Origin of the sequence: Peribacillus aracenensis, from assembly GCF_025175645.1 — a bacterium.
Taxonomy (GTDB): Bacteria; Bacillota; Bacilli; order Bacillales; family DSM-1321; genus Peribacillus; species Peribacillus aracenensis.
Window position 1 is genome coordinate 173,014 of the sequence record NZ_JANZMJ010000002.1, and the last position, 57,671, is coordinate 230,684.

59 protein-coding genes and 2 riboswitches (2 of these 61 only partly in view) are annotated in these 57,671 nt (G+C 41.4%); of the genes, 33 read left to right on the forward strand and 26 right to left on the reverse strand.

The genetic code is table 11. The features are described 5' to 3' along the window. Window positions 1–74: the end of an NAD(P)H-dependent flavin oxidoreductase gene (locus tag N0M92_RS03465; protein WP_260284473.1), read on the forward strand. The gene continues 892 nt to the left of window position 1, outside the view; only the last 74 of its 966 coding nucleotides appear in the window; its start codon lies beyond the left edge, outside the window; the stop codon is at window positions 72–74. A 335-nt stretch (window positions 75–409) separates the two neighbouring features. After that, on the forward strand, window positions 410–1,021 hold the full coding sequence (locus N0M92_RS03470; RefSeq protein WP_192203545.1) for a DedA family protein: 612 nt from the start codon (window positions 410–412) through the stop codon (window positions 1,019–1,021). Window positions 1,022–1,064: 43 nt separating this feature from the next. Here N0M92_RS03470 and N0M92_RS03475 read toward each other — a convergent pair whose 3' ends face one another. After that, window positions 1,065–1,196, reverse strand: a complete 132-nt coding sequence (locus N0M92_RS03475) for a YjcZ family sporulation protein (RefSeq protein ID WP_260284474.1) — start codon at window positions 1,194–1,196, stop codon at window positions 1,065–1,067. A 216-nt stretch (window positions 1,197–1,412) separates the two neighbouring features. Between N0M92_RS03475 and N0M92_RS03480 the strand changes: the two genes are divergently transcribed. The 5 genes from N0M92_RS03480 (at window position 1,413) to N0M92_RS03500 (ending at window position 5,897) form a co-directional block, all read left to right on the forward strand. Beyond that, window positions 1,413–2,156 (forward strand): metallophosphoesterase family protein, encoded by a 744-nt coding sequence (locus tag N0M92_RS03480; RefSeq protein WP_260284475.1) that lies wholly within the window; start codon window positions 1,413–1,415, stop codon window positions 2,154–2,156. 98 nt (window positions 2,157–2,254) lie between these two features. Next, a complete protein-coding gene (locus tag N0M92_RS03485) occupies window positions 2,255–2,395 on the forward strand; it encodes a hypothetical protein (RefSeq protein WP_260284476.1) in 141 nt (46 codons plus the stop codon). 208 nt (window positions 2,396–2,603) lie between these two features. After that, a complete protein-coding gene (locus N0M92_RS03490) occupies window positions 2,604–3,536 on the forward strand; it encodes a cation diffusion facilitator family transporter (protein WP_260284478.1) in 933 nt (310 codons plus the stop codon). 251 nt (window positions 3,537–3,787) lie between these two features. Next, a complete protein-coding gene (locus tag N0M92_RS03495) occupies window positions 3,788–4,477 on the forward strand; it encodes a response regulator transcription factor (protein WP_192203549.1) in 690 nt (229 codons plus the stop codon). Then, window positions 4,467–5,897, forward strand: a complete 1,431-nt coding sequence (locus N0M92_RS03500) for a HAMP domain-containing sensor histidine kinase (protein ID WP_260284592.1) — start codon at window positions 4,467–4,469, stop codon at window positions 5,895–5,897. The genes N0M92_RS03495 and N0M92_RS03500 overlap by 11 nt, the downstream gene beginning before the upstream one ends. A 54-nt stretch (window positions 5,898–5,951) precedes the next feature. Here N0M92_RS03500 and spx read toward each other — a convergent pair whose 3' ends face one another. Continuing rightward, the gene (gene spx, locus N0M92_RS03505; RefSeq protein ID WP_034314875.1) at window positions 5,952–6,347 is read right to left on the reverse strand and encodes a transcriptional regulator Spx; all 396 of its coding nucleotides are present in this window, start codon (window positions 6,345–6,347) and stop codon (window positions 5,952–5,954) included. Between the two features lie 247 nt (window positions 6,348–6,594). On the opposite strand from spx, the gene modB reads away from it, so the two are divergent. Next, window positions 6,595–7,248 (forward strand): molybdate ABC transporter permease subunit, encoded by a 654-nt coding sequence (modB, locus tag N0M92_RS03510; RefSeq protein WP_260284479.1) that lies wholly within the window; start codon window positions 6,595–6,597, stop codon window positions 7,246–7,248. Here the strand turns inward: modB and N0M92_RS03515 are convergent. Further along, a complete protein-coding gene (locus tag N0M92_RS03515) occupies window positions 7,210–7,689 on the reverse strand; it encodes a GNAT family N-acetyltransferase (RefSeq protein WP_260284593.1) in 480 nt (159 codons plus the stop codon). The two genes, modB and N0M92_RS03515, sit on opposite strands and share 39 nt — an antisense overlap. Before the next feature lie 116 nt (window positions 7,690–7,805). Between N0M92_RS03515 and N0M92_RS03520 the strand changes: the two genes are divergently transcribed. Then, complete coding sequence (locus tag N0M92_RS03520; protein ID WP_260284480.1) at window positions 7,806–8,297, forward strand: hypothetical protein; 492 nt, start codon at window positions 7,806–7,808, stop codon at window positions 8,295–8,297. Between the two features lie 198 nt (window positions 8,298–8,495). Beyond that, window positions 8,496–8,693, forward strand: a complete 198-nt coding sequence (locus tag N0M92_RS03525; protein ID WP_028393295.1) for a cold-shock protein — start codon at window positions 8,496–8,498, stop codon at window positions 8,691–8,693. A gap of 40 nt (window positions 8,694–8,733) precedes the next feature. Here the strand turns inward: N0M92_RS03525 and N0M92_RS03530 are convergent, their stop codons facing one another. From N0M92_RS03530 to N0M92_RS03545, 4 genes are all read right to left on the reverse strand, one after another. Then, complete coding sequence (locus N0M92_RS03530; protein ID WP_260284481.1) at window positions 8,734–8,901, reverse strand: hypothetical protein; 168 nt, start codon at window positions 8,899–8,901, stop codon at window positions 8,734–8,736. 121 nt (window positions 8,902–9,022) lie between these two features. Continuing rightward, entirely contained in the window at window positions 9,023–9,460 is a 438-nt protein-coding gene (locus N0M92_RS03535; RefSeq protein ID WP_260284482.1) for a flavodoxin domain-containing protein, read from the reverse strand. Then, window positions 9,432–10,484 carry a ribonucleotide-diphosphate reductase subunit beta gene (locus tag N0M92_RS03540; protein ID WP_034314867.1) on the reverse strand — a complete coding sequence of 351 codons (1,053 nt, stop codon included), beginning with the start codon at window positions 10,482–10,484 and terminating at the stop codon, window positions 9,432–9,434. The genes N0M92_RS03535 and N0M92_RS03540 overlap by 29 nt, the downstream gene beginning before the upstream one ends. 45 nt (window positions 10,485–10,529) lie before the next feature. Next, window positions 10,530–12,827 carry a ribonucleoside-diphosphate reductase subunit alpha gene (locus N0M92_RS03545; protein ID WP_260284483.1) on the reverse strand — a complete coding sequence of 766 codons (2,298 nt, stop codon included), beginning with the start codon at window positions 12,825–12,827 and terminating at the stop codon, window positions 10,530–10,532. Window positions 12,828–12,966: 139 nt separating this feature from the next. Next, window positions 12,967–13,147: riboswitch (cobalamin riboswitch) on the reverse strand. Between the two features lie 293 nt (window positions 13,148–13,440). On the opposite strand from N0M92_RS03545, the gene N0M92_RS03550 reads away from it, so the two are divergent. Next, entirely contained in the window at window positions 13,441–14,370 is a 930-nt protein-coding gene (locus N0M92_RS03550; protein WP_260284485.1) for a manganese-dependent inorganic pyrophosphatase, read from the forward strand. A gap of 98 nt (window positions 14,371–14,468) precedes the next feature. Here the strand turns inward: N0M92_RS03550 and N0M92_RS03555 are convergent, their stop codons facing one another. The 5 genes from N0M92_RS03555 to N0M92_RS03575 all read right to left on the reverse strand — a co-directional run bounded on the left by N0M92_RS03555 (window position 14,469) and on the right by N0M92_RS03575 (window position 19,448). Next, window positions 14,469–14,615, reverse strand: coding sequence for a hypothetical protein (locus N0M92_RS03555; RefSeq protein ID WP_179891129.1), 147 nt, complete (start codon window positions 14,613–14,615; stop codon window positions 14,469–14,471). Window positions 14,616–14,699: 84 nt separating this feature from the next. Continuing rightward, a complete protein-coding gene (locus N0M92_RS03560; protein ID WP_260284487.1) occupies window positions 14,700–16,157 on the reverse strand; it encodes a SulP family inorganic anion transporter in 1,458 nt (485 codons plus the stop codon). A gap of 1,367 nt (window positions 16,158–17,524) precedes the next feature. Further along, window positions 17,525–17,719 carry a hypothetical protein gene (locus N0M92_RS03565; protein WP_192203561.1) on the reverse strand — a complete coding sequence of 65 codons (195 nt, stop codon included), beginning with the start codon at window positions 17,717–17,719 and terminating at the stop codon, window positions 17,525–17,527. 77 nt (window positions 17,720–17,796) lie between these two features. After that, window positions 17,797–17,887: riboswitch (cyclic di-GMP riboswitch) on the reverse strand. Window positions 17,888–18,017: 130 nt separating this feature from the next. Beyond that, window positions 18,018–18,188: a hypothetical protein gene (locus N0M92_RS03570; RefSeq protein WP_260284488.1), complete on the reverse strand. Its 171-nt coding sequence runs from the start codon at window positions 18,186–18,188 to the stop codon at window positions 18,018–18,020. A 48-nt stretch (window positions 18,189–18,236) separates the two neighbouring features. Continuing rightward, entirely contained in the window at window positions 18,237–19,448 is a 1,212-nt protein-coding gene (locus N0M92_RS03575) for an MFS transporter (RefSeq protein ID WP_397443798.1), read from the reverse strand. 202 nt (window positions 19,449–19,650) lie between these two features. Here N0M92_RS03575 and N0M92_RS03580 point away from each other — a divergent pair, with 202 nt between their 5' ends. After that, on the forward strand, window positions 19,651–20,958 hold the full coding sequence (locus tag N0M92_RS03580) for a CitMHS family transporter (RefSeq protein ID WP_260284489.1): 1,308 nt from the start codon (window positions 19,651–19,653) through the stop codon (window positions 20,956–20,958). A gap of 168 nt (window positions 20,959–21,126) precedes the next feature. Next, the gene (locus N0M92_RS03585; RefSeq protein WP_260284490.1) at window positions 21,127–21,759 is read left to right on the forward strand and encodes a superoxide dismutase family protein; all 633 of its coding nucleotides are present in this window, start codon (window positions 21,127–21,129) and stop codon (window positions 21,757–21,759) included. A gap of 308 nt (window positions 21,760–22,067) precedes the next feature. Here N0M92_RS03585 and trhO read toward each other — a convergent pair whose 3' ends face one another. Then, window positions 22,068–23,033, reverse strand: coding sequence for an oxygen-dependent tRNA uridine(34) hydroxylase TrhO (trhO, locus tag N0M92_RS03590; RefSeq protein WP_260284491.1), 966 nt, complete (start codon window positions 23,031–23,033; stop codon window positions 22,068–22,070). A gap of 140 nt (window positions 23,034–23,173) precedes the next feature. Here trhO and N0M92_RS03595 point away from each other — a divergent pair, with 140 nt between their 5' ends. The 3 genes from N0M92_RS03595 to N0M92_RS03605 all read left to right on the forward strand — a co-directional run bounded on the left by N0M92_RS03595 (window position 23,174) and on the right by N0M92_RS03605 (window position 24,880). Next, window positions 23,174–24,190, forward strand: a complete 1,017-nt coding sequence (locus N0M92_RS03595; RefSeq protein WP_260284492.1) for a nitronate monooxygenase — start codon at window positions 23,174–23,176, stop codon at window positions 24,188–24,190. A gap of 17 nt (window positions 24,191–24,207) precedes the next feature. Then, window positions 24,208–24,663, forward strand: a complete 456-nt coding sequence (locus tag N0M92_RS03600) for a GNAT family N-acetyltransferase (protein ID WP_260284595.1) — start codon at window positions 24,208–24,210, stop codon at window positions 24,661–24,663. A gap of 73 nt (window positions 24,664–24,736) precedes the next feature. Continuing rightward, window positions 24,737–24,880, forward strand: coding sequence for a hypothetical protein (locus N0M92_RS03605; RefSeq protein WP_260284493.1), 144 nt, complete (start codon window positions 24,737–24,739; stop codon window positions 24,878–24,880). A 47-nt stretch (window positions 24,881–24,927) separates the two neighbouring features. Here the strand turns inward: N0M92_RS03605 and N0M92_RS03610 are convergent, their stop codons facing one another. After that, window positions 24,928–25,506 carry a GNAT family N-acetyltransferase gene (locus N0M92_RS03610; protein ID WP_260284494.1) on the reverse strand — a complete coding sequence of 193 codons (579 nt, stop codon included), beginning with the start codon at window positions 25,504–25,506 and terminating at the stop codon, window positions 24,928–24,930. Window positions 25,507–25,609: 103 nt separating this feature from the next. Between N0M92_RS03610 and pdxR the strand changes: the two genes are divergently transcribed. Then, the gene (gene pdxR, locus N0M92_RS03615; RefSeq protein WP_260284495.1) at window positions 25,610–27,001 is read left to right on the forward strand and encodes a MocR-like pyridoxine biosynthesis transcription factor PdxR; all 1,392 of its coding nucleotides are present in this window, start codon (window positions 25,610–25,612) and stop codon (window positions 26,999–27,001) included. Window positions 27,002–27,069: 68 nt separating this feature from the next. On the opposite strand, the gene N0M92_RS03620 is transcribed toward pdxR, so the two are convergent. Then, window positions 27,070–27,489, reverse strand: a complete 420-nt coding sequence (locus N0M92_RS03620) for a MarR family winged helix-turn-helix transcriptional regulator (protein ID WP_076367409.1) — start codon at window positions 27,487–27,489, stop codon at window positions 27,070–27,072. Window positions 27,490–27,844: 355 nt separating this feature from the next. Next, on the reverse strand, window positions 27,845–28,048 hold the full coding sequence (locus N0M92_RS03625) for a hypothetical protein (protein WP_260284496.1): 204 nt from the start codon (window positions 28,046–28,048) through the stop codon (window positions 27,845–27,847). Between the two features lie 128 nt (window positions 28,049–28,176). Here N0M92_RS03625 and ytvI point away from each other — a divergent pair, with 128 nt between their 5' ends. Continuing rightward, window positions 28,177–29,220, forward strand: a complete 1,044-nt coding sequence (gene ytvI / locus N0M92_RS03630; RefSeq protein WP_260284498.1) for a sporulation integral membrane protein YtvI — start codon at window positions 28,177–28,179, stop codon at window positions 29,218–29,220. A 346-nt stretch (window positions 29,221–29,566) separates the two neighbouring features. Here the strand turns inward: ytvI and N0M92_RS03635 are convergent, their stop codons facing one another. After that, window positions 29,567–30,919 (reverse strand): hemolysin family protein, encoded by a 1,353-nt coding sequence (locus N0M92_RS03635; protein WP_260284499.1) that lies wholly within the window; start codon window positions 30,917–30,919, stop codon window positions 29,567–29,569. 617 nt (window positions 30,920–31,536) lie between these two features. Between N0M92_RS03635 and N0M92_RS03640 the strand changes: the two genes are divergently transcribed. The 4 genes from N0M92_RS03640 (at window position 31,537) to N0M92_RS03655 (ending at window position 33,967) form a co-directional block, all read left to right on the forward strand. Next, window positions 31,537–32,112, forward strand: coding sequence for a YitT family protein (locus N0M92_RS03640; RefSeq protein ID WP_311202512.1), 576 nt, complete (start codon window positions 31,537–31,539; stop codon window positions 32,110–32,112). Window positions 32,113–32,203: 91 nt separating this feature from the next. Next, window positions 32,204–32,917 carry a FixH family protein gene (locus N0M92_RS03645; protein ID WP_260284500.1) on the forward strand — a complete coding sequence of 238 codons (714 nt, stop codon included), beginning with the start codon at window positions 32,204–32,206 and terminating at the stop codon, window positions 32,915–32,917. A 92-nt stretch (window positions 32,918–33,009) separates the two neighbouring features. After that, window positions 33,010–33,174, forward strand: coding sequence for a hypothetical protein (locus N0M92_RS03650; RefSeq protein WP_260284501.1), 165 nt, complete (start codon window positions 33,010–33,012; stop codon window positions 33,172–33,174). A gap of 163 nt (window positions 33,175–33,337) precedes the next feature. Next, window positions 33,338–33,967, forward strand: a complete 630-nt coding sequence (locus N0M92_RS03655) for a DedA family protein (RefSeq protein ID WP_260284596.1) — start codon at window positions 33,338–33,340, stop codon at window positions 33,965–33,967. 55 nt (window positions 33,968–34,022) lie between these two features. On the opposite strand, the gene N0M92_RS03660 is transcribed toward N0M92_RS03655, so the two are convergent. From N0M92_RS03660 to N0M92_RS03675, 4 genes are all read right to left on the reverse strand, one after another. Then, complete coding sequence (locus N0M92_RS03660; protein WP_260284502.1) at window positions 34,023–35,354, reverse strand: hemolysin family protein; 1,332 nt, start codon at window positions 35,352–35,354, stop codon at window positions 34,023–34,025. 281 nt (window positions 35,355–35,635) lie between these two features. Further along, window positions 35,636–36,745 carry a sensor histidine kinase gene (locus tag N0M92_RS03665; RefSeq protein ID WP_260284503.1) on the reverse strand — a complete coding sequence of 370 codons (1,110 nt, stop codon included), beginning with the start codon at window positions 36,743–36,745 and terminating at the stop codon, window positions 35,636–35,638. Between the two features lie 236 nt (window positions 36,746–36,981). Next, the gene (locus tag N0M92_RS03670; protein WP_260284504.1) at window positions 36,982–37,869 is read right to left on the reverse strand and encodes a cation diffusion facilitator family transporter; all 888 of its coding nucleotides are present in this window, start codon (window positions 37,867–37,869) and stop codon (window positions 36,982–36,984) included. Between the two features lie 444 nt (window positions 37,870–38,313). Then, a complete protein-coding gene (locus N0M92_RS03675) occupies window positions 38,314–38,838 on the reverse strand; it encodes a universal stress protein (protein ID WP_260284505.1) in 525 nt (174 codons plus the stop codon). 319 nt (window positions 38,839–39,157) lie between these two features. On the opposite strand from N0M92_RS03675, the gene N0M92_RS03680 reads away from it, so the two are divergent. Continuing rightward, window positions 39,158–41,155 (forward strand): transglycosylase domain-containing protein, encoded by a 1,998-nt coding sequence (locus tag N0M92_RS03680; protein WP_260284506.1) that lies wholly within the window; start codon window positions 39,158–39,160, stop codon window positions 41,153–41,155. 191 nt (window positions 41,156–41,346) lie between these two features. Here N0M92_RS03680 and N0M92_RS03685 read toward each other — a convergent pair whose 3' ends face one another. Continuing rightward, on the reverse strand, window positions 41,347–41,655 hold the full coding sequence (locus tag N0M92_RS03685; protein WP_098372549.1) for a hypothetical protein: 309 nt from the start codon (window positions 41,653–41,655) through the stop codon (window positions 41,347–41,349). Between the two features lie 190 nt (window positions 41,656–41,845). Here N0M92_RS03685 and iadA point away from each other — a divergent pair, with 190 nt between their 5' ends. From iadA to N0M92_RS03715, 6 genes are all read left to right on the forward strand, one after another. Then, a complete protein-coding gene (gene iadA / locus N0M92_RS03690) occupies window positions 41,846–43,018 on the forward strand; it encodes a beta-aspartyl-peptidase (protein ID WP_260284507.1) in 1,173 nt (390 codons plus the stop codon). A 698-nt stretch (window positions 43,019–43,716) separates the two neighbouring features. After that, on the forward strand, window positions 43,717–44,805 hold the full coding sequence (gene pdhA, locus N0M92_RS03695; protein ID WP_260284597.1) for a pyruvate dehydrogenase (acetyl-transferring) E1 component subunit alpha: 1,089 nt from the start codon (window positions 43,717–43,719) through the stop codon (window positions 44,803–44,805). Next, on the forward strand, window positions 44,805–45,788 hold the full coding sequence (locus N0M92_RS03700) for an alpha-ketoacid dehydrogenase subunit beta (protein ID WP_192203581.1): 984 nt from the start codon (window positions 44,805–44,807) through the stop codon (window positions 45,786–45,788). Before pdhA ends, N0M92_RS03700 begins: the two co-directional genes overlap by 1 nt. Before the next feature lie 29 nt (window positions 45,789–45,817). Continuing rightward, a complete protein-coding gene (locus tag N0M92_RS03705) occupies window positions 45,818–47,098 on the forward strand; it encodes a dihydrolipoamide acetyltransferase family protein (RefSeq protein WP_260284508.1) in 1,281 nt (426 codons plus the stop codon). Beyond that, complete coding sequence (gene lpdA, locus N0M92_RS03710) at window positions 47,099–48,523, forward strand: dihydrolipoyl dehydrogenase (protein ID WP_260284509.1); 1,425 nt, start codon at window positions 47,099–47,101, stop codon at window positions 48,521–48,523. A 370-nt stretch (window positions 48,524–48,893) separates the two neighbouring features. Beyond that, entirely contained in the window at window positions 48,894–50,273 is a 1,380-nt protein-coding gene (locus N0M92_RS03715) for an amino acid permease (protein ID WP_260284510.1), read from the forward strand. Window positions 50,274–50,362: 89 nt separating this feature from the next. Here N0M92_RS03715 and hisC read toward each other — a convergent pair whose 3' ends face one another. Beyond that, window positions 50,363–51,475, reverse strand: a complete 1,113-nt coding sequence (hisC, locus tag N0M92_RS03720; RefSeq protein ID WP_260284511.1) for a histidinol-phosphate transaminase — start codon at window positions 51,473–51,475, stop codon at window positions 50,363–50,365. 173 nt (window positions 51,476–51,648) lie between these two features. Here hisC and N0M92_RS03725 point away from each other — a divergent pair, with 173 nt between their 5' ends. Further along, window positions 51,649–52,116: an Lrp/AsnC family transcriptional regulator gene (locus N0M92_RS03725; RefSeq protein WP_260284512.1), complete on the forward strand. Its 468-nt coding sequence runs from the start codon at window positions 51,649–51,651 to the stop codon at window positions 52,114–52,116. A 97-nt stretch (window positions 52,117–52,213) separates the two neighbouring features. Here the strand turns inward: N0M92_RS03725 and N0M92_RS03730 are convergent, their stop codons facing one another. Continuing rightward, entirely contained in the window at window positions 52,214–52,609 is a 396-nt protein-coding gene (locus N0M92_RS03730) for a carboxymuconolactone decarboxylase family protein (protein ID WP_192203587.1), read from the reverse strand. Between the two features lie 118 nt (window positions 52,610–52,727). Between N0M92_RS03730 and N0M92_RS03735 the strand changes: the two genes are divergently transcribed. Both N0M92_RS03735 and N0M92_RS03740 read left to right on the forward strand, forming a co-directional pair. Beyond that, window positions 52,728–53,156 carry an Lrp/AsnC family transcriptional regulator gene (locus N0M92_RS03735; protein ID WP_260284513.1) on the forward strand — a complete coding sequence of 143 codons (429 nt, stop codon included), beginning with the start codon at window positions 52,728–52,730 and terminating at the stop codon, window positions 53,154–53,156. Between the two features lie 152 nt (window positions 53,157–53,308). After that, window positions 53,309–54,241, forward strand: a complete 933-nt coding sequence (locus tag N0M92_RS03740) for a catalase family peroxidase (RefSeq protein ID WP_260284514.1) — start codon at window positions 53,309–53,311, stop codon at window positions 54,239–54,241. Window positions 54,242–54,699: 458 nt separating this feature from the next. Here N0M92_RS03740 and N0M92_RS03745 read toward each other — a convergent pair whose 3' ends face one another. Together N0M92_RS03745 and N0M92_RS03750 are read right to left on the reverse strand one after the other, a co-directional pair. Further along, entirely contained in the window at window positions 54,700–56,370 is a 1,671-nt protein-coding gene (locus N0M92_RS03745; protein WP_260284515.1) for an ABC1 kinase family protein, read from the reverse strand. A 15-nt stretch (window positions 56,371–56,385) separates the two neighbouring features. Beyond that, window positions 56,386–56,688 carry a phasin family protein gene (locus N0M92_RS03750; RefSeq protein ID WP_260284516.1) on the reverse strand — a complete coding sequence of 101 codons (303 nt, stop codon included), beginning with the start codon at window positions 56,686–56,688 and terminating at the stop codon, window positions 56,386–56,388. Window positions 56,689–56,932: 244 nt separating this feature from the next. Between N0M92_RS03750 and N0M92_RS03755 the strand changes: the two genes are divergently transcribed. Further along, window positions 56,933–57,671 carry the 5' portion of an SDR family NAD(P)-dependent oxidoreductase gene (locus N0M92_RS03755; protein WP_260284517.1) on the forward strand. The gene runs 11 nt beyond the window's last position, so the window shows 739 of its 750 coding nt (coding positions 1–739); the start codon lies at window positions 56,933–56,935; the stop codon falls past the right edge of the window.

A 57,671-nucleotide genomic window follows, 5' to 3' on the forward strand; every position in this document is an offset into this window, starting at 1 on the left:
ATGGCATGATGAAAGATGCGAAAAAACAAATGGAGGATGGATTGAGCAAGCTCTCTGCCCCTTTTATGATTTGAGAGCGGAGTGGGCCAATCTTATCATTAGTTCATGGGTTTATTCCTTGGTAATTTACCGAAAGCTTGAGGTCAATTCGTCCTCAAGCTTTTTTTCATTTCTGGACCATTTGAAATTATATGATCATTCTTTACAATCTTAAATCTAATGTGAATAGCCCGATAACATAAAATGGACTCCATAAGGTACATTGTTTTAGGATAACATTTTGGAAAAATGTGATTGAACTTGTGATACAATGGAAAATGTCTCTTTTGAAATCAAGGGGTGCCCAGAATCAATCAATCTGGGTGCACCCCTTTTATATGTAATAAAAGTTAGAAAAGGGGAAAAGTCTATGGAAACTTTAATAATGGATATGATTGAAGCATTTAAATCTCTATCCTATTTCGGTGTGTTGCTAGCTTTGACTTTCGAATTCATTCCTGCTGAAATCGTTTTGCCACTGGCTGGATACTGGGTTTATCAAGGTGATATGAATTTATACTTGACTATCCTTGCCGGTTCGATTGGTGGGGTAACGGGCCCATTGACGCTTTATGCTTTAGGCAAATATGGCGGGAGACCGCTTGTATTAAAGTTCGGGAAATACTTTTTGATTAAAGAGGAGCAGTTGAATAAGGCTGACCGATTCTTTGAAAGGTTTGGTGGGGGAATTGCCTTTTTGGGACGGTTTGTACCAGGAATTCGTACCGCCGTTTCGCTGCCATGCGGAATGTTGAAAATGAGTATTTGGAAATTCATTTTATATACCTATATGGCGATGCTTCCTGTTACAAGCGTTTATGTTTATCTAGGGTATAAGTTAGGACCGAGGTGGGAGCAGGCAGGAGCCATCTTTTCACAATATGCGAATTTCTTGCTTATCCCCATCGCACTTATAATCATTTGGTTCATTATGAAGACTCAAAAACAAAAGCAAAGACAAAAACTAAAAGTCAATTCATAAAAGAAGGCGCCTTGATCAGGCGCCTTTTTGATTTATGTCATTATTAGCAGAATCCGCCGAATCCCCAACTGCATCCGATGATGATCAACAAGATGAATAATACGATCAGCAATGCAAATCCGTTATCGAAACCACCGAATCCGCCGTCACAACATTCGTTACAATTTCCACCCATTTGATTTCCTCCTCAATACATATTATGAATTACATACCTAGCAAAACATCTTTACCGGGAATACTTCATACTATGTATTCTAGGCCGAAGTGTTTGCTTATTCATAAAAAATGGGCGTGGGCAACAAGGGGGAAATAAGCCCGAATATTTTTTTGATTTCCTTTTAAATGTTATAATATACCATGTGGATTGTGGGGAAGGGAGCTGGACTAAGTCATGAAAGTTGCCATTATAACGGATGTGCATGGAAATGCTTCAGCGTTAAAAGCCGTTCTTAAGGATATTGATCAAAGAGAAGATATAGATCGTCTCTATTGTTTGGGAGATATGGTCGGGATTGGCCCTGATACAAATGAAGTCCTTGAACTTTTATTTTCAAGAAATGATTTATCGATGATAACGGGAAATCATGATGAAGCTGTCCTGGCCATCATTAACGGGGAGCCGCATCCGGACGGTCATATTCATGTAAAGGAACATCATGAATGGATAGCTGACAGGATGCATCGGAAATTCATAAATGAATTGGGGAAATTGCCTCGAACCATACATCATATCATTAATGATCACTCCGTTTACTTCACTCATTATCACATGGAATCGAAGAAATTGGATGAGCACATAAGCCAAAATCCATTTAGTAAAATAGTTGAACCGAATTTAAATAACTTAGAAATGCTTTTCAAAGATCAACATCACGATTTGATAGGATTTGGACATCATCATCCTATCCACCTCTTTAAAAATGACCGAACGATATTCCTGAACCCTGGTTCTCTTGGATGCAATGGTGAACCAGTTGCACCTTATGCCATTGTCACGATTGAAAATACAGGTATACAGGTAAAGCTTGAAAAAGTCGCCTATGATAATACATCGTTCCTTTTATCGTATCAAAGTTTACAAGTTCCAGAGCATGAATTCATTATACGTGCCTTCCATGGCGGGCAGCAGACCTAATACGTTTATAAATGATGAAGTATGGGAAAATGTTGAGCATAAAGGTACATGCCTGTGGATACGATAATAGGCAAACATCATGATGCTGGAGGTACGTTATGAAGGAAAAGGAAAAGGAACTGGAACAGGTAAGTCAAGGGCAGGAAGAGATGGAACGGCATAGTCTTGTCTGTAATGATGAATTGTTTAATAAGGATCTGCACGCCATTGTCGATGATACGATGCAAGAGGATAGATAAACGGGGAAAACGCTGCAGGAAATGTCTGTAGCGTTTATTTTTACTTTGGAATGGTTGAAGGCTGAATTTCGGTTTTTCGCACAAGGTCCCGTCCTGCTTGTTTTCACTACCCTTTTTCTTCCAGTGGATCCCGGAAATGAATCATTTGAAACCATTCTGGATTTATCCCATACTATATATAAGTTTCAAATCCGAGAGGAGGGATGGCATGGGACATCATCATGGTCACGCCCATGATCATGGGCACGGGCACGGACACCACCACCATTCTAATAATAAAAAAGCATTGTTGGCATCTTTCTTATTAATCTCGACATTTATGATAGTCGAGGTCATTGGTGGATTCTTGACAAATAGTCTGGCTTTACTGTCGGATGCAGGTCACATGCTTAGCGATGCGGCAGCTTTAGGACTTAGTTATACAGCGATCAGGTTAGGGGAAAGGAAGGCGACATCTTCCAAATCGTTTGGATATAAACGGTTTGAAATCATTGCTGCTTGTTTGAATGGATTGACCTTGATCGTCATATCCGTATTCATTTTCGTAGAGGCAATTAAGCGGTTCATGGATCCCCCTGAGGTGCAAAGCTTGGGAATGTTGATGATTTCAATCATCGGCTTACTTGTTAATATCATTGCGGCCTGGATTTTAATGAGCGGAGATAAGGAAGACAATCTGAATGTACGGAGTGCTTTTTTACATGTTATAGGTGATATGCTTGGATCTGTGGGTGCCATTGCGGCCGCCCTCTTGATTTATTTTTTCGATTGGGGAATTGCAGATCCGATTGCGAGCGTCATAGTCGCGATTTTAATTATTATCAGCGGTGTTAGGGTAGTGAGGGATTCTTTTCATATCTTGATGGAGGGCACACCGGACCAAGTCGATATGGATGAAGTGAAGGCATCCTTGATGGGATTGGTCGGAGTATCCGATGTCCATGATCTCCATATCTGGACGATCACGTCTGGTTTTTTGACAATGAGCTGCCATGTTGTCATAGATGAGAGCGGTAATCACGATTCAGTTTTGGCAGAAGCGCAAAAACTACTTCACGATCGGTTTGGAATCGAACATAGCACGATCCAAGTGGAAAGACAGGAAGCGGGCTGTCCCAATCCACACGAGACATGTAATTGAAAAGGGCTGGCTCAATATAGAGCCAGCCTCTTAAAAGTTTAAATAAGAAAATCATAGCTTTTCCTGAATGATTATTACGACCATTTAGCAGCATTCCTGTTAAAATGACTATGTGAAAACATCGGTTAATTTTACTGCGAACATAATCCTGACACATAAAAAGGGTAAGATTGAGGAAAAATGCTTGGTGTTTTTAATGGTTAGCATATGCAAAATGTTTCCACTATAATTCAGGAAGGAGGAATCCATAAATGAAGAAAATTCTTGTAGTAGAAGATGAAATCGCCATATCGATGGTATTGAAAGCATATTTGGAACGGGAAAGTTTTGATGTAGTCCAAGTTTACGATGGGCTAAACGCCATTCCGGTCTTCGAAGAAACGAAGCCAGACCTTGTCCTGCTTGATGTCATGCTGCCTGGTAAGGAAGGCTGGGATATATTGAAGGAAATTCGGGAGAACGATACTTGTCCGGTTATCATGTTGACTGCACTGACAGATGTCGATTACAGATTATCGGGATTTAAGTCAGGTGCGGATGATTACATCTCCAAACCTTTCGTTGCCGAAGAAGTCGTGGCCCGGGTACATGCCGTTTTAAGAAGATCCTCATCGGTCGATACGGAAGATGGTCATGTACATGAGTTTGGGAGTTTAACCATCGATGATCTTTCTTATATGGTGCATTTGAATGGGGAAGAGATAAACTTGACGCCGCGTGATTTGTCACTGCTCGTTTTTTTCGCTAAGCACCCTAATCAAATTTTCACGAGAGAACAACTGCTCGACCAAGTGTGGGGCATGGATTATGACGGCAGTGACCGTGCGGTGGACCTGGCGATCAAACGGATCAGGAAGGCGATAGATGCATGGCCTGTAACCGAGGGGGAAATAAAAACATTGCGTGGATTGGGGTATCAATTGAGTGTCTATGAAAACTAAAAAAAGAACCACTTTACAACGCTATTGGACTAAGAGATACGTATTGACCTTGATTTCCGGTTTGATCTTATTGTCTGTTTTTTCCTTATGGTGGATGGAAAAAACGGCTTTGGAATATAGGCTTAGCCTTCTTAAGTACTTAGCTGATGAAACATCCGATCGGGCGATTAAGGATAATGGTCAGATTGTCGTTGGCCCGATCCTTTCGGAAATTGTAGAGGAAAGGGAGAAAATCCTTCATCTGAACCAACAGCCAATCATCTATATCGTCGATCCCGATGCCACCATCATATATACAATGCCACAATTGTATATAGATCCGGATGAAAATAAACTCCCGGATGTCATCATGAAAAATACGGAGTTAATCCAGAAGGTCAAGATTTCCGACAACAAAGTGTATGTCGTCAAATCCCCCATTACGTTTAATGATGAGACGAGAGGCTGGGTGGTCATTGCACAGGAAGAAGGGGCATTGAAGGAAATCAATCAAGACCATGGCTTGTTGGCGATCATGATTGGAGGCCTGCTGATTCTGGGAACGGGGGTCATTTATTTTCTTTCCAGGCAGATTTCACGTCCCATCCAAGACGTAGCTAACGCCGCTGTCCAAGTTCGTGAAGGCAACTATGATATCCATTTCAAAGAGGAAGAGGAAATCAAGGAAGAAGAAATTTATGAACTGATAGAATCATTTAAGGAAATGACCAATCGATTGAAGGTCATGGAGAAGTTACGGGCGGAATTGCTTGCAGGCGTAACCCATGATTTGAAAACGCCAGTAACATCCATTAGCGGACTGATACAAGCGGTTAAGGATGATGTCGTCAAGGGAGAGCAAAGTAAGGAATTCCTCGATATTTCCTTAAAGGAAACTCAACGTTTGCAAGGTATGATAGAGGATTTACTCAATTATAATGCAATATCGGCAGGTGCTTTTAAAATTCGGCTGCAAAAAGAGAATATCAATATATTCATCAAGGAAATCGCCTATCGCTGGCAGGTGACCCAGGATGATGATCAAGCGTTCGCTCTTGAGATAAAAGTTCCTGATGAACCGGTCTTTGGTCAAATTGATTCATTGCGGATGCAGCAAATCGTCATTAACCTTTTGAATAATGCCAGGCATGCACTTGATGGCAAAGGGAAAATAACGATTCACCTTTATGAAAAGGATGAAGAACGAATCTGCATTGATGTACTGGACAGTGGCCGGGGGATCCCAAAACATGAACAACAATTTGTGTTCGAACCATTTTATCGTGGTGAAAACAAAAAGTTGAAGGTACGTGGTTTAGGTTTGGGACTGCCATTCAGTAAGATGCTCGCAAAAGCGCAAAAGGGTGATCTAGTGCTTAAGGATAGCGATGAACAGGGCACCACCTTCACGATTGTCATAGAGAAAGCGGATCAGGTATAAAAAAGGGTTGTCCGATGTAATGGACAACCCTCTTATTATGCAGGATGCTAACTATTAAGCCAATTGGCTGATTGCACGCCATAATTGTACATGACGGACCTTCCTTGGAAGGAAGCGTCCCATTTCTTCTTCATTATATCCTGCATGCAAATTCTTATGGTCGAAAATGATTGGCCGGCGAAGTAAATCCGGGTTATCTTGAATAAGCTTACAAAGATCATTAAGCGGTGTATTATTTATATCGATATTCAGGCTTTTGAATTTTTTGGAACGGGTTGAGATGATTTCATCTGTCCCGCCTTCCGTTTTACGTAAAATCTCTTTTATTTCTTCTATAGAAAGAGGTTGGGAATATAGGTTGCGTTCATTAAAGGAAATTTCGTTCTTTTTAAGCCAAGCTTTTGCTTTACGACAGGCTAGACTGCTTGGAGTAGTATAAATTGTTACCATTAAAATCGACTCCTTCAAAGTTTTCAAGTTTATTGGAATGAAATTATTTTTATATTTGTGATACTCTTACTTTAACGTTTCTTTGTGTCAGCAAGATGTCAAGAAAAATAAACTTAAATGTTATTTTAAAAAGAAAGGGAGAAAATGAAATGAAATCTGCCTTTAATGAAAAAGAAGCCATTTGGGTAATGATGCCGAACAAGGATCTGCATGGGCCGATATTTAACAGTGTTGTGCGGATAGTATCATGACAGGGGATTTTTGGTCGCCAGTCAGGTTATCGATACAAGTAGCGGGACTATCGGGTATCCTTGTTTTCATTTTAGGAATTATCCTGGCGCGAATGATGGCTAAAAAGCAATTCAGGGGAAGGGTCCTGTTGGAAACAGCGTTTTTATTGCCGCTTGTTTTGCCGCCTTCCGTCGTTGGGTTTTTATTGATTGTAATTTTTGGCAAGAGTGGGTTGCCGGGACAATTCATTGAAAGGGTTTTTGGTCAGCCCGTGATGTTCACGTGGTGGGCGGCGGTCATTGCATCTACCGTGGTAGCGTTTCCGCTTATGTACCAATCCGCTAAAACGGGTTTTGAAGGTATAGATGAAGAAATCGAAAATGCGGCAAGGGTTGACGGGGCGGGCGAGTTGAGGTTGTTCCTGAATGTATCCCTTCCATTGGCGGTTAAATCCATCGTCACAGGTGCCATCTTGAGTTCTGCTCGTGCGTTGGGGGAATTCGGAGCCACACTCATGTTTGCCGGAAACATTCCCGGACAGACACAAACCATACCGACTGCGATTTATATCGCCATGGACTCCGGGAATATGACATTAGCCTGGCTATGGGTTGCCGTAATTATTGTCATTTCATTTCTTATGCTTTTTATCGTGACCTACATAAAATGAATGCTTTTTCTCGAATATACTTATGAAAAAGTGGGTTGAGGCTTCTATGTCTTCTTTATGTGTGAAGCCGTTTTTTTCGTAAAGGTTCCGTGCAGGCAGGTTCATTTTACCGGTTGAAACGGATATCTTTTCCCAATCGCCTTGTAATTGAAGGGCATGTAACAGTGCATCCGCGATACCCTGCCGAAAATAATCAGGATGGACGACCATTCGGCAAATCAGCATTTGACGATTCTCTTTTGAAAAAGATAGTGCACCCACTAACGCATCACCCTTTAAGTAGCATAAAAACGTTTCATGACAATGAATGAATTGTTCATATGTTTCCAATAGAGGAGGTATATCGGCAAAACCGATCATATCCGCTTCCACCTTATAGGCCTCTTTTTGAAGATTAAAAAGCTGCTGGCCATAATCGGAGTCCAGATCCCGAATTTTCATGATCAAATCGTATCACTCCCTTTCATCACATTATAATGGAAGAAGGAGATTATTGTTTCCAATCAGTCTGTGTTATAATCGACAAACAATATGAACTAATGAAATGAGGAAGAAATTTGTTAACATTTGAAGAAAAATTGAGCATCATTGAAACTTTTCCGGAATTACAGCGAAAAGATGTTTCATTGGGACGTGTGAACTTTCATTATCCAGAAAGCGTTCAGGAGAAAAAGATCGTCGTTCAGCACTTGCATCCCAATGGAAATGGATTCGTTTACGCAGGGCATATGAGAAAAAAAGACACTGACCGTAAAGGTTTTATCAATATTCGTGACTATAATGAAGCGGAATTAAAAGAATTGATCCAAAAAAGCGTCGATTACCTATCTGAACCTCCGGTTGAATTCGAAGAAGAGGAAGACGGGTTCGCTAGGTTGGAAGGGAAATGGATTGGCCCTGAAAAGCAAGAGCTTACACTTGAAAGGGAAGACCTGCTTTGGAATGTGTATTCCGGAACGAACCTTGAGGAGTGTTTCGAGAGTCCAGTAGAGGCGGAGCGCTACTTATTGGACGAAGGCTTCCGGCAAAGCAAGAAGAGGAATATGTAGAATTTTAGGATAATTTGTCGGTTGATTTACTGCGATAATCTTGTTTTTTTAGGAATTTCCATGATATAATATAAGTAATTATTTTTGTTCGGAATAAGTTTGATAGAAGGATTTACTGTAATAGGATTCCTCTTGAAACATTATCCAGAACCAAAAATAGTAATAAAATGGATTTTTCCAAACACAGGAGGAACTATCATGGTACAAGGTAAAGTAAAATGGTTTAACGCAGAAAAAGGTTTCGGTTTCATCGAAGTTGAAGGCCAAGACGATGTATTCGTACATTTCTCAGCTATCCAAGGCGAAGGCTTCAAAACGCTTGAAGAAGGCCAAGAAGTTTCTTTCGAAATCGAGCAAGGCGCTCGTGGACCACAAGCAGCTAACGTTCAAAAATAATTGAACGCATATAAAAAAAGACTCCGATTATGGAGTCTTTTTATTTTTCCTTTTTTTCGGCCATTTCCTTTAATGCTTTGTCCAATTTTTCTTCGATCCGTTTAGAACGATTAAAATGCCCTGCCAGGAAAAACACGATGAATATAACGAATGCGACAAGCACTAGCATAAAAAGGATAGGCAGGAACTGGGTTATATTTTCAGTCATTGGATATTATCTCCTTTTTTATTCCATTATACTACATGCTTACCGTTGCTTATGATAGAGGGAGCCAAGTTCTTTAAAAAACACTGAAAGGGGATATGCGAATGCGCATATCCCCTTTCAGTCAGTTCTGGAATAGCGAGGCGAACTTTTGAAGTCTGTGCAAGTCCGATTCTTGATACATCTGTTCTATCTTCAATGTCACCAATAACTGGCTCTTGGCAAATAACATGTCCCGGAAATGATCGACCGCCCCACAAAAATGATGATAGTTGGTTTCACCGGTTCCGAAGACTCCCGTTTTCAGATGAGCAATAGGCAACTGTTCCAGTTCTTTATAAAAGGCTGCTGATTTAGCAGGAAGTTCCCCATTGCCCCATGTATAGGTGCCGACGATCAATGCATCGTAATCCGGCAATGTGCGTAAGTCGAATTCATTCATTCGATATAGTCCAGCTTCAGGTAAAAGGGAAGCGAGGGCTTCAGCAAGCGCTTTTGTATTGCCTCCGGCAGTATGATAGACAATGGCAACTTTACAGCTCATCGAACCCATTGCTGGCATTTACTTGACTGTATGTCCTTGACTTCTGTTCGAAGAAATCGGTTTTGGTAAGTCCGATGGATTCATCATCGAACGTTTTGATCCATGGCATCGGATTCTCGCCATACTCTTTATACAAATTCTCAAGTCCTAGCATACGTAACCGTTTGTTGGCGATATATTCGATGTACTCATTGAATTCTTCCAAATCGAGATCGGCTTTGGTTTGGATATCTTCGAGCATATATTCAGACCATTCTTTTTCGAGTTCGACTGCTTTTTCAATCGTTGTATAGATGAACTTCGTGTTTTCTTCATTATTTAACTCAGGATATTCATACATCAAGATTTGAACGAGCATTCCAATGAAATCGAAATGGACCATTTCATCACGATGAATATAGGATATCATCGTAGCGGAACCAGTCATTAAATTTTGTCGTCCTAAATTATAATAAAAGGCGAAAGCCAGATAGAAATATATCCCTTCAAGGTTCGTTGAATGGATCAGTGCCTCGAATAAATGCTGAGGGCTGGGATCGTCCACGAACGTTTGATAAGCATCAACGATCGGTTGGTTACGCTTAATCACTTCAGGATGTTCTTTAATGCGGTCGAATAGCTGTTTTTGCTTGCCTACAGGAATCAAGGAAGCAAGGATATAGGAATAAGACTCATTATGGATCGATTCCTGCTGGGCCATGTTGGCCAGAATAGCTTTTGCCGCCGGATCTTTGATGTACCGAAGGATTTCTACTAAAGTGGGCGTTTGAAGACTATCCATTCCAGCAATCATTGTAAGGATATCGAGAAAAGCGTCCTGGATATCTTCGTCCAATTCGCCCCACTGCTTTTTATCCTGAATCATGTTTACGCTCGAAGGCTTCCAAAAGTTATTGATGAGCTGTGTATAGGTATCATAGAATTTTTCATACTGAATATCGTTCCAAAGGAGGAAGCCTGAAGCTTCTCCTTTGAAAACACCGGTTGCTTTGGTTGGATGCGTAGGTTCGAGCATCCGAATCTTTTTGATATGATTGGTCATTCGTGAAAACTCCTTTAAGAATAGATTACTGGGGTATGATTGTCGTTAACTTGAACAGCTTTCGCAGGCATTGTCATATTCGGAAGAAGTCGAACGAACATAATACGTTGATTTCAATCCGCTTTCCCATGCCGTTAAATGGATATCCAATAGAACCTTCGCTTTGATTGTATTGTGTACATACAGATTAAAGCTGATTGCTTGGTCAATATGGCGCTGGCGGGCTGCATTTTGCCTGATGCTTTCCAGTTGGTCCAAATTAAATCGCGTCTTTTTATAATATTCATACGTATTTGGCGTCAAGCCTGGAGCGGTCACCTTGAATTTGAAGTTTTTCTTTTCTTCGTAAAATTCAATTTCATACAAAGGATCGATTCCATCCGTGGAATTACCGATTTTAGCTGTCGAAGAATTCGGGGCAATGGCCATTAAATAGCCATTACGGGTCCCGTGTTCATGCACGTCTGCTTTTAAATCCATCCATTTTTGATCTGTATAGTCACGCAGTTCGAAATAGTCCCCTGTATGCCAATCAGATCCTTCAAAATATGGGTATGAACCTTTTTCCTTGGCCAATTCATTGGATGCCTTGATTGTTAAGTAAGCGATCTTTTCGTATAAAGCATCTGCATAGTGAACAGCCTCATCGGATTCCCAATAAATATTCTGTGTAGCAAGTAAATGATGCCATCCAAACGTTCCTAAACCAATTGCCCGGTAACGTTTGTTCGAGATGGATGCTTGTTTGACAGGAAGATTATTCACATCTATGACATTATCCAGCATGCGGATCTGAATGGGAATCAATCTTTCCAAAACATCGCTGCCCACTGCCCGGGGCAAGTTAATGGATGAAAGGTTGCAGACAACGAAATCGCCGCTTTTACGAACCACAACAACATCTCCATCTTCTGTTTCATATTCATCCGTGATTGTCGAAGGGCTTAAGTTTTGGGCAATCTCCGTGCAAAGGTTAGAACAATAAATCATACCTTTATGCTTATTGGGATTCTTCCGATTCACTTCATCGCGGTAGAACATATACGGTACGCCTTCTTCTAATTGAGAAATCATGATGCTTTTCATGATGTCCATCGCTTTGATTTTTTCAAAGCTATAGTTTGGAAGCGTGCCATTTTCTGCGGCCTCGACAGCAAGTGCATAATGATTCCTGAAGCTTCCTTCGCCTTTCTTCTCGTCATAAAGATCTTCAAGTGAAAATCCAAGGGTTTGCTTAACGGTATGCGGATCGAAAAGATACCATTCTTTTCTGTCACGTACAGCTTCCATGAATAAATCGGGTATGCATACGCCTGTAAATATATCATGGGCTTTTAATCTGTCATCCCCGTTTTGTGTCTTTAAATCGAGGAAGCTCATGATATCTTTATGCCAGGCATCCAAGTAAATCGCGATGGCACCTTTACGTTGCCCCAATTGATCGACACTTACAGCTGTCTGGTTGAATAGTCGAATCCAGGGAGTCGTGCCGGAACTGTTTCCAGAGAAACCCCGGATATCAGAACCAAGCGATCGAACCTTACCGACGTAAAGACCTACTCCGCCGCCAAATTTAGATACTTTTGCTGCATCGTAGTTTGATAGGTAGATTCCGTCAATGGAATCTTCAATTGCGTCGATAAAGCAGGAGCTTAACTGTCCATGTGTTTTACCTGAATTGGAGAGTGTAGGAGTCGCAACGGTCATATAAAGATTGGACATGGCCCAGTATGCTTCTTTAATGAGTTGCAGGCGGTGCTCCGTTTTTTCCAATCGCATGATTTCCATCGCGATGATCATGAAACGTTCTTGTGGCAGTTCGTAGACCTTGTCCTTTTGAGGGCGGGCCAGATAGCGGTCGTTCAATAAGTAGATGCCTATGTACGAGAATAATTTATCTTTTTCCGGGTCGATTACCGAACCCAATTCCTCAATTTCCGCTTTCGTATATGAAGATAGCAGTTCTGATTTATAAATAGGATAACGCTGACCTTCTGAAAGCTGGGAGAGTTCCGCGATCAGCTCATAGAATGGGCCATAACTCATGCCTTCATAGCCTCGATTGGCTTGTGCATCCCTATACATTGTATTCAACAGTTCTGCTGCAGCAACGAACGTCCAATCCGGAGCATCGATATCCACACTTTCAAGAGCGAGCTGAATCAGTTTTTTTGATGCCTGTTCTTCGGTTGAGTCACTTTTGCGATCTAGCCATTTTGTAAAACGCTTTTTGAACTTTTCCATATCGAGATGGCCTTCGAATTCCTTTGATAACATCTCGAGCTGGATGGACTTCGCTTCTGTGTCATTTTCACTTATGGTAGAGTTATATGTTTGGGTCATTAATAATCCTCCTTGTTGACTTCCTTCTAAAATAAAAAAACCGCCCAATGAATTGAGCGGATCAAACGATAGAATAAAAGAGCCATGAAAAAATAGCCGTTAAACTATCGTTTCATCATCTCAATCCCCGAAGAATAAGAAACGTGAAAAATTCAAGGCAGGTCTCCTGACTCATGATCATCCTACTTTGAGTCCTTCCCGTATAGAGAGCTATACAGTGGGTTTCTCATTTCGTCACATTTACAGTTGCGGGGACAGTTCCGGGTTTACACCGGATTCCCTTTTCAGCCATCACTGGCACCTTGGATTATAAAAAATTCTATATATAGTTATTAGTGATGTTTATGTAATCAATATCTAGTATTTCTGCTTATATTATCGTAAGCCATATACGATGATAATTCAACTAATATATTTGAAAAAAACCAACCCTTATCTATTGACAAAGTGAGTGCAGAGTGCGAAGGAATGAAAGAATTTATTGGGGAATGGGTAATTCAAGCGCTGATTTTACGCGATTTTGTGTTAAAATAAATTGTCTAGTAAAGGTGGCTCTCCCTTATTGCGATGAGGGGATTCGCGGAAAAATATTTAAGAAAAAGGGGATAAAATCTTGGAAAAAGTATTAGTTTTTGGACATAAAAACCCGGATACAGACACAATCTGTTCAGCAATCGCTTATGCAGACCTGAAAAAGCAGTTAGGTATCAACGCTGAACCAGTTCGTCTGGGTGAAGTGAATGGTGAAACTCAATATGCATTGGACCAATTCAAATTCGAAGCTCCCCGCCTTGTGGAAAAAGTTGCAGGGGAAGCTGAAGGCGTAATCCTGGTCGATCATAACGAACGCCAGCAAAGTGCTGAAGATATTGACCAAGTCCGTGTGTTGGAAGTTATCGACCATCACCGTATCGCTAACTTTGAAACAAGCGATCCACTATATTACCGGGCGGAACCTGTTGGATGTACGGCAACCATTTTAAATAAAATTTATAAAGAAAACGGCATCGAAGTCCCTAAAGCAATCGCAGGACTTATGTTGTCTGCCATCATTTCCGATTCGTTATTGTTCAAATCTCCTACATGCACGGAGCAAGACATTGCAGCAGCAATGGAACTGGCTGCCATTGCGGGAGTCGACGCTGAAACATACGGCTTGGAAATGTTGAAAGCCGGAGCTGACTTGAGCGATAAAACGATTGCCCAGCTTATCACTCTTGATGCAAAGGAATTCTCCATGGGAATGGCTAAAGTGGAGATAGCACAGGTCAATGCTGTAGATCCGAACGAAGTCCTTGCTAAGCAAGCAGAATTGGAAGCGGCGATAGGAGCGGTCATCGCCGAGAAGGAATTGGACTTATTCCTATTTGTCGTAACGGATATCTTGACTAATGACTCTGCTGCCTTGGCGCTTGGTAAAGCAGCTTATGCAGTGGAAAAAGCATACGACGTTTCATTAAACAATAACATCGCCGTCTTAGAAGGCGTTGTATCTCGTAAAAAACAAATCGTGCCGATCTTAACGGACGTATTCAGCAAATAATACAGGAAAAGGGGGTGTTCATTAAAAACATGGACATCCTTTTTCTGTATATGCAAGAAAAGACTCAACCACCATTAAGGGTGGTTGAGTCTTTTTTCTTAGTTCAAAGCTTCCTTTTCTTTTTCATAGGCAATGACAATCAGTTCTTTGTTGGCTTCCTCGCCAAGCCTGCTTTCAAAGCTTTTCAGTTCATTCAATAAATCCGGTGACAGATTTGCTGCTGTATAATCCTGCTCGGGTGTCATGCTTTTCGCCCCTTTCAAAAGGAAATAATTCATGTTATCTATTTTGTCGGTTTGAAAAGTTTCTATTCAACAAAACTTATTTCTTCAAGATATTTTACTTTCTGATGTGGCGAGTTTTTCAAGCAATAACGAACTATCTTCATCGAGTCCTTGCACTTGGACAGGTATTCCCAGAAGCTGATATTTAAGGACAACCGTATCAACAGCACCGACTGCTGAAGCATCCCATATTTTAGAATGGGAAAAGTCGATGACGATTGAATCGGCTTTTTCCTTGAAGTCGAACTTCGAAACAAAGTCCTGTACAGAAGCGAAAAATACTTGCCCGCTGATATGATATATGATTTTCTTAGCCTGGATATCTTCCGTTTTCTCTACAGCCACTTTAGAAATTTTAGCAGAGAAGAAAATCATGCTCAAGAGCACTCCGGCAAATACACCTTTTGATAAATCATGTGTATAAAGGACAATGAGGACCGTCACGATCATCACGGCTGCATCCGATTTTGGAGCTTTTGTGAGCCTCTTTAGGGAAGACCAGTCAAAGGTCCCGATTGAAACCATGATCATGACTGCGACAAGTGCAGCCATCGGGATTTTAATAAGGACATCATTCAATACCACGATTAATACCATAAGGAATGCGCCAGCTACAAATGTGGAGAGCCGACCCCTTCCTCCTGATTTAATATTGATACCGGATTGGCCGATCATCGCACATCCCGCCATGCCGCCAAAGCATCCGGCAATGATATTCGAAATTCCCTGGCCTTTGGCTTCCTTATTTTTATTACTGTCCGTGTCAGTCATCTCATCGACTATTTGAGCTGTCAATAATGATTCAAGCAGCCCAACAAATGCAAGAGCTATGGAATAAGGGAAAATGATCGCCAAAGTTTCGAAGGTCAAAGGGATATCTGGAAGCATGAACATCGGTAGCGCTTCGGTCAATTGCCCCATATCCCCAACCGTCCGCACCGTAGCCCCCGTGGCAACTGCAACGATCGTCATGAATATGATGGCTACAAGTGGTGAAGGGATGACTTTCGTGATCAGCGGAAAAAGATAAATGATAGCTAAAGAAACGGCTGTCATGACATACATGATCCATGTTTCGCCCACGAAATGGGTGAGCTGAGCCGTGAAAATCAAGATGGCTAAAGAATTTACAAAACCAGTCATGACCGGCTTCGGTATGAACTTCATTAATTTCCCGATTTTTAATACTCCTAGTAAAATTTGCAGCAAACCAGTCAATATTGTTGCAGCAAGTAAATAGTTCAAGCCATGATCTTTAACAAGATCGACCATGACGAGTGCCATTGCACCAGTGGCTGCCGATATCATTCCCGGCCTTCCGCCGACAAAAGAGATGACGATGGCAATGCAGAATGAGGCATATAGACCAACCATTGGGTCAACGCCAGCAATGATCGAAAAGGCAATCGCCTCGGGAATCAATGCCAAGGCAACGACTATACCGGATAGAACATCTCCTTTAACGTTGCCAAACCATTCCTGTTTGTATCCAGATGTATTCAAAGAAACATTCCTTCTTTCTATATATGTGTGTTCATTTCTTTTAACGCACTAAATTATAGCATGAGTCCTTCTTTCTATCTATATGGATAATATAGACGACAAATCGAGGGCTATTCATTTCGTATTATAGGCGATGCAGGTAAAAGGCCTAAAGGGAGGAATTTCAGGATATGACGATGGGCAACATCCAGCAATGAAGGGCAAAAAATTTCCAAAGCCTTCTTAATCGCTTTCGCTGCCACGATTCAGATTTTTCTGTATTTAAATGTAGTATTCTTTTATTATGAATGAAAATGGGGGTTACTCCTATGAATAAGAGCGAGAAAAGAACGAAACTGGTGGAAAAGATTGAGAATCATTTAAGCTGACTGCAAGGAATTTAGTGAAATTCGATACAATCCAAGAAACATTGGATTTTACGGTGGAATCATTTCAATTGGAATTTTCGTGACGATCGTATTGAGAGAGGATGATCGTTTGTATGTATGGAAAGGAGGTTCGCTGCATTTTGCTGATTCTTTTCCCATTCACCTAGGAGAATGTTCCCCGGAAATTCTCGAAGAAGAGGTAAAGGATAGTTACAGAGAAAATAGAAGATAAGCTAAATAGTCGAATATGCGACATTGATGAACAATGATTTATACAGGCCACACCGGATTGCCGTTTTGAAACTGGAAGAGGGTCACTTACTGCCCATTTAATCTGATCGAAAGTGAAGCGGAAAAAGCCTCGGAATGGGATCATATGAAAGAACAGCTTTATCTTAAATATAAAGAAATCATCGTGACAAAATGGGATGATATGCTGATATAGATGATACCGGTGAAAAGGGAAAATCGCATCCTCATACTGGGAAGGGATAAGTCTTTACCTTAGTGAATATCCGATATTAAAGAAGCTTTCCCTGACGATATTATTGGGGTGGGGGCGGTACCACCAATAAGCTGGAGGATTATTATTATGCCTACAAACAGGCCATGCATGCTCATAATGTTCCCCGAAATGGATTCCCGAAAAAAGTCTTGGCCATTTTGACGAATTGGGCTCCTACACGCTATTGAATAACCTGAAAGACCCTGCACTTGCCGAGTTATTACTTAAGAAATATTTGGCCCAGTTGATGGAATACCAAACGGGAAGCGGAGTAGAGCTTATAAACTGATGATTTGAATCGAGCCAGCTATATTCCGCCGCACATTCACTTTACATAGCAATGATAAAAGATCTTGAAAGGGTCTTTTTTTATTCGATTTTGTGTGTAATCTGGGTAAGGAGGCATGAGGAAGATGGCTATTGTTACCGAAACAAGGTGAAAAGGCCAGCTCTATCAAGGTTTTTGGAGTAGAAACCCTCCCGGTGTTAAGAGTCTATTCCTTATCAATGATACTGGATTTACATTTAGGACATGTCACTTCTTTATAATGCTTGAACCTGATTTTTCGAAGATCGCTTCTGGTCAACATTGCGAATACATTATACCTTGTGCCGCATGCACAAGTATTTTTATCTTTAACTATGTGTCTCTCATCTGTAGTAGCTGAATAAATGGTTGGAAAAAACATATATAACCCTCCTATTTTTAATTTTAGGCAAATTAAAAAGGGGCAATTGATAATAAAGTGATCCATTCAAGAAAAATCTTGGCAGCCCGGCTGCCATGACAACTAAGTTGTTGTGTTAGGCCCGTGGCTTTGCGTCTTTTACTTTCATAAAATTTGCCTAAAATAATCTTAACATAAAATTTGTTGCGTTATGAAGTGTTTATGGCTGCGGCCAACATTCCCTTTTATTAAGTATCAACAGCAATCAGCGGGATTGCCCAAATATAGAAGGAAAAATAGAGAAGAAAGGTTTGGCAGGCTATGTACCTATAGTTCGGGAACCATGTGCAGCAGCTGGTTTCCAATATTCCTTTTTCATGTGTGCCGGACTCTTGTTCGTTTTTGGCCTCACTGCCTGTATCGGAATATGACCGAAACGAAATCCAGTTCCAGAAGTATCCAGCACTACAGCTGTATGAGCATTAAACATGAGAAAGCCTGCTTCCATCTGGAAGCAGGCTTTCTTGCCAAAGTGAGATTAATGTGATCTGGCCAATTCCGGATTGCGGTGCATCGCGAAATAGAGGACAAGTCCCGCTATGAGGAGTAACGTGCTGGTCGTGATGAAAACGGCGGAGAATCCGTAGAAACCAGCAACCATTCCGCCCATCGCGGGTCCAATGATATTGCCTAAAAAGCGCAGGCTCGTATTGTACCCAAGTACTTCCCCCTGCATTGCGACAGGAGCTTCCTGGCGAATGTAGGCAATCCTTACAGGGATGATGCCGCCTATTGCCATGCCAAGTATGAAACGTACCAGAACAAGCTGCCAAAAATGATTGATGAAGGCACCGGGCAAGTAGACTGTAGCAGTCAGAAAAAGAAGCAGCACAAGAATCTTCACATGTCCATGACGATCACCTATCTTGCCCCAGTGACGCGCCATCAATAAATTCCCCAGTCCTGCTGCAGAAAAGGCGATACCTGAATAAAATCCAAGATTGGAAGTTCCATGCAACTGGCTAACGTATAAAGAAAGAATGGGCTGAATGCTGAAGTGGGCAACTTGAACAAGTGTCGAAATGAGCATGACATTGACTAGGATGGGATTCCTTAAGATATGCGAGAGAACTTCCCTGCTTGTATAGCTCGACTTTGTTCCCTTCTGCCGTTCCATTACGTACTCCTTGGTTGCAAAAACAAGAAGTCCGGAGATGAAAATGGTGATGGAGGTGAATTTAAAGGCGGTTGAATAGCCGAGTGTGTCTGCAAGCAGGCCGCCAAGCAATGGTCCGAAAAGGGAACCGGTTATATTTCCCGTTTGCAAAGTTCCCAGTACTCGTCCGGCAATTTCTTTTGGGGTTTGCGTTGATATGAAGGCTTGTGACATGGAAATGAAGCCAGTGAATATCCCGGTGAACATCCTTAAGACGAATAGCTGCCAAACATTTTCAACGAATCCCATCAGGAAAATGGACAGCCCCATCCCAAAGGCACAGGCAATCAAGATTTTCTTCCTGCCGTACCGATCACCAATTCGTCCCCAAATGGGAGAAAATAAAAAGGCAGTCACAAAAGTGATTCCAAATGTCCATCCGGACCAATGCTGGATATATTGAGTCGAATAATCTCCGAATGTACCAATGTATAAGGATATGAATGGGAGAACCATCGTCATGCTCCCGCCTATGAAGAAATTGGCGAACCACATGATGAAAAGATTCCGTTTAGCTATTTTATGAGCATTCATTTTAGATTCAACACTTCTTTCCTCCGAAAAAAATTTCGGGTTCCTAAATAATAGTATACATAATTTAACTAATTTATTAAACGAATTTGTTTTTATTGGTTTTTTAATGAATAGGCAAATGATATAATGTGAAAATATTGATTTTTCAGAAAAATTAAATGAAACAAAGGTATTCACTTTTCCATTTAAAGGAGTTTTTAACATGTTGACGATTTTAGGATTTTGCATGATTTTAACGTTTCTGGTCTTAGTCATCACAAAGCGCTTATCAGTGGTTGTCGCTTTTATCTTCACGGCAATAGCTTTTGGTCTGATTGGTGGCTTTGCCTCGGAAATGGGAGATATGATGGTTGCGGGTATTTTAAAGGTGACACCGACAGCAGTCATGATCGTTTTTGCTATTCTATACTTTGGTCTAATGATTGACGTTGGTTTATTCGAGCCCATGATCGCTAAAATACTCAGTTTTGTAAAAGGAGATCCGCTAAAGGTTGTCATGGCAACTGCCATTATAACCATGTTGGTAGGTTTGGACGGAGACGGTTCTTCCACATTCATGATCACCGTTTCAGCCATGCTGCCGCTTTATATCAAATTAGGGATGAACAGGCTCGTATTGGCCTGTGTTGTTGGTTTAGCCGCTGGCGTCATGAATATGATTCCTTGGGGAGGTCCTTTGGTCAGGGCGGCCGCGAGCCTTCAGGTTGAAGTATCGGAGCTATTCATTCCTCTCATTCCGGTCATGATTTGCGGTCTTTTATGGACACTTTTTTCGGCATATGTACTTGGTAAAAAGGAAAGGGAGAGATTAGGGGTCAGCTCGATGGAGACGAACATGCAACCTGGTATGGGAGAACAGGCTGCAGGTGTTGAAACCGCACCTAAAGGAACATCCAAGCTTTTTTGGTTTAATTGGTTCTTGACGATTTTACTGATGGTTTTGCTGGTGATGGAAGTGCTGCCGATCCAAATCTTATTTGCCACTGCTTTTGCGATTGCACTATTCGTTAACTTTCCGAACCCAAAAGAACAGCAGGAAAGGATTTTATCTCATGCCAATAGTTTCGTGATGATCTGTACACTCATTTTCGCTGCAGGGATTTTTACGGGTGTATTCACAGAAACGAAGATGATGGACTCGATGGCTGCTTCAATCGTAACTGTCATTCCTGAGTGGATCGGGGCACATTTGCCACTGGTGGTAGCGCTGACGAGCATTCCGATGGGGTTCATTTTTTCACCTGATGCCTATTACTTTGGCATTCTGCCAATAATAAGTGAAACGGCATCGAACTTCGGCATTTCTCCTGTAGAAATCGGAAGGGCCGCTTTATTAGGCCATTCGACCGCAGGGTTCCCATTATCGCCATTGGTGCCTGCAACCTTCATATTGATCGGTCTTGTAGGCGTGGATTTTGGGGATCACCAAAAATTCCTGTTTAAATGGGCATTTGGGACAACCATCATCATGACGATTGCAGCGATCACTTTTGGGGTCATCACTTTGTAAAATATGAGACCATTAAGCTATAATGCAAAATTCCTGTCAGTGAATTTAGTAAGGTGTTCACCCTCACGGAATAATCCATTTTACTATTTATTCCGATTTCTGTTTATTCTTCCATAATGGTGGAAAGTAATAAGAGGAAGATACATATAAGAGAGTGAGGGAGTTTATATGAACTATAAACAAAAACTTGTGCTGCCTATGTGTGCTGCCCTTTTACTGTATGGATGTAATTCAGCGGATGATTCAAATCAGTCCGACAATAATGCCAAGGACATGACTACAGTGGGACAAGGAACAGAAACAGGGGTTGATCCGCAGGTAAAAGCGGAAGTTAAAGATGTAGAAGGTAAAACACTTGGGACAGTTAACTTTACCGCCGAAGAGAATACTGTGGTGATTGAGACCGCTTTGGAAGGCCTTGAGCCAGGCTACCATGGATTCCATGTCCACGAAAAAGCAGTATGTGAGCCGGATGCTAAGGAAGGCCCTTTCACTACAGCGGGAGGACACTTTAATCCAACTGATGACACGCACTCTAAACATGCAGGGGATATGCCCCCTTTATATGTGAAAGAGGATGGAACAGCCAAATATACGGCAACATTGGATAACATGACGATAGACCAGCTGAAGAAAGAAGAGTTGGCTGTAATCGTTCATGCGAATCCAGACAACTTTGCCAATATTCCTGACCGTTATGAAGCCAATGGAGAAAAAGGACCGGATGTGGATACCTTGAAAGCCGGTGATGCAGGCGATAGGCAAGCTTGCGGGATTGTTGTAAGTGCAGAGGAAAAATAACATTAATGAAGCAAGAGCGATTCCTCTAAAGAGGAATCGCTCTTTTCATTGAAGGTAAAACCGCTGACCGCTAAAATCTTAAGCTGAATTCATTCTTTTTACGTATTAAGAAGGTTTTTTCTATTGTGATATAGAAGTAAGAGAATAAGTAATAGTGGATTTGAAGCAGATGGCATTAAAAGATCATAGTTAATTCTTGCAGTGGGATAAGGTCCAAGGCATAGGTTTAATATAGGAAAATAAGATTTGATTTAAATGGATAAAAAAACCCGAATAGGGATCATGTCCACTGATTCGGGTTTGCTTTATCATTTTACGGTACTGGTTTCTTCGATTAGCTGTAATCTCTCAGCCACTTCTTCTTCAGAAAGGTTATGCTCGACTACATAGCGGTTACGGGGATGCACTCGGCATTCATGAGTACAGCTGCGCATATGTTTATGCTCGTTCTCTTCACTGCAAAGGATTTTCTTGTTGCATTCAGGGTTAGCACAATTAACATAGCGTTCACAAGGTTCGCCGGAATAAATATCGCGACCGACAATGACATGTTCCTTTTGATTGATAGGTACGGCTATCCTTTCATCGAATACATACATTTGGCCATCCCAAAGCTCACCTTGGACTTCGGGATCCTTTCCGTATGTTGCGATGCCGCCATGCAGTTGGCTTACATCTTCAAAGCCTTCTTCGACAAGCCAGCCGGAGAATTTTTCACAGCGGATACCGCCGGTGCAATACGTTAGGATTTTTTTGCCTTCGAACATTTCTCTATTTTCCCGGACCCAATCCGGAAGTTCACGGAAATTCGTGATTTCTGGCTTGATTGCACCCCTGAAATGTCCCAAATCAAATTCATAGTCATTTCTGGCATCAAGGACGATGGTGTCTTCATCTTGCATTTGCTCGAAGAACTCCATCGGGCTCAAGTATTTGCCTGTCGTCCGGTTCGGGTTGATGTCTTCATCCAATCGAAGCGTTACAAGCTCATTTCGTGGACGAACATGCATTTTTTTGAAAGCATGGCCGTCAGCTTCATCTATTTTAAACACGATATCGGCAAAGCGGGGATCGCTTTTCATCATGTCCATATATTTGTTGGTTTGTTCGATCGTACCAGAAACCGTTCCGTTGATCCCTTCTGCTGCCACCAAGATACGGCCTTTCAATTCAAGTGCTTTACATGCCGCAAGATGCTCGGCTGCAAATTCTTCGTGATTCTCGATTGGTACATACAAATAATAAAGTAATACTCTATATGGTTTTGTTTCCATTTTTATTTACCACCTATGTTTTATATTTGCAAGATATAAAGGGTGATCATTTAGACACTTTTCTCTTACAGATAATCATTATACCAAGAAAACGTAAAAATGATAAGAGCATGAAGAAAAATCAAAAGGAGTGGTATGGAATGCTAAAAAAGTTAATGAGATATCCGATCATTCAAGCACCGATGGCAGGAGGAGCTTCCACCCCGAAGCTTGCGGCTTCAGTATCCAATGCAGGTGGATTGGGCTTTCTCGCAGCTGGCTATAAGACTGCAGAAGAGATGAAGGACGAAATAGGGCAGACCCGTCAGTTGACTGGGCACCCTTTTGGCGTGAATGTATTTGTGCCAGGAAACGAGGAGGTGGATGAAAATATATTATCTGCCTATCGTGAAAAGATCGAAAAAGAGGCCAAGAGCGTTGGGGCTGAGATTGGAAAAGCCGATAGTGATGACGATGATTGGGAAAATAAAATAACGGTATTGAAGCAGGCTGGGGTCGCTGTCGTCAGTTTTACGTTCGGATGTCCAACGGAAGATGTAATAAGGGAGCTCCAAGGTGTCGGTTCCCTTATAGCCGTGACGGTAACCAACCTTCAGGAAGCAAAAAGGGCGGCGGGAGCAGGTGCGGATGTGCTATGTGTACAGGGGTTTGAAGCAGGGGGTCACCGGGGCAGCTTTGAAAACCGCACAGAAGATGATTACGGTCTTTTAGTTTTGATACGGTTGATTCAAGGTGAGCTGAACTTGCCGATCATTGCGGCGGGCGGACTGATGCATGGAAAGGATATCTCGGCCGTGCTCGAAGCGGGAGCAACAGCGGCACAATTGGGAACAGCTTTCCTTCGCTGTCCCGAAAGCGGGGCAAGTCCCGTCCATAAGGAAGCTCTGGGAAGTCCCCGGTTTACCAAGACCTCTATTACCCGAGTCTTTAGCGGGCGGAGAGCACGCGGGTTGGTGAATCACTTTATAACCGATTATGATGGATTTGCACCAGTCGCCTATCCTCATGTCCATCATATGACAAAGCAAATGCGAAAAGCGGCTGGACAAAAAAACAATCCTGAATTGATGGCTTTGTGGGCAGGACAAGGGTATAGGTTGAGCAGGGAACTTCCCGCATCGGAATTGGTTGAACTTCTTGTAGAAGAACTCAAATGAGAAGGGGTTGGATGGAGATGGAGATAAGGGAATTATTCATCGATGAGCCACCGCCGATGCATTTATTGCTTTTGGCAGATCCTTCAAGGGAATTGGTCGAGGAATACTTGGGAAGCGGAACATGCTTTGTTGCCTTGACTGATGGGCGAATGATCGGTGTTTATGTTTTACTGCAAAAAGGTCCAAAACTGATAGAGATAATGAACATCGCTGTGGATGAACGGCACCATGGAAGAGGAATCGGCAGGCAATTGATTGAACACGCCATAGGCTATGCAAGGGAACAGGGATATAAAACGATTGAAATCGGCACGGGAAATTCGGGGATAGGGCAGCTTGCCCTTTACCAAAAATGCGGGTTTAGAATCACTGGGGTCGATCGGGATTTTTTTAATAGAAACTATTCCGAGGCCATTTATGAAAATGGGATTCAATGCCAGGATATGATTCGCTTGTCACAAAGTTTAGACTAAGCAATGAACATCCAAGTTTGACGGGAAAGTATACAGACAAAAGTGCGTGTCGCATGGCTTAGGGGGAATGAACTTGTTCTTTGGAGATATGATTTATCTTCTTTTTGCTTTATTAATGCCGTTTTTATTTGCGATTGGCGTTTTAATATTCATTCGATCAACGAAAAGGCAAAAGGATTTTTTATCGGATATTAATAAAGACTCACATGAAAGATAGCAGCAAGAGAAAAAGAGTGCAAAACAACGGCACTCTTTTTCATATCTTCACCTTTTCAAAAAGGCTTCCAAATTCCTTTTCACATTGGGCCATTCATGCTCGAGAATACTGTAGACCACCGTGTTCCTTATCCTTCCATCCTGCAGTTTTTTCTCCATTCTCAAAATGCCTTCTTCAAGGGCGCCGAGCCTGGTTATTGCTGCACGCGATCTTTTGTTGCATTCGTCCGTCCTGAATTCAACCCGTTTCATTTTCCACTTTTCAAAAGCATGCTGCAATAGCAGGTACTTACATTCTGTGTTAATGGCTGTCCGCCATTTGTCGGGATGATACCAAGTCGCACCGATTTCCAGGGATTGATTATGAAATTGAATATTTCTTAAGCTCGTGCTGCCAACTATCGAATCATCAGTCTGATCGATAACGACAAATGGATGATGAAGTTCCTGCTCCCTTGCTCGAATGCCATCCTTTACATAGGAAATGGCTTCTTCATATGACAAAATTTTTGTTGCGCTCCATTCCCATATTTCAGTTGGCAGGGAAGCGGCGTAAAGCGGTTCGATATGATGATCCATCATCGGGGTGAGTATCACGTGTTTCCCGAATAATTCGATATGTTCCATAGTATCCTCCTCTTGATTGATATCTTCATTATAAGAATATTCTGGTCCTGCAATAAGGACCAAACCTGATATAATTTATGGAACCAGTTTGAAGGAGGACCAAATGTTTGAAGTTACTCTAAACTTAGATAAAACGAATAAAGAAGCTTTATATGTCCAATTGTATAAATACTTTATAAAGGAAATCCAGAATGGACAAATAAAGGCCGGGATGAAACTGCCTTCCAAACGAAAACTGGCTGTGCATTTAGGGATAGGCCTGAATACGGTGGATACGGCTTATCATCAGTTGATGGCAGAAGGATATGTGGAAAGTCAATTAAGGAAAGGGTATTACGTTGCCGATTTAGAACCGATCTCACCTTTGAATGAGCCTTTGCCTGTAACAGAAGGGATGATGTGTCCTCCGAATGAAAGAAATGAGATAGATTTCAATCATGGACGGGTGGACGTCGATTCTTTCCCGCATGCCGTGTGGAAAAAATGCTTGAACAATACATTGTATCTTCAGGAAAGGGAAATGTTCATGAGCGGTGATCCTCAAGGGGAATGGGGGCTCCGGTTTGAAATCTCATCCTATCTATTCCAATCGAGAGGAGTTCGCTGCGGGGCAAATCAAATCATCATTGGGGCAGGCACCCAGTATTTCATCCATCTATTGCGGTTACTTCTTGGAGATGAGCGGGTATTCGGGTTGGAAGAGCCTGGCTTTCATCGAGTAAGGGAGGTACTGAGGTTGGAGGGAGCGGATATGGCATACATACCCTTGGATGAAAGTGGAATGAGTGTGGACTCCCTGAAAGAGAGTGCCGCGAATGTTGCCTATGTCACTCCTTCCCATCAATTTCCTTCCGGTATGATCATGCCGATAACTAGAAGGGTGGAATTGCTGAATTGGGCAGCGGAAAAAAAAGGTTATATCATCGAAGATGATTATGACGGGGAATTCCGACATTCAGGCAAACCGATTCCGTCCCTGCAGGGGTTGGACACAAAGGGAAAGGTCATCTACCTAGGCACGTTTTCAAAATCGCTCATCCCATCAATCAGGGTAGGATTCATGGTGTTACCTATGGAGCTGGCTTGCCGCTATCGAGAGAAGTTAATGGGATATAAACAGACCGTCTCCAGATTGATTCAGGAAACGCTCTGTCTCTTTATGAAAAATGGACATTGGGAACGCCATCTGAATAAAATGCGAACGATTTATCGTAAAAAAAATAAGGTGCTGCTTAATGCTATCGAAGAGAGCTTCCATGATCGTGCAGCCGTAATCGGTGAAAAGTCAGGATTGCACGTTCTTTTAAAAGTAAAAAACGGCAGCAGTGAGGCAGAGCTCATTCAAAAGGCTGCCAGTGTTGGGGTTAAAGTCCACCCAACTTCGGTGTATTATTCTAAGAATGTGAAAGATCCGACTGTTTTGATTGGATACGGTGGATTAACCGAAAGTGAAATCAAAGCAGGAATCCGACTTTTAAAAATGGCATGGCCATAGCTTGATGCGAAAAAATAAGGAAAAGGCCTTGATTCACACTTATTCAACAATGATATAAGGTATCCATTTTAATTTCTTATATTATTGAGGATTTTAAGGACTGTCTGGAAAAATATTTCCTGTTCTTCCTCGGTAATGCCTTCCAGGGCTTTTCCTTCGATTTTTTCTGCAATTTTAAGACATTTTGTATGTACCTCTTTTCCCCGGGGCGTCAGTTCGATTCGTTTTTCCTGTTCATCTTTTCCAGGAACTTGTTTAATCATATTATTCTGTTCCATGCTGTTGACCGAACGTGTGATGATAACACTATCAACATCCAAGTAACTGCAAATATCGGGGATTGTGGAATATCCACAGTTCTTTAAATAATTCAGGATCGTCCACTGATTATGGTAAATTTCAAGAGCTGTAATTTGTTCATTCATTTTGCTGACTAATGATCTCGATACTTGTAAATATTGATGAAATAATTGAGTAGGGTTCGTCATATGATTCTCCTTTATAATGGTCGACCAGTCCATTATATTCTTTAATTCTTAAAAGTCTATTGTAAAGAATCATTTTTTTCAGTCAATGTTTATTTTTGGAAGTAAAACAGGGGAGGAAGGAATTCCGCAATGCGAATGGATTATGGGAGAGTCCGATTGTACTGGATTTTCAAAAGCTGACAAGAGGGACCTTAATATGATGGGAAATATATATATTTTTCCTTCAAATGTTCCATTAGCAAGTATCAAAGTGCCGCCGAGAATTGGTAAAAGTCAATACGGCACATCACCTTGAAGCTGAATGCAATTATATCCTGCAACCAAAAACCAGCCCTCTATAGTGGCTGGTTTTTGGTTAAACCCTCTCGCTCGTGGAGCGGTGTTTTGTTCCTTTTTTATTTCGTTCTTCTTGTCGTTCATATTTTATTTCATCAATTGGTAAATCATCAATGGGCATGACCACTTGATCACGTTCCAGCTGTTTTTCCTGATCTTTCTTGAATGCCTTGGATTTATCATTACGCTCTTCAAGATACTTTTCTTTATCTTTATTATCCAATGTCAATCCCTCCATCTCTTTGTATCTCTTTTTCCCCTTATTGAGAAAATAAAACGTTTAAGCGAAATATATGTGACCCCATTTCATAAATATAAGGAGAACAGGAAAGTGCAAGGAGGGTTTGTTCAGTGAATGTCGCCGTCTTTTTCCGTTGGTTTTGGAGAGGTATTCTCCTTTTATGCATATTAATCGTCATTCCCTATTCATGGGCTTTGATTTTAGCATTGCTCACCGCCATTCTTTTAGATGGATTGGTCCGCATGATTGGCGAAACGGCAAAGCTGCATCGGTTTTGGGCAGTGTTGATTTCATTTGCCCTATATGTAGGCGGGCTTATAAGCATCACTTATTTTTCCTTTTCGGTATTAATCAAGAAGGTCATTATCTATTCGGAAGAATTTCCTGGTTTCATACGTGAAGTGTATTTAACGGCTATATTGCCAGTCATTAGGAAATGGGAACGATATTCCCAAACGTTGCCGCCAAATCTCATACAGTCAATAGAACAAACGATGGAAAAGGGAGTCAGGGCTTTAGAGGGGTTCACAGAGGGCTTTGTTCAGGATATAGTTCAGTTCGTCACACTCATTCCCGGGCTCTTCATTGACTTTTTAATTTATTTAATCGCATTATTCTTATTTAGTCTTGAATTGCCTAAGTTAAGAAAAAAGGCAGTCCTTTATTTAAAGACATCCACTTATCAAAAGATTTCGCTAGTTTATCAAGATTTAAGTATGGCAGCCGTAGGCTTCATCAAGGCACAAATCCTTTTGAGTTTAATAACGTTCATCATGGCTTATGGAGGACTATGGTTATTGAATGTGAAGTATACGGTTCCATTGGCATTGTTAATTGTAGTTGTGGACATTCTTCCTATCTTGGGGACGGGATCTGTACTGGTTCCTTGGGCAGTAATTGTTTGGGCTCAAGGAAACCATCATCTAGGTGTTGGTCTCATCATCCTATTCCTGGTCATTACGATCATAAGAAGGACCATCGAACCGAAAATCTATTCAGCAAATATGGGATTGAGCCCATTGGCATCGTTGGTCAGCCTTTATTTAGGGTTTAAAATGCTCGGTTTCATCGGGCTTTTCCTTGGACCTTCGATACTGATTGTTTATGATACGTTAAAGAGGGCAGGTGTCATCAAACCCAACTTCAAAATATGAAAGATTATTAGATGTTTTTTGCCTGATTTCTTAAATTTGACATATCTTTTACAGCTCTACCTTGACCGTTGCAATGATTGCAGTCCCGGGAAAAGAATTGCAGATAGCGGGTTTTCCCTTTCCCTTTGCAGTGTTGGCAAATGGTTATGAGTTTCATGATTCCTCACTCCTTCAATAAGTATCGCTTTTCTAACAGTATGAAACAATAAAGGTAGAACTATACTTCATGTAATCATTCAATGTAAAATGAAGCAGGTTTTATATATTATGTTTTTATTGCATTTCATGTACCGGTTGGAAAAAAATAACCCCCGCTCCTATTGTCAATTAGGAACGGGGGTTATTATCATGAAACGATTTCAGTTTGCGATATTATCGGGAATTCTTTTACCTCGCTTACGACTTTTGCTTGTTTGTATATTTCAATATAACGAATATGGTGATCTTCCATTTCTTTTATTCTAAAGTTATAGGGACCATAAGTCAGAATATCACCTTGTTTGGCCTCGTAATTCTCGGTAAGGATCCATCCGCCCATCGTATCGATATCTTCATCATTAATATCCAATCCAAGTAAATCATTCACTTCACTGACTAATACCTTGGCATCGATGATGTAGTGATCTTCTTTTAATTTGCGGACATCAGGAACTTCATCCAGGTCGAACTCATCGCGGATATCGCCAACGATTTCTTCAAGGATATCTTCAACGGTAACCAAACCTGACGTACCGCCGTATTCATCCATGAGGATAGCCATGTGGATGCGCTCCTTTTGCATTTTTAAAAGTAAATCGTGAATTGGGATACTGTCAATGACACGGATGATCGGACGAACATATCGTTGGATCGTGGATGCTGCCTGCTTGTTATTGTCTATCATTTCAGTGAATAGCTCTTTTACATTCACCATACCAATAACATGGTCTTTATCTCCGTCAATGACAGGATATCGTGTAAAGTTCTCCTCCGCCATGACGGTGAAAAACTGTTGGATCGTATCATCTTTGGATACCGTTGCAATTTCTGTACGTGGAACCATGATTTCTTTTGCAATCCGATCATCGAATTCAAAAATTTTATTCACATATTTAAACTCTGATTGGTTAATTTCACCACTTTTGTAGCTTTCGGAAACAATGATACGAAGCTCTTCTTCTGTATGAGCCAAATCATGTTCGGAAACTGCTTTTAATCCTAGCATTCTTGTAAGCGTCCTTGCAGAGCCATTTAGTACCCAGATGAATGGATACATGATTTTGTTAAAACCAATTAAAGGTTTGGAAACCAATAAAGTTACTCGCTCCGCTTTTTGAATCGCCAATGTTTTTGGTGCCAATTCCCCAACAACCACATGTATGAAAGTTATTAAAGAAAAGGCAATTGCAACCGAGAGTGCATGTGAAGCTGAATTTGGAAGATTCAATTGATTCAAGAGTGGGTGCAAAATCTTTTTAACTGTCGGTTCCCCAAGCACCCCAAGCCCTAGAGCGGTAACGGTAATACCGAGCTGGCATGTTGAAAGGTATTCATCCAGGTTGGATATCACTTTCTTTGCTGAAAGAGCATTCGGCTTTCCTTCTTCAATTAATTGATCGACCCTCGTGCTTCTCACTTTAACAATCGCAAACTCCGTAGCTACAAAAAATGCTGTTAAAGCAATTAAAATGGCAATAAGAACCAAGTTTATTATGTCCAAATAGTCTCCCTTAACTCGCCTTCGAGACGAATAAGGAGTACACCTCCTACATTTTTAAAATATACAAGTATATTTTTTTTGCCTTGCTGAATATTATCGGGAATCATTCAAAATGGCTGTGGTAATTGATGTCCAGCCGCTTTAACTCCCAGTTCTTTAAGTGATGAAGAGAATAATAGTATATGCCGATTGGCGACGCGTAGACGGGAAATAGAAGAATTTCCGTCTGAAGGAGTACAGCCATTTTTCAATAGGATGTACATATCCATTACGCAAATCAGCGTCCGCCTGTCAAAACGAACATTCTTTAATGCCCCATCAAATCACCTCAATCTAATTAATTTAAATACTTTCATTATAGAAAGAGTTAATCATTCAGTCAAATAGCTTTCAGCACCATAAATCCGGTAAATTGCTTGTAAAGGATCAGTTTGAGCTAATAAATAGCTGTTTTTGACTGTTTTCTCTACTTTATTGTATGATATTATGGAATATTCAGAAAAATATAGGCGGTTTCATAAAAAAATGGTCAGTTTCATTATTTTCTCGATGGTTCATACATATTCTATAGAGTCCAAGACAAGTTCTAAGTGCAGATATTAAAGGGGGTGGCAGCCATGAAAATCATGGAAAGGATGGCAGCGATCATCGCCGGCAGCATGCTTGTAGGCGTGGGAATCAATTTTTTCCTGATACCTTATCATTTATTGGATGGCGGCATGATAGGGATTGGGCTGATTTTTCATTACTATATAGGACTTCCGACAGGCCTGGGTGTGATTTTGAGCAGCATTCCATTATATATATATGCTTGGTACTTTGAAAAGAAATTATTCCTGAACAGTTTGCATGGCCTGCTTTTTTCCTCATTATGCATCGATATTTTTTCCGACGCTGTCATCGGCTGGAATCTTCCCATTTATGTAAGTGCGATGATCGGGGGAGGTTTGATTGGATTAGGAATCGGCTTGATGCTTCGGTATGGGACATCAACAGGAGGAACGGATATGCTGGCACAGATCCTGTCAAGGAAGAGCGGATTCAATGTAGGTTTACTGATTTTTATCATTGATGGTTGCGTGCTTCTTTGCGGATTGAGTGTTGTGGGGACTTCAATCTTTTTATATTCATTTTTAACGATCATCGCGGTGGCCATGCTGACCTCAGTCACCGTGATGCGAACTATTTTTTGATGAATGATGTATAAAAATCCGAAAAAAGGAAAGGATGGGCAATATGAAATGGACAGATTTTAAGTCTAATAAATAGTAAAGGAAAGTTCATATGAAAAAACTCTATATGTTTACTGCGTTGTTAGTTATGTTGGCTGGGTGTCAAGAGTCTGAAATGCCGGAGGATAAGGAAGTTAACAGTGCTGTTCCAGAATCGATGGATGCATCAATCGTCATTAAAGGCAAATTGGAGCCTGGAAAAGAAGTCATTCTTGAAACGACAGTGAAACAGGGAAGCCAATTGGTGAATGAAGCAGATGAGGTACTCTTTGAAGTAAGAAAATCAGGGCAGGATAAAAGGGAAATGCTTGAAGCAAAGAATACCGGAAGTGGCATGTATCAAGTGATGCATACTTTTGAAGAACAAGGCAAATATATTGTAGTCTCCCATGTAACGGCCAAAGGCCTTCATGTAATGCCTGAAAAAGAAGTTGTCGTTCCAGAACATGAAAGTGAAGGCGCATCGGTCCATCCTAGTACGGATGTATCCATTGAGTTTCAAAGTAACCCTGTAAAGGCAGGAAACAGTTCGAACTTTGCAGCGACCGTTGAATTGAATGGGAAGCCACTGACAAATGCAGATGTGAATTTCGAGGTGTGGAAGGAAGGCAGCGAAGAGAGTCATTTCACCAAAGCTGAAGAAGATGGAGATGGAACATATCTAAATAAGGTATCTTTCGAAGAATCGGGAACCTATAAGGTGCAGGTACATGTTGAAAAAGACGAAGTGCATGAACACCAACTGCAAACCATTCAAGTCAATTGATTGTTTTTTGGAGCGAATGGTTTAAACAGGTTTTATCCTTTCGTTAAATGGGAAGGTAAAGGATAACGCTACAGCAGAAAGGGAGGGTAAGCATGAATAATCAAATAATCAACAAGTATAAAGATCTCGGGATTCATATTGAAAAAACGAAATCACGCCAGGAGATTTTCACTAATGTTTCGCAAAATGATTCATCCTTACTCACCACAGCTGTTTTTTCTCAATTTTCCGAAAAAAGGGAGCTAAAAGAATATTGATGCAATGAGACCGGAGTACATATCAGCTGGTCTTTTTTTATGCATTCTTAAAGGTGATGCATTGTGAAACTGGATATGAAAAACCGAATAGAACGTTAGGAGCTGAAATAGGATAGAAGGACAAACAATTTGAAATTAGCGGTAAGGGGAGTCCGATAGCATGATATCACAGCTTATTATGACGATATTGAATTGGTTTGCTGAAATGGGGTATATGGGGATTTTATTTGGGCTTATGGTTGAAGTCATCCCTAGTGAGCTAGTTCTAGGATACGGTGGTTATGTGGTAGGCCTGGGGAAAATGAATTTTTGGGGAGCTGTTCTTGCAGGTGTGGCAGGCGGGACGATGGCACAACTTTTTCTATATTGGGCTGGATATTATGGAGGACGGCCCTTTCTCTTGAAGTATGGAAAATATATTTTAATAAAAGAAAATCATATAGTAAATGCTGAAGAGTGGTTTCAAAGGTATGGCGTTGGCGTGATTTTTACGGCTCGATTCATTCCAGTGGTTCGCCATGCTATTTCCATCCCAGCCGGAATTGCAAGGATGTCTGTATGGAAGTTTATATTTTATACGGTTGCGGCTGTCATACCTTGGACCATATTGTTCCTGACATTAGGAAGGATTCTCGGCGAGAATTGGCAGCAAATCCGGGAAATAACTGAACCTTATCTAATTCCGGCTGCTGGTTTTTCCTTTATCTTTATCATGTTGTATATCTTTTGGAAGAAAAAGAGCACTCCTCCAATCGTAACGGTCAAAAAAATGGGACGGTTTCCCGATAAATGAACCAATCGAAAAAACAGCCACGTAAAATCACCTTTTACGTGGCTGTTTTTCATCATTATCCTTGAGGAAGGTCTTCTTCCAGAGGAAGCTGTACGACCTTTTTGGTGACCTCTATAAAACGAATGGCGTGATCTTCCATTTCAATCACTTTAAAGCAGAATCCGTCTTTTTCCATGATGTCCCCTACCTTCACATCATAATTTTCAGTAAGGACCCAACCGCCTATAGTATCGACATCATCTTCTTCTAAGTGAATGCCAAGTAGGTCATTCACTTCCTTTACAAGAAGTTTAGAGTCTAAAATATAATGTCCATCTTTAATTTTCCTGATCGAGGCGACTTCATCAATATCGAATTCATCACGAATTTCCCCAACGATTTCCTCGAGGATATCCTCGACTGTGACAAGTCCGGAAGTTCCGCCGTATTCATCCATCAAAATGGCCATATGAATGCGTTCTTTTTGCATTTTTAACAGCAAATCGTGAATTGGGATATTTTCCATCACCCGAATGATCGGACGAGCGTAATTTTCAATCGCTTTGATATGGATTTCCCGGTTCTTAATAAGATCCGAGAATACTTCCTTTAAGTTCACTAAGCCGATGACATGGTCTTTATCACCTTCGACAACAGGATATCGAGTGTATTTTTCCAATTTGGCCACATCGACGAATTGCTGTACCGTTTCATCTTTGGATATGGTCATGATTTCTGTCCTTGGGACCATGATTTCTTTAGCAACACGATCATCGAACTCAAAGATGTTATTTACATATTTAAATTCCGACTGGTTAATTTCTCCGCTTTTATAGCTATCTGACAGGATGAAACGTAATTCTTCCTCCGTATGGGCTATTTCGCTTTCGGATGCTGGCTTAAAGCCAAATAATCCGACAACGAATCGGGAAGAATGATTCAAGGCCCAAATGAAGGGAAAGGCTATCTTATGGAAAAAAATCAGCGGGCTGGCAATTGCCAAGGCCACTTGCTCAGCCTTTTGGATGGCAACCGTCTTTGGAGCCAATTCTCCAACAACCACATTCAGGAATGTAATCAGGGAAAATGAAATAACGAATGTCAGAATGCTTGTGACTTCTTGAGGGATGTTCAATGCCTTGAATAAAGGCCCAACCAATTTGAGGACGGTCGGTTGTCCCAACCACCCCAATCCAAGGGCAGTTACGGTAATTCCAAGCTGTGTCGCGGATAGGTACTCATCAAGATCGGATGTAACCTTCTTGGCCGCAATGGCTTTTTTGTTTCCCTCTTCAATCAATTGATCGATCCGAGAGCTGCGAACCCTTATGATCGAAAATTCCGAAGCTACAAAAAAGGCCGTTAAAGCAATTAAAATAATGACAAATAAAAAACTTAATATGTCCAATTAGTGTGGGACTTAATTGAATCGCCAGATGTTGAGAACGATTTAATTATCCCAGTCACCTCCCAAAACCAATAATGAATGAAATGATAGTAGTATATAAAATGTTAGATGAAAAATAAGTCTCGTCTATCTCGTATGAAAATTTCTCTTGTTTTTATTTTCAATCTATAGAATCATTCACCTCGATTAGTAGTGGAACCTACCTATTAGTATAAGTAACTGGGCGCCAATCAGTCAAAAATTTCACACTAAAAACCTAAGGAAAAAAGGATATTTATCCATTATTTAGTTTTTAATTGTATGGAAAAGGTCGTAAGGAAATCGGTAGAGTGACAGGATAAAGTTCCTTGATGCTTTAAAACGATTTCTTTACAGACGAATAATCCCAATCCCGTTCCTCTTTTTTTTGTGGTGATGAATGGTTCAAAAATATTCGGGAGGACGTCGTCAGGTATCTTCGGCCCATTGTTCGATATATTTAAAGTAAGAATGCCGGGTGGTGATTCAGAGCCTGAAATGAAAATGGATGGGGAAGGCATCCCTGCAACCACATCAAGAGCATTTAATATAATATTAAGTAAAACTTGACGGAATTCTTCTTTAGAACCGGAAATTACGGCATCCTCGGCAATATTACATGTAATGGAAGCATTAACTTCCAATATGCTTGGATATAAAAATTCAATCACCTCATTCACAAGCTGAGCAATGGAAAATAGATCAGGTGGTGATGCTGAAGTTTCCTTTTTGGAAATATTAAGAAATTGTGTGATCCGGTAATTGAGCTGATCCAATTCCTTCGAAATGATATCAAGGTACTTTATCTGAGGTTGTTCTGCCTGTAACAATTGTATGAATCCCATGATGGAAGTCAGTGGATTTCTGAATTCATGGACAAAGCTTGAGGTCATTTGGCCAAGGAGTGTCAACCGGTCTTTATGATTTGGGCTTATGAATTGATAGCGTTCTTCAAGTTCCATCGTTTTTAATTCTGTATAATGGGATAATGCAAAATGAATAAGTTTATCGAAGTAAACGTTTACTTGCTTAATTAGTCCCGATATTACTTCTTTGGATGATTCGGAATTCAAAACATGCTCTATGATGATGGATCTCCCGATGGTAGCAGTGGAAAAGAAATTTTCCATATCCAATTGCTTATTGACTCGATCAGACGCAATTTTTTCCCCTACGACCTTCAGTACATCGTCTATTTCAGTATCCGACTTTCCAAGCTGATCCATTAGCAGATTGAAAATATTTTCCACTTCTCCTTTAAAATACCCCAGATATCCGTCCGGTAAATGCAGCAACTCATCTTTCCATTTGGAAATGATACTGCTTTTTTGAGAAGATAAAAAGTGAATGGTCATTTCTCGATTAGATACCATCTTGCCCTCCATACTGTAGGAAAATGAATTTACTTTTGACCCAGAAATTGCTGTATTTGAATAAAATTACAAAATATCAAAATAATTACATCTTTTTTTCATGATAACAGATTAATGTTCTTTTAACATGTGTTAATTGGATAAATATTCGGCAATCAATCAATAAATCCCTTTTTTTGACACAGTTTTATTACAGTGATTACAGGAGTCAATAACAAAAAAAGGTATCCGTAAAGTTAATGACGGTTACCTTTTTTATGGAATGCATATGGTTCGATGTGAACGATAGCATGCTGGATATTATATTCCTTCAAAAGATTCTCTTCGATTTTAACCGTAATATCATGACCTTGAATGACGGTCAAAAGAGGATTAACATGTACGGTAGTTTCGAGCAGGATTTCACTTCCATGCATCCGGGCTTTAATTTCACTCATGTCTTTAACACCCTCTGTCAATATAATGGTTTGTCCGATCTTTTGCAGGAGCTGCTCGTCGAAACCATCAGTTAAAGAGATGGAGGCATCACGAAAGATGTCCCAGGCCGTTTTGCATATGATGACCCCCACGGCGGCTGCCGCTATCGCATCCAGCCAAGGGACTCCCATCTTAGTACCGATTATTCCAATGAATGCACCAACACTGACAAGGGCATCGGAACGATTATCCTGGGCAACGGCATAGATGGAAGAGCTGTTGATCTTTTTACTTAATGATAAATTATAACGGTAGATTCCGTACATGAAAATTGCAGAGAATAGAGCGACATAACCGGTCAGCATGCTGGGAACGGTTGTTGAATTTTGGTGAAAGAAGGATTCAATGGCACTGTATACTACCTGAAGGCCCACGGTGATCATGATGAAGGCAGCTACCAACGAGGCTACGGTTTCCGCCCGTAAATGACCATATGAATGATTATCATCAGGAGGTCTCTTTGAAATTTTCAAACCGATCAATACGGCTAAGGAAGCGATGATGTCGGTCGTATTATTTAAACCATCAGCCCAAAGCCCTTTAGAATCACCGAAATAACCAAATGACAATTTAAGAGCAGACAAGAATATGTAAGCGGCAATGCTTATGTAGGCGCCTTTTTCAGCTGAAATCGAATGTTTATCCATGTCCATTCCCTCCCCAATGTAAATTAGGCTTAATAAATCAAACCTAAGTGAGTCTATAGATTTAGCCATCTAGCTTGGTTAATGGCAGGTGTAATGAAGGTCTGTAAAGAAGTTGGTTAAACAAAAGAATATGCCCTAAAATGGGGATGACAAGTTGATGATATGAACATTTTCTTTAATTGTCATTTATAGAAACTAATACTATATTCTAACCGATGATCGAAAATTAAATACTTCTGCAAGGGGAGCCAAAAAGGCTGAGTGGGACACTTGGTTACCGCTGGTGCAGGATGTGGTTTTGGTCAGCAATTGGCGCTCCGGTGTTTTTTGCTACAAATGTATGACTGAAAAAATCCCCTTAACAAAAAGGCCGGATCCTATAAGGATCCGGCCTTTTTCAGAGAATGCTCTACTCGAGCCATACAGTGAGAACCCGCTCAATCTTCATTTTGCAATGAATACCGAACAAGGTGCGTTTTTCGCAATGGAACTACTTGTACTGCCAAGAAAGAATTTTTCCAAACCGCTTTTAGCGCTATTGCCGACAACGATAAGATCGGCTGAAGTTCTTGCTGCAAAGTCACATACGCTATCTGGGGCATATCCTTCCAATAGTTCGAATTTCCCCCTGACTTGACATTCACTTAACAATCTCAACGTATTACTTTCTGCGTTCTGAATACTATTCTCGACGGGGGAAGGGGTGTCATTTACCTTTTGAGGTCCTGGCTGATCGACTTCAATAACGGGATGTGTCTGGACTGGATCTACATAAAATCCGGCAGTAGGTACGAACCCCGGAGCCGAGGCGTCTCCCATGATACGCTGTTCCACCTTATCATTCAGGACATAAACTATGGTCAATTCGGCTTTTGGAAAGGCCTTTTTCAATGTTGCCCCATATTCCACGGCCCGCTTACTCTCTTCATTTCCATCAAAAGCGACGACAATATGTTTTAAGTCTTTCATTAATATCATCTCTCCCCTTTATAAGACCTTATAAGTGTTATACCCGCTTTTAAATGGCTTCACGCCTTTAATTGGTATATAGATTGCCTTTTAAGGGTAAAGGATAGATACGAGCATCGTTAAAATGGTAGGATGAAATCTGGTCCTTCATTTAGCTGGCATGCTCAGACGATGAAGGGATATCATCGGCAAGGATGCCGATTCGCGAGTATGTGCTACAAGAAAAGGGCGCCTTTTATTCAATCAGCGAGTTTTCTTTAATAAAAAGGGTAAAATATTTTTAATGAAACATGTCGAGATGGGAAAATGGGGGGGACAAATGAAAGGGCTAGTGAAATTAGGTCTAATTATAATATTGGCGGTTGTGGTTTTAGGCGCCGGTTCACTATTGTATTTCAAGCAGGGTGCAGATATAAGTCATCTTGAAAATAAACTTCAGCAACCGACAGGAATCTATGATCTGGATGGGAATCTTGCCAGTACGATCACGGCGAATAAATCTGAAGGGGTTGCGATAGAAGAAATACCGGAACATATGAAACAAGCGGTGGTTTCCATTGAGGATCACCGTTTTTATGAACATCACGGCATAGATTATCAAGGGATTATGCGGGCTTTGGTTAAAAATGCGAAGGCTGGAAGTGTTGTTGAAGGCGGGAGCACTCTCACCCAGCAGCTTGTGAAAATCACGATGCTGGAATCGAATCGGACATTGAAGAGGAAGATAGAAGAGTTTTTTCTAGCCCGGGAAGTTGAAAATCAATATACAAAAGATGAAATTCTGGAAATGTACCTGAATCAAGTTTATTTTGGCCATGGGGCATGGGGAATCAAAAAGGCCGCAAATATTTATTTTTCCAAAGAGGTCTCTGAATTGACCGTTGCCGAGGGAGCTTTGCTGGCGGGTGTCATTAACTTGCCATCCAAACTTGATCCATACAAGAATCTAGACGGGGCAGTCAAGAGGCGTGATTTGGTTCTTTCGAGAATGGCGGAACATGGTTATTTGACGAAAGATGAAGAAGCAGCTGCAAAAAAAGATTCGGTGACACTTCTTATGGGGGAGAAGCAAACCGATCCATTAAGAGGTAAATATCCATATTTTGTCGATCATGTTTTATCGGAAGCATCGAGTAAATATGGTATTAAGCTTGAGGATCTGCTATCAAAGGGCTACAAAATTTACACGACACTGGACCAATCCATGCAGCAGTCTACAGAAACCGTTTATGCGAATGATGCCAATTTTCCAGTGGGAACGAGTGCAGATGAACTGGTTCAAAGCGGGTCTGTCCTCCTTGATCCTGAAACGGGAGGCATAAAGGCACTTGTCGGTGGGAGAGGTAAGCATCAATTCATGGGATATAACCGGGCAACCCAGCTGACAAGATCTCCCGGTTCATCCATTAAACCGCTTGTCGTATACTTGCCAGCGGTTGAAGAGGGATACGAGATTACCGACCCTTTAAAGGATGAAAAAATGAGCTTCGGTGAATATGAGCCAACAAACCTTAGTGGTGTATATAAAGGAGAAGTGCCCATGTATGAAGCGGTGATGAATTCCTTGAATGTACCAACGGTTTGGCTATTGAATGAGATAGGTATCGATAGGGGGCTTGATTCACTTAAGCGGTTTGGAATTCCATATGAAAAAGAAGATCGAAACCTATCGATAGCTTTGGGGGGGATGAAAAAAGGTGTATCCCCGCTGCAGATGGCAGGAGCCTTTTCAGCTTTCGCCAACGGTGGGGAAAGAATGGAAACCCATGCCATTATAAGAATAGAAAATGCCGATGGAAAAGAGGTAGCCGCCTGGAAAGAGAAAAGCACCAAAGTGACCTCTGAAGACGCCGTCGACAAAATGAATTCCATGCTGCTTGGAACAGTGGAATATGGCACAGCGAAAAACGCCGCTGTTTCCGGTTATGAAATAGCAGGTAAAACAGGTTCCACACAAGTTCCCATCGAAGGAATATCAGGGGTTAAAGATCAATGGTTCATCGGTTATTCACCTTCGCTGGTCGGTGCTGTATGGGCTGGATATGATAAGACGGACGAAAAGCATTATCTAACGACACACAGCAGTCAGGGAAGTGCAATCATCTTTCAAAAAATAATGTCGCAAGCTTTACAGAATCAAACTGCCCAATCCTTTAAGGCTCAAGATATCGGTCCGCTTATAGCTGAACAACAGGCACTTATAGCTGAGCAAAAGGCAAAAGAAGACAATGAGCAAAGGGGACAATATTGGATTGATAAAGGAAATGAAATTCGGGAAGGTTTGAATAAATGGAGGGACTGGAAGTTGCCGTGGTGATTCCCAGGAAAGGGAGCATGAACAAGCTTTTGCTTAATTTAATCAACAAAAAAAGACTGTCAGTAATTGACAGTCTTTCATCACTTTTAAAAAATGAGATTTGCTATTATGCCGATTACGACGATTGCGCCTATCACCATCAGAATGGTTCGCATTTCTATACACCCTCTTCATGACGTAGTTGGAATCATTTAAATATTAACGGTTTGGTTCGATTGGAATCCAAATGAACTTTCATCATTTTCTTTACAAATAGCCTGTACTTTTTCTAGCATGGCATGTACATTCTCGCCTTCAAGTATGACTTTCATGGTTGCACACTCTTGAAGAATGAGCACAAAGGATACGAAAGTCGAAAGTTTCTTGGCATCGACCAATTTATGATTGCAGATAAAATAGATATTCCCTTTAAACTCTTTTGTAACTTGATATAGGTTCATGATTTGTCGCATGGATAATCTTTTATTTGTTTTAATATCAGAAGAAATCACTTTATTCATGTCGTTTAACTCCTTTTGTTTTTATACTTTTGGAAAAGCATAATCAAGATGTCAATTCAGCTACAACTTTTTAAAATGAACAATTATGTTTGTCTTTTTTATGTAATTGTTAGCGGGTCATATTGTATATTTACCCGAGTGAAAGATTTTGAAACCTATTTGAAAATTTCAATTGGAGGGGGAACGAACATTGCTCACACTCATTAAAAATGGGGAGCTTTATGGTCCGGAATATATGGGTCAAAAAGATATCCTCTTGGTAGGAAAGCAAATTGGCTTCATTGAGGACAAGATTGAAAAACCTGCCAACTTCGTTGAAATGAAAGTGATTGATGCGAGTGGTCAAATTGTGGTTCCGGGTTTTATAGATGCACACGTACATATTATCGGCGGAGGTGGGGAAGGAGGCTATAAAACGAGGACACCAGAAATCCAATTAACTGATGCCACTTTAGCCGGTATAACGACATTGGTAGGGGTCATCGGAACAGATGGAACGACAAGGACCATGCCAGCACTGCTTGCTAAAGCGAGAGCGCTTGAAGAAGAAGGAATTAGCTGCTTCGTTCAAACTGGTTCCTATCAAGTTCCAGTCAAGACGTTAACAGGTAAGATCGAAGATGATTTGATTCTTGTGGATAAAATTATCGGTGTAGGCGAAATAGCCATTGCCGATCATCGTTCTTCACAGCCGACTGCAGCTGAACTGGCTAAACTGGCCTCTCAGGCGCGCAATGGAGGCCTGTTGTCCGGGAAAAGCGGTATCGTCAACATTCATGTCGGCGACAGTCTAGATCATTTGCAGGTAATTGAAGAAGTTGTCGAGACAACGGAAATACCAATCACCCAGTTCTACCCTACACATATAAACCGAAATCCGCATTTATTCAATGCAGGTGTGGAATATGCAAAAAAAGGGGGTTATATCGATTTTACGACAAGTACGATCCAGAAGTTCCTTGAAGAAGGCGAGGTCAAAGCAAGTACAGCAATAAAAATGGCACTGGAAAAAGGCGTTGAAATCGGGCAGATAACCATAACTTCAGATGGACAAGCCAGCCTGCCTGACTTCGATGGCAACGGTAACCTGCGTGGTTTGAACATTGGTACATGCATGTCCTTGTATGATTGTGTTGTCGATGCGATCCTCGAGGATGGAGTGACAATTGCCGATGCCCTACGAGTTGTGACGGAAAATCCGGCAAACATTTTAAAACTTTCTACAAAGGGGCAGCTTGCTGTAGGTAAGGACGCCGATATCATCATGATGAAGAAAAAAACTTTAGAAATGAATAGTGTTATCGCGATGGGGCAGACCATGGTCAAAGATGGTCAAGCAGTCGTGAAAGGAACATTTGAATGATAAATCTTTCTAATCTTGTTGGTAAGGTTTTCATCTTGGTTACAAAAAAGAGTTCGATTGATATAATCCCAAACCATTATTTTATAAGTAAACTTGGATTTGAATGAAACCCTCAATGGATGGAAGAAATTTGCGACACTCCTGCCGAAAAACTGGCTAGCTAAGACCGAACAGGAGCTTGCGTCGAGGAGGCTTGGCAGACAGTCGGCGGAAAGGGAGCGGATTTCTGAAACTGTAACATTTTTAAAGAAAAAAACGACAGGGAACAGGCTTTTCTTCGAGTTTGTCTCCAGCACAAAAAAAGACCCATTTAGTATATAAGGGGTCTTTTTTTTGTGCTGGAGACTTTTTGGAGGTCTTGATTCGATTGAGCATATGAGCCATTTTGTAGATAATCAATATGAAATTTTCCCATTAAAGGTTCTCATTTTCAAAATGAAGGTGTGTTATCAGAAAACATATTCTAAATAAAGGTAAAATGGGAGAAATTCATTCTATTTAACATATTATTAAAAACATGGATGTATTATCCTTTTATATAAGGAATGTAGTTTATGAAACAGCATTTAATCACAGACATAAAGACCAATAGATACATTTTGGGCTGTTATTTCATGACTGTTCAAAACCTTGGTAAGTTTGCGAAACAAATCTATCTTAAGGGGAGAAATGAAATGGAAAAGACGGGAAACCCAATAATGAAAGCGTATTCAAATGAAGTTGAGCCGGAAATATTTCGCGTATTGACTCCTGATGGCGAAATCATTGAAACGATTGATGGAAAAATCGATAAATCACTTATGTTAAAGATGTATGAGAGCATGCTCCTGCTCAGAACGTTTGACCGAAAATCCGTTAATCTCCAGCGCCAAGGCAGGATTGGAACTTATGCACCTTTTGAAGGACAGGAAGCATCCCAGGTAGGAAGCGCCTTAGCGTTGTCGGCAGGGGATTGGATGTTTCCCACATACCGTGACCATGGAGCGGCAATTATTCATGGGCAGGAATTATACCGTGTTTTCCTATACTGGATGGCGCATTTTGATGGCTCAATTTGTCCTGAAGGAAAAAGGATATTGCCTCCAAGCGTTCCGATTGCCACTCAAATGGTTCATGCCGTTGGAACGGCTTGGGCAAGTAAGATTAGAGGCGAAAGGAATGTTAGCATTGCTTATTTTGGTGATGGAGCGACATCTGAAGGGGACTTTCATGAGGCACTGAATTTTGCTGGCGTTTATAAAACCCCAACAATCTTTTTCTGCCAAAATAATGGCTACGCGATCAGTGTCCCTTTTGAAAAGCAATCGGCATCCAAAACAATATCCCAGCGGGCTGCCGCTTATGACATACATGGGGTGCGAGTGGATGGAAATGATATTTTCGCAGTATGGCTGGCTGTAAAGCAAGCTGTCGAAAGAGCTCTTAATGCGGAAGGACCCACATTAATCGAAGCCATTACCTTTCGTTATGGCGCTCATACTACTGCAGACAATCCGAACATATATCGCGATCAGGACGAAATTTCAACGTTCTGGAGGGAAAACCGGGATCCCATTACACGTCTTAGAAAGTATTTGAATAAAGAGGGTCACTGGAATGAAGAGCAGGAGGAATTGGCGTTAAAACAATTCAACGAACTGATTGATGCTCACCTTCAAAAAGCCGAAGGGTATCCAAAATCCGACCCGCTCGAAATGTTTAACCATGTATATGCCGAGGAGTCATGGCATTTAAAGGAACAGAAGCAGGAATTGAACCAAATCTTAAGGAAAGGCGGGAAGAAATAATGGGCAAAAATTTAACGATGCTCCAGGCTATTACGGAAGCGATGGACCAAATGCTGGGTCATGATGATCGCGTGATGATCATGGGTGAGGATATTGGAGTGAATGGCGGGGTTTTTCGATCGACGGAAGGACTTTATGAGAAGTATGGAAAAGATCGAGTCATTGATACGCCATTAGCTGAATCCGGAATCATTGGCTCTGCCATTGGTTTAGCCCTTAACGGAATGCTGCCTATTGTAGAGATACAGTTTCTCGCCTTTATTTATCCGGGATTCGAACAACTCGTTTCCCATGCTGCCCGTATGAGGTATCGTACCCGTGGGCAATTTGGGGTGCCCCTTTTAATCCGTACTCCATATGGTGCCGGAATCAGGGGCCCTGAACTTCATTCCGAAAGTGTCGAAACCTTCTTTGCCCATACACCGGGTTTAAAGGTGGTTGCACCCAGTAATCCATACGACGCAAAAGGGCTGCTCATTTCAGCCCTCGAAGATCCAGATCCGGTGATCTTTCTGGAACCGACTAAATTGTATCGGGCTTTCAAGGAAGAAGTTCCCGACGAAATGTACCGAATACCAATCGGGCAAGCAAAAGTGGTTCAGGAGGGGAGCGATCTGACCATTTATGCATGGGGAGCCATGTTAAGGGAGGCATTGAATGCCGCGAAAAAGATTGAAGCAGAAAAAGGCTGGAAGTGTGAAGTGGTCGATCTTCGAACATTATACCCTTTAGATAGGGATACGATCGTTCAATCCATTAAAAAGACAGGTCGTGCATTAATCGTCCACGAAGCCCATAAGACGGCCGGATTAGGTGCGGAGATTATCTCGATCATTAATGATGAAGCTCTTATTTACCTGAAAGCGCCGATTAAGCGTGTAACAGGATTTGATGTACCGGTTCCGCCGTTTACAATAGAAGATCATTATTTACCGACTGTTGACCGTGTAAAACAAGGAATTGTCGAAACGTTATCATTTTAATTGTGATTAAGGAAGAAGGAGGATGTCGCATGATGGAATTTAAACTTCCTGATGTAGGGGAAGGGATGCATGAAGGGGAAATTATCCAATGGCTCATTAAAGAAGGGGAGGCGGTAAAACAGGACCAACCCATTGTTGAAGTGCAAACGGATAAAGTCAATGCGGAATTGACGGCTCCTGCAGCGGGAGTGGTCAAGAAAATATTTTTTTCCGAAGGGGATATCGTGGAAGTGGGAACCACTATATTCACAATTCAGGAAGAGAACGAAGTGTCAGTTCCGGATAAAGGCATGATTGACGAAGAAATCCAAGTCGTGCAATCTGATGATGTAAAAGTAAATGCAGAACAGATTACGACTAAGCAGCATCATGAGGTAGCGCGTGCGTTGGCAACGCCATTCGTTCGTCAAATGGCGAGGGAAATGAAGGTTGATATCGAGAAGGTTAAAGGCTCCGGCCCGGCTGGGCGAATTACCGAAAGTGACCTGAAACAGTTTAAAGAAAATAACTCGATTACACTGGAAGATGCCAAACATCATGATAACAAGAGTGTTCAAGAGATGGCCTTGATGAATGATGCCATCCGGGCAAAAGGAGTGGAAAATGAGTGGGAAGAGCGGATTCCGCTTAAAGGCATTCGAAAAAAAATCGCTGAACATATGGTAAAGTCTGTTTCGACCATTCCTCATGTAACCCATGTAGATGAATTGGAAATGGACCGATTGAAGGAATTTAGAAATCAATTAAAAGAGTACTCCGATGATAAGGATATTAAGTTGACTTTTTTGCCATTTTTCGTTAAAGCCATTGTCATCGCCTTAAAGGAATTCAAAACATTAAACGCTTCAATTGATGAAAAGACCAATGAAATCATCCTGAAGAATTATTATCATATTGGGATTGCGACGAATACCGAAGAGGGTCTCATAGTTCCAGTCATAAAACATGCCGATCAAAAGACCATTTTCCAACTGGCTGATGAAATCAGGCAATTGGCAGCCCAAGCCCGTGAAGGAAAGTTGAGCATTGATCAAATCACAGGCAGTACATTTACCATCAGCAATGTAGGACCGATCGGAGGGATGCACGCGACCCCGATCATTAACTATCCGGAAGCTGCCATACTAGCTTTGCATAAAATGGAACATCGCATGGTCGTTCGCGATCTTGAAGGTGTTATCCGTTTAATGATGAATATGTCTCTATCTTTCGATCATCGTTTGATTGATGGGGTAACAGCGGTGCATTTTACCAATAGAATCAAGGAATTGCTGGAAAATCCAATTCGTTTAGTTGTGGAGATGAGATAAATGGTAGTAGGGGAAGTTGCTGTAGAGACGGAAGTTATCATCATTGGAGGAGGTCCGGGAGGGTATGCTGCGGCTATCCGTCTCGGACAGTTAGGAAAATCGGTCGTACTGATTGAAAAGGATAAGCTGGGCGGGGTTTGTCTTAATCGGGGCTGTATACCTTCAAAGGCATTAATTCACACAGCTGATCAATACCAAAGGCTTAACGATTTAGGGAAAATGGGAATCCGGCTATCCCAGGAACGAACCGCTATGGACTTGGGCGTTTGGCAGGATTGGAAAGCGGGCATCACATCTCAGTTGAAGCAAGGAATTGCCCATTTGTGTAAGGAAAATGGAGTGACGGTGGTTAAAGGTCAAGCAGCCTTTTTATCTGATGACCGTATTGGAGTTGAAACCGATGGCGATTTTGAAACCTACAAGTTTGAGCAGGCAATTATTGCGACGGGATCCAGACCTTTCATTCCATCCTTCATTAATGTCGATGGAGAATATATATTGGATTCAACATCATCTTTGCAGCTGCAGGAAGTTCCATCAAGCTTGTCGATCATTGGCGGTGGATATATCGGAATCGAATTGGGTATGGCATTTGCAAAGCTGGGTACTAAAGTGACCATCATTGAAATGGCCAATCGCATCCTCCCCCAAATTGCTGAAAACCTTGTAAAGGAAGTCACCCGGAATGCCAAGAAGCTTGGGGTGAATATCAAAACATCCACGAGGGTGGAAAAGGCGAGTATAGTGGATGGCCATGTACACCTTCATGTATCCTCGGAAGAAAAAGGGGCGGAAGTGGTCGTGAGTGAAAAGGCCCTGGTTACAATTGGCAGGATACCAAACACTGAAGAAATCGGCCTGAATCGGGCTGGAGTTACAGTTGGTGAAAAAGGCCATATAGAAGTGGATATGGAATGTCGTACAAATGTGCCGCACATCTTTGCCATCGGTGATACTACACCTGGTCCGGCTCTTGCGCATCGAGCGTCCAAACAGGGAGTGGTGGCAGCTGAAGTGATAGGGGGATTGCCAAGTGCCGTTGACTCACCTAATGTTCCCTATGTAATCTTCTCGGACCCCCAAATAGCTGGTGTTGGTTTAAGCCGTGAAGAAGCTGAACAACAGGGATACAGTGTCAAAATCGGCAAATTTCCGTTCAGTGCCAATGGAAGGGCGCTTGCAACGGATGAAACAGAAGGATTTGCTGAAGTGATCGTGGATGCCGATAGCCACATATTGCTCGGAATGCATATGGTAGGTGCTGATGCGTCCAACCTTATAGGAGAAGGGGTCCTTGCCCTTGAGATGGCGGCTAGGGTCGAAGATATAGCCCTGATCATGCATCCACATCCAACTTTGACTGAGGGGTGGATGGAAGCGGCTGAGGCAGTTTTGGGACATGCGATTCACATCGTAAATAAATAGGAAAAGGTAAAGTCATGGGGATTACCAAAGTAGTCCCCGATTAGAGTGTTTGATTTTAAAGGAGTCAGAACCTCTCATTGGTCTCCAAAAGGCAAGGCTATCAGCAAATTCACGCCATTTCCTAAATTTGACCTAGCGTTTGACTAGATAGGATCCTTAATAGGCCTGCGATGATTCCTCTTGTAAAACTAACAACATATTGATATCTTTTATTTTGGTGAAGTATGAAAAGATTTTTCAAGAAGGCTTTGCATCCTTCCACTCCAAAACCAAAACGGTTGATGAGATAACTTATCTATTCGCCATTCAACGATTGAAATGGGTTTGATTTTTTATACGGAAAAATTATGGAAAGAAGGAGGCAGATGTAATGGAATCAAATGGTGGGTCACTGCAAAAGAAATTATTGCCGCGGCATATTAGCATGATGGCAATGGGAGGGGCGATAGGTACTGGCATTTTTAAAGGAAGTGCCGAAACCATATCGTTAGCAGGGCCAGGAGTCATATTCACTTATATTTTTGCAGGGTTATTACTGCTTATAGTCATGGGTGCTATAGCGGAAATGGCAATTGTTTATCCAAATACGAATATGAAAGGTTTCGTTCAGAAAGCATTCGGTAACCGCTTTTCATTCATAATAGGCTGGATGTATTGTTTCATGTGGCTATCCGTCTGTGTCATTGAGGTAGTGGTGGCAGGAAGCTTCTTGCAGTATTGGCTTCCAGCAATCCCGCTATGGATATTAAGTTTAGGGTGTACGGCTTTCATCATTGGAATTAACATGATGAATGTCAAAAATTATGGTGAATTCGAATTTTGGTTTGCAGGCATTAAAATTACAATGATCATCGTATTCATCATATTGGGAGCCTGTATTTTATTTGGAGTCATCCCAACCGGGGGATCTAATTATCTACAAAACTTCACCGGGCATGGAGGGTTTTTCCCAAATGGGTGGATGTCCATCTTTTCGGCATTACTGATCGTCATGTTCTCCTATGGCGGTTCAGAGTTAATAGGGGTGACGGTAACCGAAGCAAAGGATGCGGAACGCATTTTACCGAAGGTCATTAAAAACTATATTTGGAGAGTCGTATTATTTTTCACCTTACCGATACTTGTAATCTGCGGTTTGATTCCTTGGAACGAAATTAGCGACCAGGCAAGTCCGTTTGTACAAGTTTTATCAATGTCCGGTTTTCAGGGATCTGCACATATCATGAATTTCATTTTGATTACGGCCGTCTTATCTGCCGCAAACTCAGGAATATATGGATGTACCCGCATGCTGCATTCTTTGGCTGCAGAAGGGGAAGCTCCCAAGTCGTTCTCTTATGTATCAAAAAATGGCGTTCCTTTGTATAGTTTGATATTAAGTGCTTTTGTATTGGTCGTCGGCTCCATGGTTACTTTCGTTGCACAGGACAAGGCATTTACTTTATTAATGGCGTTTCCAGGTTTTGTAGTATCCCTTGTATGGATCAGCATCTGTTTAGCGCAGCTAAAACTTCGCAATTCGTATCCCAAAGCCCCTAGTTTTAAAGTGTGGGGATTTCCATATGTAACCTTGTTTGCCGTAATCACCTTAAGCATCATTTGTATATCGTTCGTTTTCAGTGAACAGAATCGGATCAGTATCATTGCTTGCCTGATTGTGTTGGCTGCATTAATCTCGATTTCCATTTTTAAATTTAAAAGTGGGGATGAACAGGAGTCAACGATAATAGAAAAAGATATTGCTAAATAAATTACGGAAAAGATACGACATGTGCAAAGGCGTCCATGTCGTATCTTTCATTAATAATCATCGATATACTGCAACTTCACTTCGAACGTTCATGTACCTGACGTTTCATTGATTATATGTTGTAAGGAGGATATGAACCTCTCGTTTTCAAGTGGGGTGCCGATGGTCACGCGGATAGTATTTTCATAGCCTAGCAAATGACCGGAACGGATGATGACACCTTGAATTAATAACTTCTCAAAAATGTCCCTGCCAGGCTGATTCAATTTAACCATCAAGAAGTTGGCATGTGAAGGGAAGAATGTTAATCCCATCTTGCTTAGTTCGTTTTCTAAATATCTTCTTCCTTCCCCATTCTTACGAACACATTTCTCAACGAATGGATGGTCGTCGAGGGAAGCGAATGCCGCAGCCTGTGCTAAACGATTGGTATTGAAGGGTTCCTTCACTTTAACTAGCTCTTGTATGATGGAAGCATCCATTAAACCGTATCCAATCCTTAATGCAGCCAGTCCATAAATCTTTGAAAAAGTGCGTAAGATGACCAGATTTGAATGCATATTTAAAAGTGGCAAGGTTTCTAAATATTCTGCATCATCGACATATTCATAGTATGCTTCATCAACGATCAGTAAAATATGTTTCGGCACCTTCTCGATAAAAGAGCGTAACGTTTCTTTTTGAACGATTGTTCCTGTCGGATTATTGGGATTACAGACAAATATCATTCTTGTTTTTTCTGTTATGGCATCATACATCCCCTTCAGGTCATGTACCCCATTAATAAGAGGTATCTTTACTGGTGTGCCGCCGTCAATCAATACATTCGTTTCATATCGTGGAAATGTCACATCAGCCATGATGACTTCATCATTTTGTTGGATATAGGTTCGTGTTAATAAACGAATCACTTCATCAGATCCATTGCCTAAAATGATATGATCTTTATTGATATTCAATTTCCTTGCCAACTTTTCAGCTAATGCAGGTGCCATACCTTCAGGATAAAAAGAGGTTTGCTCCATTTCAGTAATCATGGCTTCTTTTGCTAGAGTTGAGCAGCCGAATGGATTCTCATTGGATGCCAATTTAACGATCGTTTCGAGACCAAGTTCACGTTGCACTTCTTCAATTGGCTTGCCGGAAACATATGGGCTAATGCTTTCGATGTTTTGTCGAACCGGGATTTTCGTAAAGGTCAATGCAGGTTCCTCCCTTTGGTAAATTCTGAATTTTCTTTTTCCATTGGATTATTTTAATGATAGAATATTAACTGATAAAGTTACATACAAAAAAGAATGTATTTTTCACTATCCATACAACATTTTAAAGAAATATAAGCTTATATTCCTTCATTATGAAAGGTGGTTTCTTCATGGATGAAATAGATGTCAATTTACTGGAACTTTTACAAAAGGATGGACGCATTACGATTAGTGAACTCTCGAAGAAATTGGCTCTCAGTCGACCTAGCATCTCTGAACGTATGTATCGCCTGCAAGAAAAGGGGATCATTGAGGGGTTCAGCGCAAGGATTTCACCCCTGGCAATAGGAAGGGGGGTACTAGTGTACATTCAGGTGAGTGAACTTAAGGTTCCAGTTTCCGATTTTGAGCAATTGGTGAAAAATGATTTAGACATTATCGAGTGCCATCGTGTAACAGGAACCGTTGGATATTTCTTGAAAGCCGCTTTGTCTGATATGGACAGCATGAGATTACTGATAGATCGATTAATACCATATGGACATCTGAATACATCCGTGGTTTTGACATCCCCGGTACCTTCACGCTCCATCCTTCCTAGGATCAATGCAATGGAGGATCATGGTGCGAAATCCTAGGTGGAATTTCAACCGATCCTTGTAAATGGGTTTGCATGGAAACCAATGAAGGTTTAAAGAAAGGAACGAGGCACGGTACCTGTTCCTTTTTTTGTTATTATAAATCCATCAAAGCCCCGAAATATTGCTGGGCCGTTGTAAAACAAATGAATGCCAATAGTTCAGAAATCTCTTCATCACTGAATGTCTCCTTTAATACTTGGAAAAACTTTTCCTCCGTTTTTTCACGTTGTAAGAGGAATACTTCCGCAAAGGCGATTGCATAGCTTTCTTTCATATCTTCCGGCTTTAGTGGAATTCCTTTTGCCTGACAATATGAGCAGCCATTACCATATGCCAGAACCCTTCTGACGTTTTCCTTTAACTTCTTTGAAAGTTTCCCATCTGCAGATATGCAATCTGAGAGGTCCGACCATTTATGCGAAATCTCTTCAGAATGAAATAATCTTTGAAATGGACTGGATCCCTGCGATGATTTTTTTATTCTTGTCATGAATATCTCTCCTTTGAGATAATACTAATATAAAAATCCAGGAGTTTTAATTCCATTTGTAAAGCAATATGGATTAATAATGAATAAGTGTAAAGAAAAGAAGGAGAATATTTGTGGAATGAAAATTGATGAAAAAGACCAGAGCATCCTTGCTGAATTAACATTGAATAGCCGAATTTCCATGAGGGAATTGGCAAAGAAAGTAAACCTCTCCGCTCCCACCGTTGCCGAACGGGTACGGCAAATGGAGTCGTTCGGGATCATTAAAGGGTATATTGCTGAGATTGATCATAAAAAGATCGGTTTTCCAATTGAGTGTATCGTGGAAGCAACGATAAAAAATGGGGAATATGAGAAATTCAAAAAGTATATCTCCAAGGTGCCGAATGTTGACTTTTGTTATCGAATTGCCGGGCGGGCTTGTTTTATGCTGAAAATCCACAGTGAGAGCCTTGAAGAAGTGGAGGAATTCATCAATCGGACCATTCCGTTTGCGGCAACCGTTTCCCATGTGATTCTTTCAAAGGTGGAGCGGGAGCTGGAATGAGTATTTTTTTCTAACATGATGTGTGCAGCGCCTGGATAATTCCAGGCGTTTTTTTGCGATCAATATTTTCGGCGATTCAAAAAGAATAAGCTATTGGAATAAAGGGTACATGTAATAATGGATTCGAATCTGAAAAGGTGGGGTGAGATACCATGGAGGGAACGGACGACTTTATACCTGAACTAGCTAGAGTAGCAGTTAATGTGATTGAAAATGTAGCTGGAACACATCCTGGTTATCGGCGTGCGCATGCAAGGGGATATATTTATGAAGGGGTTTTTACCCCAAACGGAAAAGCGTCCCCATTAACGGTGGCTCCGCATCTTCAGGATGAAGCTGTGCCGGTGGTCATTCGGTTTTCAAATAGCTCGCCGATTCCAAGCCATCCTGATGCCATTTCCCCTGTAAAGGGCATGGCCGTCAAGTTTCAATTGCCGAATGGAGAAGAATCAGATCTTATTACTGTGACCATTCCGTTATTCTTTGCGAAAACACCGGAAGCGTTTGTTGAAATGGCTGACTTTTTCAAGTCTGCCAAAGAAGGTTTCCCCAATCTGAAAGAGCTTGCAAAAATCCTTTGGAAATACCCTGAAAGCAAGGCAAGCCTGCAAATGCTTAAAGAAATGCGTTCTCCAGCCAGTTTCTCAACGTGTCAATATTACTCCATTCATGCATTCTATTTCATTAACGCGGAAGGAAGGCGGCAGGCAATCAAGTATGAGTGGGTACCTGATGCCGGCCTTAGTATGCTAGAAAAAAAGGAGGTGGCCAAGCATTCGCCGGAGTATCTGGGTGAAGAAATGGAAGATAGGCTCAAGCAGGGTCCGGTGGGGTTTAAATTGAACATCCAAATAGGAGGGGAAAATGACCCGACTGATGATCCAACCACAGCTTGGTCGGAAGATAAACAGGTAATCACGATAGGGCATTTAATGATTTCCAGAAAAACGCCAGTGTTTAAAGATACTTTAATGTTTGATCCAACCAATATTCCTGAAGGAATCGAATGCTCGGAAGACCGAATTTTGCATTTTCGCCATAATGCGTATGCTGTCTCTTATGAACGTCGGATAAATAACGAATGAATGAAATCAAGAAAAAAGGGAATTCCCTTACTATAAGGGTTCCCTTCAGACTGTTGGCAAACTTGCTTTAAGAAAGGCTGTTTTCGCATACTTTGTTGCTATTTACCAAGTAAAGCGGTGTGGTTGATTTCCCCTCCAGATGCTCGCTTTCCGCGGGGCGGGCGGTGAGCCTCCTCGGCGTAAACGCCTGTGGGGTCTCACCTGTCCCGCAGGAGTCTCGCACTTGCGCTCCAATCAACCTTAAATCGTTTAGTTTTTAAAAACAACAATCTTTACGAAAAGAGCCTTAAGAAATCAGCTTTCTTTTCCTTGGGTTAAGCCAGGACTCAACAGGTGTATCGCAAATCTTCTTCAATTAAACGAGGGCTTCATTTATATAACAGTAAAACATGGTGGATACCCTAGTCATGTTTTAAAATCATGGTTCGGAAATAAATCCGAACCCTTTTTTCGTAAGTTTACATTTTTCCGGATCTGAAAATGGTGTAGAGCATAAGTAAGAACATTAGGGTTGCAACGACAAATCCAATCTCGATAACCGGTATCTTCCATAGGATCAAGGTTTCCCCGCCTATAGCAGAGCCGATAATGAGACCGACCATGATTATACTGAATGCTAGCAGGATAATACTGAAAGACAACCGGTTCGAGATTTGATCAAGCTTATGTAAAAACACTTGGAGTTCGGGAATGTTGATATCAAGCCGTAATTTTCCTTTTTTAATGATACCTGTCACTTCCCTGATATCCTTGGGCAATTCGGCAATGGCTTCAGCAGACTCGATGAATTGATTCCAGGCGTTCTTCGCAATGTTTTTGGGGTTGTAGCGTTCCTTAAAAAGCCTTTCTCCAAAAGGTTCAGCTGCCTTCATAATGCTGAAATTCGGATCTAATCCTTCGACAATGGCCTCCATGGTAAGCAAAGCCTTGCCGAGCATCGTGAATTCGGGAGGGATTTGGACTTGATGCCGATTGGCAACCGTGAACAGGTCATTGACAGCTCCGCCTAAGCTGATTTGGCTCAATGGGATATCATAATATTTATTTCGCAGTTCATCGATATCCCCTCTTAATGGGGCCATGTCGATTTCATCCGTCAGGAGGCCCATTTCTGAAAGCGTCTTGATCAATCCATTGGTGCTGCCGCGTTTCAAATTGATGACAAGCGAGGCGAACTGAAACTTCGTCTCTTCCTCCAACCGTCCCACCATTCCGAAATCCATAAGTGCGACGACATTCCCTGGCAAAATGATGATATTGCCAGGGTGGGGATCGCCGTGGTAGAAGCCATCGATCAATATTTGCTGAAGCATGGAATTCGCTAATCTTTCCGCGATTTTCCGGCGATCATAACCTTCATCATCAAGCTGTTTATAATGATTAATCTTAATTCCTTGAATGAAATCCATCGTCAGGACCCTTTTTGTGGAAAATTCCCAATGGATCCTTGGTACCTTAAACCCTTGATCATCGATGAATTGCTTGGCTATTCTTTCCCCGTTTCGGCCCTCGGAGTTATAATCGAGTTCTGCACGGAGTGATTTAGCGAATTCATCAATCATTTTTCTGATTTGGTAGCGTCTTGCCCAAGATATGCGTGCTTCCATTAGTCTTGCCAAATCATCGAGAATTTCCAAATCCGTTTCCACAATCGGCAGGATATCGGGCCGCTGCACTTTGATTGCTACGACTTCATGTGATGGAAGCCGTGCCGTGTGGACCTGACCAATCGAAGCGGTTGCCAGTGGGGTTTCATGAAATTCAAGAAAAAGGTTTTCCAAAGAATCACCCAATTCGGCTTCGACAATTTTGCGAACCCTTTCAAATGGAAAGGGGGTGACTTGGTCCTGTAGCTTTTCAAGTTCGCGGACGATTTCTTCAGGTACGAAATCACGCCTCGTACTTGCAATCTGACCAAGTTTAATGAATGTAGGTCCCAAGCTTTGTAATATCGTATGCAGCCTCTCCCCAATTGAGCGGAGGTTAAGGTTTTCATCAGGTTGGAGTTTCGATGCAGCTTTGCTCTCGGATAATCCCAGACGATAGATGAAGTAACCAAAACCATTTTTCAAGAAGGCATTAATGATTTCTTGGTAACGATGTGCGTGTTTCAGTCGCTTGCGAAACATTCAAGTACCTCCTGATCAGGATTGTATGTTTTGGTTCTGTTTTTCCAAAATCGCGATACGGCGCTCCAATTCCTGAACTTCTTCTTTAGTTGCCAAGTTTAGGCCATTGAGCGCTTGGTTGACTTTGGCCTTGACGGAATCATCCAGCTGCTTTTGGGCTTGTTCCCCTTTTTCGACCCATTGCTTAATAAGAACCTTGGAGTCTTCTTTTGAGATATCGCCTTTTTTCACAAGAGAGTCCACTGCTTTTTCAATTTGCTCTTTTGTAGCAGCGGCAGCACCTAATCCTAAAGAAAACACATTTTTTAATAAGTCCATTTTTACATTCCTCCAATTAAAATTTTCACTCTGTAAGAAAGATAATGGCGGATGCCTTTCACTGTGGTTCATTCTTGTTGTTACTATCTATCATACATCACTTTAGGGCCGCTACAAAAATATAAGGGTTCTGCAGATTTTTGATGATAAGGAAAAGGATTAATTGATCATGCGCGGAAATGTTTGAAGTGAAGCGAATTGGATAATATGATAGGGACAAATCTGTGAAAGTGGGGATGGAATAATGGGATTCACAAATAAAACGGTGATTGTAACAGGCGCTTCGAATGGCATAGGGAGAGGTGTGGCAAAGGGATATGCAGAAAGCGGCGCTGCTGTCGTTCTCGCAGATTTGGACGAGCGGGAAGGTGTTCTGTATGTGGAAGAGCTCAAAAGTAACGGTCATGAAGCCATGTTCGTTAAAACGGATGTACGCAAGGAGGATGACATCCAACATTTGATGGATGTAACTTTAAAAACATATAAGACCATTGATATATTAATCAATAATGCAGGAAAGGCATTATTCAAATCGCTTTATGATCTGACGATTGAGGATTGGGACGATATGATGAATACGAATTTGCGCAGTGTTTTCCTTTGTTCCCGGGCAGCGGCAGAATCGATGCGGAAAAATGAACAGGGAGGTGCGATCATCAATATAGCATCAACCAGAGCGATAATGTCTGAGCCGGATTCGGAATCCTATGCAGCGACAAAAGGAGGGATCAAAGCACTGACACATGCACTTGCCGCTTCTTTAGGCAAAGAGAAAATTACGGTCAATTCGATTTCTCCGGGCTGGATTGAAACGGGAGATTATGACTCGCTGAGGGATAAGGATCATCAGCAGCATTTTTCCAATCGGGTTGGTATGCCGGAAGACATTGCAAGGGCCTGTCTTTATTTGACGGCAACGGAAAATGATTTCGTTACGGGTGCGGATCTTATCGTCGATGGAGGCATGACAAGAAAAATGATGC

Bases quoted from the DNA above. Each gene is read 5' to 3' on its own strand.
- N0M92_RS03470 (WP_192203545.1), top strand. From the start codon at position 410: ATGGAAACTTTAATAATGGATATGATTGAAGCATTTAAATCTCTATCC.
- N0M92_RS03475 (WP_260284474.1), bottom strand. From the start codon at position 1,196: ATGGGTGGAAATTGTAACGAATGTTGTGACGGCGGATTCGGTGGTTTC.
- N0M92_RS03480 (WP_260284475.1), top strand. From the start codon at position 1,413: ATGAAAGTTGCCATTATAACGGATGTGCATGGAAATGCTTCAGCGTTA.
- N0M92_RS03485 (WP_260284476.1), top strand. From the start codon at position 2,255: ATGAAGGAAAAGGAAAAGGAACTGGAACAGGTAAGTCAAGGGCAGGAA.
- N0M92_RS03490 (WP_260284478.1), top strand. From the start codon at position 2,604: ATGGGACATCATCATGGTCACGCCCATGATCATGGGCACGGGCACGGA.
- N0M92_RS03495 (WP_192203549.1), top strand. From the start codon at position 3,788: ATGAAGAAAATTCTTGTAGTAGAAGATGAAATCGCCATATCGATGGTA.
- N0M92_RS03500 (WP_260284592.1), top strand. From the start codon at position 4,467: ATGAAAACTAAAAAAAGAACCACTTTACAACGCTATTGGACTAAGAGA.
- spx (WP_034314875.1), bottom strand. From the start codon at position 6,347: ATGGTAACAATTTATACTACTCCAAGCAGTCTAGCCTGTCGTAAAGCA.
- modB (WP_260284479.1), top strand. From the start codon at position 6,595: ATGACAGGGGATTTTTGGTCGCCAGTCAGGTTATCGATACAAGTAGCG.
- N0M92_RS03515 (WP_260284593.1), bottom strand. From the start codon at position 7,689: ATGAAAATTCGGGATCTGGACTCCGATTATGGCCAGCAGCTTTTTAAT.
- N0M92_RS03525 (WP_028393295.1), top strand. From the start codon at position 8,496: ATGGTACAAGGTAAAGTAAAATGGTTTAACGCAGAAAAAGGTTTCGGT.
- N0M92_RS03530 (WP_260284481.1), bottom strand. From the start codon at position 8,901: ATGACTGAAAATATAACCCAGTTCCTGCCTATCCTTTTTATGCTAGTG.
- N0M92_RS03535 (WP_260284482.1), bottom strand. From the start codon at position 9,460: ATGCCAGCAATGGGTTCGATGAGCTGTAAAGTTGCCATTGTCTATCAT.
- N0M92_RS03540 (WP_034314867.1), bottom strand. From the start codon at position 10,484: ATGACCAATCATATCAAAAAGATTCGGATGCTCGAACCTACGCATCCA.
- N0M92_RS03545 (WP_260284483.1), bottom strand. From the start codon at position 12,827: ATGACCCAAACATATAACTCTACCATAAGTGAAAATGACACAGAAGCG.
- N0M92_RS03555 (WP_179891129.1), bottom strand. From the start codon at position 14,615: ATGACACCCGAGCAGGATTATACAGCAGCAAATCTGTCACCGGATTTA.
- N0M92_RS03565 (WP_192203561.1), bottom strand. From the start codon at position 17,719: ATGTTTTTTCCAACCATTTATTCAGCTACTACAGATGAGAGACACATA.
- N0M92_RS03570 (WP_260284488.1), bottom strand. From the start codon at position 18,188: ATGTTTAATGCTCATACAGCTGTAGTGCTGGATACTTCTGGAACTGGA.
- N0M92_RS03575 (WP_397443798.1), bottom strand. From the start codon at position 19,448: ATGAATGCTCATAAAATAGCTAAACGGAATCTTTTCATCATGTGGTTC.
- N0M92_RS03580 (WP_260284489.1), top strand. From the start codon at position 19,651: ATGTTGACGATTTTAGGATTTTGCATGATTTTAACGTTTCTGGTCTTA.
- N0M92_RS03585 (WP_260284490.1), top strand. From the start codon at position 21,127: ATGAACTATAAACAAAAACTTGTGCTGCCTATGTGTGCTGCCCTTTTA.
- trhO (WP_260284491.1), bottom strand. From the start codon at position 23,033: ATGGAAACAAAACCATATAGAGTATTACTTTATTATTTGTATGTACCA.
- N0M92_RS03595 (WP_260284492.1), top strand. From the start codon at position 23,174: ATGCTAAAAAAGTTAATGAGATATCCGATCATTCAAGCACCGATGGCA.
- N0M92_RS03600 (WP_260284595.1), top strand. From the start codon at position 24,208: ATGGAGATAAGGGAATTATTCATCGATGAGCCACCGCCGATGCATTTA.
- N0M92_RS03610 (WP_260284494.1), bottom strand. From the start codon at position 25,506: ATGGAACATATCGAATTATTCGGGAAACACGTGATACTCACCCCGATG.
- pdxR (WP_260284495.1), top strand. From the start codon at position 25,610: ATGTTTGAAGTTACTCTAAACTTAGATAAAACGAATAAAGAAGCTTTA.
- N0M92_RS03620 (WP_076367409.1), bottom strand. From the start codon at position 27,489: ATGACGAACCCTACTCAATTATTTCATCAATATTTACAAGTATCGAGA.
- N0M92_RS03640 (WP_311202512.1), top strand. From the start codon at position 31,537: ATGAAAATCATGGAAAGGATGGCAGCGATCATCGCCGGCAGCATGCTT.
- N0M92_RS03645 (WP_260284500.1), top strand. From the start codon at position 32,204: ATGAAAAAACTCTATATGTTTACTGCGTTGTTAGTTATGTTGGCTGGG.
- N0M92_RS03650 (WP_260284501.1), top strand. From the start codon at position 33,010: ATGAATAATCAAATAATCAACAAGTATAAAGATCTCGGGATTCATATT.
- N0M92_RS03665 (WP_260284503.1), bottom strand. From the start codon at position 36,745: ATGGTATCTAATCGAGAAATGACCATTCACTTTTTATCTTCTCAAAAA.
- N0M92_RS03670 (WP_260284504.1), bottom strand. From the start codon at position 37,869: ATGGATAAACATTCGATTTCAGCTGAAAAAGGCGCCTACATAAGCATT.
- N0M92_RS03675 (WP_260284505.1), bottom strand. From the start codon at position 38,838: ATGAAAGACTTAAAACATATTGTCGTCGCTTTTGATGGAAATGAAGAG.
- N0M92_RS03680 (WP_260284506.1), top strand. From the start codon at position 39,158: ATGAAAGGGCTAGTGAAATTAGGTCTAATTATAATATTGGCGGTTGTG.
- N0M92_RS03685 (WP_098372549.1), bottom strand. From the start codon at position 41,655: ATGAATAAAGTGATTTCTTCTGATATTAAAACAAATAAAAGATTATCC.
- pdhA (WP_260284597.1), top strand. From the start codon at position 43,717: ATGAAAGCGTATTCAAATGAAGTTGAGCCGGAAATATTTCGCGTATTG.
- N0M92_RS03700 (WP_192203581.1), top strand. From the start codon at position 44,805: ATGGGCAAAAATTTAACGATGCTCCAGGCTATTACGGAAGCGATGGAC.
- N0M92_RS03705 (WP_260284508.1), top strand. From the start codon at position 45,818: ATGATGGAATTTAAACTTCCTGATGTAGGGGAAGGGATGCATGAAGGG.
- lpdA (WP_260284509.1), top strand. From the start codon at position 47,099: ATGGTAGTAGGGGAAGTTGCTGTAGAGACGGAAGTTATCATCATTGGA.
- N0M92_RS03715 (WP_260284510.1), top strand. From the start codon at position 48,894: ATGGAATCAAATGGTGGGTCACTGCAAAAGAAATTATTGCCGCGGCAT.
- N0M92_RS03725 (WP_260284512.1), top strand. From the start codon at position 51,649: ATGGATGAAATAGATGTCAATTTACTGGAACTTTTACAAAAGGATGGA.
- N0M92_RS03730 (WP_192203587.1), bottom strand. From the start codon at position 52,609: ATGACAAGAATAAAAAAATCATCGCAGGGATCCAGTCCATTTCAAAGA.
- N0M92_RS03735 (WP_260284513.1), top strand. From the start codon at position 52,728: ATGAAAATTGATGAAAAAGACCAGAGCATCCTTGCTGAATTAACATTG.
- N0M92_RS03740 (WP_260284514.1), top strand. From the start codon at position 53,309: ATGGAGGGAACGGACGACTTTATACCTGAACTAGCTAGAGTAGCAGTT.
- N0M92_RS03745 (WP_260284515.1), bottom strand. From the start codon at position 56,370: ATGTTTCGCAAGCGACTGAAACACGCACATCGTTACCAAGAAATCATT.
- N0M92_RS03750 (WP_260284516.1), bottom strand. From the start codon at position 56,688: ATGGACTTATTAAAAAATGTGTTTTCTTTAGGATTAGGTGCTGCCGCT.